Origin of the sequence: Duncaniella freteri, assembly GCF_004766125.1 — a bacterium.
Taxonomy (GTDB): domain Bacteria; phylum Bacteroidota; class Bacteroidia; order Bacteroidales; family Muribaculaceae; genus Duncaniella; species Duncaniella freteri.
The window spans coordinates 226448-284118 of record NZ_SJSA01000001.1 but is presented as its reverse complement, the minus strand read 5'-3'; the positions used below and the strand labels follow the sequence as shown (position 1 = coordinate 284118).

At 46.5% G+C, this 57671-nt stretch carries 45 protein-coding genes, 3 tRNA genes and 2 pseudogenes (2 of these 50 running past the window's edge); 24 read left to right on the top strand and 26 right to left on the bottom strand.

The window, feature by feature from the left end; translation table 11 throughout:
* Window positions 1-1179, bottom strand: partial view of a polysaccharide deacetylase family protein gene (locus EZ315_RS01360; RefSeq protein ID WP_242452466.1) — the 5' portion only. It extends 594 nt beyond the left edge of the window; 1179 of the gene's 1773 nt are visible here — the first part of the coding sequence; it begins with the start codon at window positions 1177-1179; its stop codon lies beyond the left edge, outside the window.
* A gap of 431 nt (window positions 1180-1610) precedes the next feature.
* Here EZ315_RS01360 and pelA point away from each other — a divergent pair, with 431 nt between their 5' ends.
* On the top strand, window positions 1611-2768 hold the full coding sequence (pelA, locus tag EZ315_RS01355) for a pectate lyase (RefSeq protein ID WP_135469962.1): 1158 nt from the start codon (window positions 1611-1613) through the stop codon (window positions 2766-2768).
* Window positions 2769-2832: 64 nt separating this feature from the next.
* Here the strand turns inward: pelA and EZ315_RS01350 are convergent, their stop codons facing one another.
* Genes EZ315_RS01350 through hisS form a run of 4 tightly spaced genes read right to left on the bottom strand, consistent with a single transcriptional unit; the run spans window position 2833 to window position 6539 of the window.
* Entirely contained in the window at window positions 2833-3633 is an 801-nt protein-coding gene (locus EZ315_RS01350; RefSeq protein WP_135469960.1) for a TrmH family RNA methyltransferase, read from the bottom strand.
* A 16-nt stretch (window positions 3634-3649) separates the two neighbouring features.
* A complete protein-coding gene (locus EZ315_RS01345) occupies window positions 3650-4420 on the bottom strand; it encodes an ABC transporter ATP-binding protein (RefSeq protein ID WP_135469959.1) in 771 nt (256 codons plus the stop codon).
* Complete coding sequence (locus EZ315_RS01340; protein ID WP_197731913.1) at window positions 4417-5160, bottom strand: MlaE family ABC transporter permease; 744 nt, start codon at window positions 5158-5160, stop codon at window positions 4417-4419. Before EZ315_RS01340 ends, EZ315_RS01345 begins: the two co-directional genes overlap by 4 nt.
* Before the next feature lie 11 nt (window positions 5161-5171).
* Window positions 5172-6539: a histidine--tRNA ligase gene (gene hisS / locus EZ315_RS01335; RefSeq protein ID WP_135469955.1), complete on the bottom strand. Its 1368-nt coding sequence runs from the start codon at window positions 6537-6539 to the stop codon at window positions 5172-5174.
* Window positions 6540-6650: 111 nt separating this feature from the next.
* Here hisS and nfo point away from each other — a divergent pair, with 111 nt between their 5' ends.
* From nfo to EZ315_RS01315, 4 genes are all read left to right on the top strand, one after another.
* Window positions 6651-7493 (top strand): deoxyribonuclease IV, encoded by an 843-nt coding sequence (gene nfo / locus EZ315_RS01330; protein ID WP_135469953.1) that lies wholly within the window; start codon window positions 6651-6653, stop codon window positions 7491-7493.
* Window positions 7494-7606: 113 nt separating this feature from the next.
* Entirely contained in the window at window positions 7607-8953 is a 1347-nt protein-coding gene (locus EZ315_RS01325) for an SLC45 family MFS transporter (protein ID WP_135469951.1), read from the top strand.
* Window positions 8954-9143: 190 nt separating this feature from the next.
* A complete protein-coding gene (locus EZ315_RS01320) occupies window positions 9144-10217 on the top strand; it encodes a lysylphosphatidylglycerol synthase transmembrane domain-containing protein (RefSeq protein ID WP_135469949.1) in 1074 nt (357 codons plus the stop codon).
* Between the two features lie 15 nt (window positions 10218-10232).
* Window positions 10233-11606 carry an NfeD family protein gene (locus tag EZ315_RS01315; protein WP_135469947.1) on the top strand — a complete coding sequence of 458 codons (1374 nt, stop codon included), beginning with the start codon at window positions 10233-10235 and terminating at the stop codon, window positions 11604-11606.
* Between the two features lie 182 nt (window positions 11607-11788).
* On the opposite strand, the gene EZ315_RS01310 is transcribed toward EZ315_RS01315, so the two are convergent.
* The 6 genes from EZ315_RS01310 to EZ315_RS01285 form a co-directional block, all read right to left on the bottom strand.
* Window positions 11789-13351, bottom strand: a complete 1563-nt coding sequence (locus tag EZ315_RS01310; RefSeq protein ID WP_135469945.1) for an NAD(P)/FAD-dependent oxidoreductase — start codon at window positions 13349-13351, stop codon at window positions 11789-11791.
* Between the two features lie 10 nt (window positions 13352-13361).
* Entirely contained in the window at window positions 13362-14732 is a 1371-nt protein-coding gene (locus EZ315_RS01305) for an MATE family efflux transporter (RefSeq protein WP_135471878.1), read from the bottom strand.
* 208 nt (window positions 14733-14940) lie between these two features.
* Window positions 14941-22341: a T9SS outer membrane translocon Sov/SprA gene (gene sov, locus EZ315_RS01300; RefSeq protein ID WP_242452465.1), complete on the bottom strand. Its 7401-nt coding sequence runs from the start codon at window positions 22339-22341 to the stop codon at window positions 14941-14943.
* Between the two features lie 149 nt (window positions 22342-22490).
* Window positions 22491-23084: a Holliday junction branch migration protein RuvA gene (gene ruvA / locus EZ315_RS01295; protein ID WP_135469942.1), complete on the bottom strand. Its 594-nt coding sequence runs from the start codon at window positions 23082-23084 to the stop codon at window positions 22491-22493.
* Between the two features lie 7 nt (window positions 23085-23091).
* Window positions 23092-24219, bottom strand: coding sequence for a hypothetical protein (locus EZ315_RS01290; protein ID WP_135469941.1), 1128 nt, complete (start codon window positions 24217-24219; stop codon window positions 23092-23094).
* A 34-nt stretch (window positions 24220-24253) separates the two neighbouring features.
* A complete protein-coding gene (locus tag EZ315_RS01285) occupies window positions 24254-25459 on the bottom strand; it encodes a C1 family peptidase (protein ID WP_135469939.1) in 1206 nt (401 codons plus the stop codon).
* 144 nt (window positions 25460-25603) lie between these two features.
* On the opposite strand from EZ315_RS01285, the gene EZ315_RS01280 reads away from it, so the two are divergent.
* Complete coding sequence (locus EZ315_RS01280) at window positions 25604-26224, top strand: outer membrane beta-barrel protein (protein WP_135469937.1); 621 nt, start codon at window positions 25604-25606, stop codon at window positions 26222-26224.
* A gap of 147 nt (window positions 26225-26371) precedes the next feature.
* Here the strand turns inward: EZ315_RS01280 and EZ315_RS01275 are convergent, their stop codons facing one another.
* Window positions 26372-27805 (bottom strand): MFS transporter, encoded by a 1434-nt coding sequence (locus tag EZ315_RS01275; RefSeq protein WP_242452464.1) that lies wholly within the window; start codon window positions 27803-27805, stop codon window positions 26372-26374.
* Window positions 27806-27905: 100 nt separating this feature from the next.
* Here EZ315_RS01275 and EZ315_RS01270 point away from each other — a divergent pair, with 100 nt between their 5' ends.
* The 8 genes and pseudogenes from EZ315_RS01270 (at window position 27906) to EZ315_RS01235 (ending at window position 35763) form a co-directional block, all read left to right on the top strand.
* On the top strand, window positions 27906-29021 hold the full coding sequence (locus tag EZ315_RS01270; RefSeq protein WP_135469935.1) for an AI-2E family transporter: 1116 nt from the start codon (window positions 27906-27908) through the stop codon (window positions 29019-29021).
* Between the two features lie 84 nt (window positions 29022-29105).
* Window positions 29106-29179 (top strand) — tRNA-Pro (locus EZ315_RS01265).
* 163 nt (window positions 29180-29342) lie between these two features.
* Entirely contained in the window at window positions 29343-30164 is an 822-nt protein-coding gene (locus EZ315_RS01260; RefSeq protein ID WP_135469933.1) for a S1/P1 nuclease, read from the top strand.
* A 20-nt stretch (window positions 30165-30184) separates the two neighbouring features.
* Window positions 30185-31207 (top strand): glycosyltransferase family 2 protein, encoded by a 1023-nt coding sequence (locus EZ315_RS01255; RefSeq protein WP_135469932.1) that lies wholly within the window; start codon window positions 30185-30187, stop codon window positions 31205-31207.
* 36 nt (window positions 31208-31243) lie between these two features.
* Window positions 31244-31564, top strand: coding sequence for a DUF805 domain-containing protein (locus EZ315_RS01250; protein WP_242452463.1), 321 nt, complete (start codon window positions 31244-31246; stop codon window positions 31562-31564).
* 146 nt (window positions 31565-31710) lie between these two features.
* Window positions 31711-33216, top strand: a pseudogene (gene lysS / locus EZ315_RS01245) (lysine--tRNA ligase); the annotation flags it as partial.
* A 167-nt stretch (window positions 33217-33383) separates the two neighbouring features.
* The gene (locus EZ315_RS01240; protein ID WP_242452462.1) at window positions 33384-34376 is read left to right on the top strand and encodes an NAD(P)H-dependent glycerol-3-phosphate dehydrogenase; all 993 of its coding nucleotides are present in this window, start codon (window positions 33384-33386) and stop codon (window positions 34374-34376) included.
* Between the two features lie 43 nt (window positions 34377-34419).
* Entirely contained in the window at window positions 34420-35763 is a 1344-nt protein-coding gene (locus tag EZ315_RS01235; RefSeq protein WP_135469929.1) for a glucose-6-phosphate isomerase, read from the top strand.
* Between the two features lie 92 nt (window positions 35764-35855).
* Here the strand turns inward: EZ315_RS01235 and EZ315_RS01230 are convergent, their stop codons facing one another.
* Genes EZ315_RS01230 through EZ315_RS01200 form a run of 7 tightly spaced genes read right to left on the bottom strand, consistent with a single transcriptional unit; the run spans window position 35856 to window position 42281 of the window.
* Window positions 35856-36230, bottom strand: coding sequence for a DMT family protein (locus EZ315_RS01230; protein WP_135469927.1), 375 nt, complete (start codon window positions 36228-36230; stop codon window positions 35856-35858).
* Window positions 36227-37759, bottom strand: coding sequence for a bifunctional metallophosphatase/5'-nucleotidase (locus EZ315_RS01225; RefSeq protein WP_135469926.1), 1533 nt, complete (start codon window positions 37757-37759; stop codon window positions 36227-36229). The genes EZ315_RS01230 and EZ315_RS01225 overlap by 4 nt, the downstream gene beginning before the upstream one ends.
* 14 nt (window positions 37760-37773) lie before the next feature.
* Window positions 37774-38319 carry a 7-carboxy-7-deazaguanine synthase QueE gene (locus EZ315_RS01220; RefSeq protein WP_135469924.1) on the bottom strand — a complete coding sequence of 182 codons (546 nt, stop codon included), beginning with the start codon at window positions 38317-38319 and terminating at the stop codon, window positions 37774-37776.
* Between the two features lie 30 nt (window positions 38320-38349).
* A complete protein-coding gene (locus EZ315_RS01215) occupies window positions 38350-38691 on the bottom strand; it encodes a 6-pyruvoyl trahydropterin synthase family protein (RefSeq protein ID WP_135469923.1) in 342 nt (113 codons plus the stop codon).
* A gap of 35 nt (window positions 38692-38726) precedes the next feature.
* Window positions 38727-40178: a CCA tRNA nucleotidyltransferase gene (locus tag EZ315_RS01210; protein ID WP_135469921.1), complete on the bottom strand. Its 1452-nt coding sequence runs from the start codon at window positions 40176-40178 to the stop codon at window positions 38727-38729.
* Between the two features lies 1 nt (window position 40179).
* Complete coding sequence (locus EZ315_RS01205; RefSeq protein WP_135469919.1) at window positions 40180-41370, bottom strand: M24 family metallopeptidase; 1191 nt, start codon at window positions 41368-41370, stop codon at window positions 40180-40182.
* 20 nt (window positions 41371-41390) lie between these two features.
* Window positions 41391-42281, bottom strand: coding sequence for an META domain-containing protein (locus EZ315_RS01200; protein WP_135469917.1), 891 nt, complete (start codon window positions 42279-42281; stop codon window positions 41391-41393).
* A 388-nt stretch (window positions 42282-42669) separates the two neighbouring features.
* Between EZ315_RS01200 and EZ315_RS01195 the strand changes: the two genes are divergently transcribed.
* The 5 genes from EZ315_RS01195 to EZ315_RS01175 all read left to right on the top strand — a co-directional run bounded on the left by EZ315_RS01195 (window position 42670) and on the right by EZ315_RS01175 (window position 50310).
* A tRNA-Glu gene (locus EZ315_RS01195) sits at window positions 42670-42742 on the top strand.
* 182 nt (window positions 42743-42924) lie between these two features.
* Window positions 42925-43485, top strand: a complete 561-nt coding sequence (locus tag EZ315_RS01190) for an RNA polymerase sigma factor (protein WP_135469915.1) — start codon at window positions 42925-42927, stop codon at window positions 43483-43485.
* 49 nt (window positions 43486-43534) lie between these two features.
* A complete protein-coding gene (locus EZ315_RS01185; protein WP_135469913.1) occupies window positions 43535-43987 on the top strand; it encodes a hypothetical protein in 453 nt (150 codons plus the stop codon).
* 20 nt (window positions 43988-44007) lie between these two features.
* Window positions 44008-44481: a hypothetical protein gene (locus EZ315_RS01180; protein WP_135469912.1), complete on the top strand. Its 474-nt coding sequence runs from the start codon at window positions 44008-44010 to the stop codon at window positions 44479-44481.
* A gap of 129 nt (window positions 44482-44610) precedes the next feature.
* Window positions 44611-50310: an alpha-2-macroglobulin family protein gene (locus EZ315_RS01175; RefSeq protein ID WP_135469910.1), complete on the top strand. Its 5700-nt coding sequence runs from the start codon at window positions 44611-44613 to the stop codon at window positions 50308-50310.
* A gap of 71 nt (window positions 50311-50381) precedes the next feature.
* On the opposite strand, the pseudogene EZ315_RS16955 reads toward EZ315_RS01175, so the two are convergent.
* The 3 genes and pseudogenes from EZ315_RS16955 to EZ315_RS16270 form a co-directional block, all read right to left on the bottom strand.
* Window positions 50382-50750: pseudogene (locus tag EZ315_RS16955) on the bottom strand (PepSY domain-containing protein); the annotation flags it as partial.
* On the bottom strand, window positions 50714-51100 hold the full coding sequence (locus EZ315_RS16950; RefSeq protein ID WP_302105042.1) for a PepSY domain-containing protein: 387 nt from the start codon (window positions 51098-51100) through the stop codon (window positions 50714-50716). The pseudogene EZ315_RS16955 and the gene EZ315_RS16950, both read right to left, overlap by 37 nt.
* A gap of 7 nt (window positions 51101-51107) precedes the next feature.
* Window positions 51108-51311 (bottom strand): DUF4374 domain-containing protein, encoded by a 204-nt coding sequence (locus EZ315_RS16270; RefSeq protein ID WP_170957420.1) that lies wholly within the window; start codon window positions 51309-51311, stop codon window positions 51108-51110.
* 31 nt (window positions 51312-51342) lie between these two features.
* On the opposite strand from EZ315_RS16270, the gene EZ315_RS16265 reads away from it, so the two are divergent.
* Complete coding sequence (locus EZ315_RS16265; RefSeq protein ID WP_170957419.1) at window positions 51343-51723, top strand: glycosyltransferase family protein; 381 nt, start codon at window positions 51343-51345, stop codon at window positions 51721-51723.
* Window positions 51724-51759: 36 nt separating this feature from the next.
* Window positions 51760-52227: a response regulator transcription factor gene (locus tag EZ315_RS01160; RefSeq protein ID WP_135469906.1), complete on the top strand. Its 468-nt coding sequence runs from the start codon at window positions 51760-51762 to the stop codon at window positions 52225-52227.
* Between the two features lie 21 nt (window positions 52228-52248).
* Here the strand turns inward: EZ315_RS01160 and EZ315_RS01155 are convergent, their stop codons facing one another.
* Window positions 52249-52911, bottom strand: a complete 663-nt coding sequence (locus EZ315_RS01155) for a hypothetical protein (RefSeq protein WP_135469904.1) — start codon at window positions 52909-52911, stop codon at window positions 52249-52251.
* Window positions 52912-53134: 223 nt separating this feature from the next.
* Window positions 53135-53398, bottom strand: a complete 264-nt coding sequence (locus EZ315_RS01150; RefSeq protein WP_135469902.1) for a hypothetical protein — start codon at window positions 53396-53398, stop codon at window positions 53135-53137.
* Between the two features lie 64 nt (window positions 53399-53462).
* On the opposite strand from EZ315_RS01150, the gene EZ315_RS01145 reads away from it, so the two are divergent.
* Window positions 53463-53699, top strand: coding sequence for a hypothetical protein (locus EZ315_RS01145; RefSeq protein WP_135469901.1), 237 nt, complete (start codon window positions 53463-53465; stop codon window positions 53697-53699).
* Between the two features lie 40 nt (window positions 53700-53739).
* Here the strand turns inward: EZ315_RS01145 and EZ315_RS01140 are convergent.
* A tRNA-Leu gene (locus EZ315_RS01140) sits at window positions 53740-53821 on the bottom strand.
* An 87-nt stretch (window positions 53822-53908) separates the two neighbouring features.
* Window positions 53909-55030 (bottom strand): ISAs1 family transposase, encoded by a 1122-nt coding sequence (locus EZ315_RS01135; protein WP_135469899.1) that lies wholly within the window; start codon window positions 55028-55030, stop codon window positions 53909-53911.
* Window positions 55031-55234: 204 nt separating this feature from the next.
* On the opposite strand from EZ315_RS01135, the gene EZ315_RS01130 reads away from it, so the two are divergent.
* The gene (locus EZ315_RS01130) at window positions 55235-57175 is read left to right on the top strand and encodes a DUF349 domain-containing protein (RefSeq protein WP_135469897.1); all 1941 of its coding nucleotides are present in this window, start codon (window positions 55235-55237) and stop codon (window positions 57173-57175) included.
* Between the two features lie 87 nt (window positions 57176-57262).
* Window positions 57263-57671, top strand: the 5' end (the start) of a protein-coding gene (gene recQ / locus EZ315_RS01125; protein ID WP_135469895.1) for a DNA helicase RecQ. Its footprint extends 1739 nt past the window's final position; only the first 409 of its 2148 coding nucleotides appear in the window; its start codon is at window positions 57263-57265; its stop codon lies off the right edge, out of view.

The following is a 57671-nucleotide window of genomic DNA, read 5'->3' as shown; positions in this document are numbered from 1 at the left end:
GATTTCGGTGCGGCTCCCTTCGTGGGTTATGTATATTTTGTCGTTGGCCCGTATAATACCGTTTGGACGACCTCCGAAAGTTTTCTCATTATTGTCCTCTTTCCACTTTTTAATGCTTCCGATGTGCTTTTTGCCTCCGTTTGCAATATTGAAAATCTCAAGACTGAAATGATTGTCGGCATCGTTAAGCACGTATAATGTATCACCATATGCATATACATCCTTTGGGCGGAATGTTGCGGTGGTAGCTCCGGGGACGTCGGTATATTGCAGTTTGAATGACACTGGGCTTCCGTCGTTTCCTCCCATGTCTGTCGCTCCGCGCATAGGTGACAATCCGCCATCGATAGCATCAAGTTCAGGTCCCTCTATAATGTATTTTGATGCGCGGTATATGTCGCTGTTATATCTTTTCCTATTTTGCCTTGTGTGCATGAAACGGCGGGAATAGACCGGAAGCTTCTTGTTCAGAGACATGGATCGGTATACGTTGGCGCAGAGTGTGATCCATCCGGGTCCGGTCTGTTCGTAAGTCATGTTTCCGTTATGTCCGTAACCAAGACAGTGAGCAAATTCGTGGAAAATGGTATGGGTCTCATTGGTGTCGTCGGCATAGTGCTCAATGTAGCACCATTCGTTCAGACCGTATGTCTGACCGCCTCCGAGTCCGTTGTATCCTACGCAATGTCCAAAATGGAGTCCGGCATGGTTGAGGGTCCTGTTTAATAATGCATTTTTATCAATGACTGTCTTGTTGGCATCGCTATGCAGCGGACCGAACTCGTTCAGAGCTTTTTCGAATTCCTCTGACGAGTACATATAGCTCATGTTCAGAGCCAGAGCTACCCCTTCACGTGCATGTGGTGGCAGTAGTTTGTATCCCCATTGGCCAACGCCGCTGTATCCGCCGAAAGAGATGTGCCACTTACAGCGGATTGACTGTAATATCTTGTAGTATGGATCGTCACTTTCTATCTCGAAAGACAGGTTATCGTTGGTAAGGTATGGGTTTTTCATTATCAGAATCCTTTTTCCGCTGCGTGTGTGGGCTATGATATCGTTCGTTGCAAACGGAATTTTAATTCTGAGCTGTTGGAACGGCATGATTTTTTCCAGTTCCATAAATCTGAATTCTTCGTCATAACCGTCTATTTTAGCCCATACAGTTACATTTGACATCTCCCTCGGGCTGTAAAAACGAATCATAAAGTAATGATCATCGTCAAGGGAGATTTGCAAAGGCTGGTTTACATAGAAACTTCTTTGGTTTCTGTCGAAGTATACTTCTGATGGTTCGTCATCATTTAGCATGTAATACGTGTTGTCTGAATCATAATCGTCAGCATTTAACCTGATGGGAAGCTCATTTTCTGTTTTGTTCCCATCTTCTGCATCGGTAGGTAGAAGTTGGTCTTTTTCACAACCTGTCAATAATAAAAGACTGCAAACCAAGAAGCACAGACTGTTAAAAAGTTTTTTTCTCATTGATAGTTCTATTATGACACTGATTAGTATAAATTGCACAATTATAAAAGGGGTGCAAAGGTAGTTAGAATATCTGCTATTTCAAATATTTTACGTACATTTGTCAGTGTTTAAGAAATATTATCATGAAAAAGTATCTGAAGTGTATTATTGCGGTAGCTTTCGTATTGTCCTGTTTCAATCCTATAATGGAGGCAAAAAGGAAGAATGCTGAGATTCTGAATACTGATCCTGAGTTTTTTATGACAGAAGAGGCTCGCCGCATAGGCGATCAAGTGCTATTGTATCAGCGTGTTACAGGAGGATGGCCAAAGAATATCGACATGGCGCGGCCTCTTGATGAAAAAGATGCAGCAAGAGTCCTTGATGAGAAAAAACGCCGCAATGATTCCACAACCGACAATAATTCCACAACAATACAGATGGCATATCTTGCCAGGCTTTATAAAGCTACTGGCGATGTGAAGTACAGGGATGCTTTTCGCCGTGGTGTGGATTTTCTTCTGTCCGGGCAATATGAAAATGGCGGATGGCCTCAATTCTGGCCGGAGAATCGAGGTTATCAGATTCATATTACGTATAATGACAATGCGATGGTCAACACTATGAATGTTATCCGCGATCTGATGTACGGTAATGCTCCTTATGATGGAGATTCGGATCTGTTGACACCTGATTATCGTAAGCGGTTGTTTGAATCGTTTTACCGTGGAGTGGAATGTATTCTTGCCACTCAGATTGTTGACAGGAACGGCAATCTGACAGTGTGGTGCCAGCAGCATTATCGTGACACTTATGTTCCGGCTCCGGCACGTGCTTATGAGCTCCCATCATACTGTTCGGCAGAATCGACCGGTATTCTTGCTCTCCTGATGGAGATTCCGGAGCCTGATTATCGTATAAAACGTGCAGTTCATTCAGGTATGCGATGGCTTGATGACCATAAGATTACAGGATATCGTTGCAAGCGGGTCAATAAGAATGGTTTTAGCGATACCAGATTCGTTTCTGAGCCTGGGGCCGGGCCTGTATGGGCGAGGTTCTATGACCTGGTATATGCTGAGCCTTATGTGTGTGACAGGGATGGGATTCCGCGCCGACATTTAGATCAGATAGGCTACGAGCGTCGTAATGGGTATAGCTGGTATAACAATGGTCCCGCACGATTGTATGATATATACAAGAAATGGTGTGATAAGTGGGATCCTTGTAATGATGAGGGCATCAGCCTGTCATCTCCAGGAGGAAATGAGCGTGGCATCATGCTCCTTGACCGCGAGTAAGAAAGTGCTGTGTCATGCTGTAAGCCTGACAAGGATATTGATAGGAACGTCGGGAATATTTCGTTTATTCTCTGCTTCTCAGCTCCCAAAAGGCGACAGCCGCGGCTGCGGCAACATTGAGTGAGTCCACATTGTGCGCCATGGGGATGCGAGCTGTATAATCGGCTTCGTCAATGGTGGGTTGGGGGAGTCCGTCCCCTTCTGTGCCCATTATGATGGCAAGGCGCGGCTCGGCACATAATTTTTTGTCATCTATGGATACGGATTTATCGGTAAGGGCCATTGCAACGGTCTTGAAGCCTAACTTCTTCAATTCAGAGGCATTGTCAATCCAGGTCCATGGCACAAGAAACACTGTCCCCATCGATACTCTCACAGCCCGGCGGTTCAAAGGATCGCAAGATGTCGGGGTTACGAGCACTGCATCAATCCCAAGAGCGGCGGCAGAGCGGAAAATGGCTCCGATATTGGTGGTATCCACCACACCATCGATCACGGCAACACGTCTGGCATTGCAGCACACATCTTCCACGCTTGGAGGAGCCGGACGACGCATTGCGCAGAGCACACCTCGTGTCAGTGTATAACCTGTCAGAGAGGCGAGAATTTCACGCGAGCCTGTATAGACAGGGATGTCAGGGAATCGCTCTATTATAAGTGACGCGTCACCTATAATATGTTTTTGTTCGCAAAGTATCGACTGCGGCTTGTAGCCAGCCTGGATCGCCACATTGATCACTTTAGGGCTTTCGGCTATAAAAATTCCGCGCCCGGGGTCCAGGCGGTTGCGCAGCTGTGCTTCAGTTAGCGATGCATAGACCTCTACACCAGGATTGTTGAGTGAATCGATGGGTATTACGGGCATATCCGGCAGATGAGAATCAATGATGTTCGTGGGTGATGACGTACTGTTTCACTTTCTGGAACAGATCATTGGCAAAGACAAATTCGTTGAGAGCTTCGTTGGAGGTGTGATATATCTGGTGCATGTCACCGACCCATTCGCGGTATCCTTTATTTATGAATGTAATGTTCTCGCCGATACCGAGCACCGAGTTCATGTCGTGGGTGTTTATGATTGTGGTGATGTTATATTCGTGTGTGATATCACTGAGAAGTTCGTCAATCACAATCGAAGTGCGTGGGTCAAGACCTGAGTTTGGCTCATCGCAGAACAGATATTTGGGGTTCAGGGCTATGGCACGCGCTATGGCGACACGTTTCTGCATACCTCCGGAGATCTCTGACGGATACTTGGAGTCAGCTCCCTTGAGATTTACGCGTTCTATGCAGAATTGTGCGCGGTCGTGGATCTCTGCCGCACTCATATTCGTGAACATTGTGAGGGGGAACGCTACATTTCCGAGAACGGTCTCGGAATCGAAGAGTGCGGAACCTTGAAACAGCATACCGATCTCTTTTCTGAGTTCCTTGATCTGTGACGAATCCATTTTCATGATGTCGCGTCCGTCGTAAAGTATCTCTCCCACTTCTGGACGTATGAGACCTATTATGGATTTCACAAGCACAGTCTTGCCTGATCCGCTCTGGCCAATGATCAAGTTGGTCTTGCCGGTCTCGAACTTCGCGCTAACGTCGTGGAGTATGGTTTTTCCGTCAAATGACTTGGTGAGGTTACGTACTTCAATCATTGCAGGAGTAGTTTGGTGAGTACAACGTCAAGCAGGAGTATGAGTATGCTTGATGCAACAACAGCATTGGTGGATGCTTTTCCCACTTCAAGCGCACCACCGTTGACGTAGTAGCCGTAGAATGCCGCCACAGAAGTGATGATGAAGGAGAAAAACAGTGATTTTATAAGTCCGTACCATACGTACCATTCCTGGAACATTGTCTGTATTCCATAGATGAACCTGTTGAGCGGGATGATATCGGTGAATGTGGATATGAGCACACCGCCCATGATGGATGTGAAGATACAGAACACAACGAGCACCGGCATGAACAGGAGGAATCCGATCACTTTGGGGAGGACAAGGAAATTAGCGGAATTGACACCCATTATGTCGAGGGCGTCAATCTGTTCGGTCACTCTCATGGTGCCTATCTCAGATGCGATGTTTGAGCCGACTTTGCCTGCAAGAATAAGGCAGAGAATGGAGTTGGAGAATTCCAGCAGGATTATTTCACGTGTCGCAAGTCCGGTAGAGTAGGCGGGGATAAGTGGTGACATGATGTTGAGCTGCATCTGGATTGTACATACAGCTCCGATGAACACCGATATGACAAGTACAAGAGGTATAGAGTCTATGCCGAGTTTGGTGATCTCGGCTACAGTGCGGGTGAAGAATATCTTCCACCTGTCAGGAATGGAGAACACCCTGCACATGAACTGACAGTAGCGTCCGAAGGTGGCGAGAGAATCAGTGATGATCATAATTGTCAGTTACGGTTTAGCTCCTCGATCAGTTGTCCGACGGTCAATTGCTTCTGTTCGCCGGTAGCCATGTCCTTTAGGGTGACAGTGCCGTTGGCAAGCTCTGTCTCGCCGATTATTCCTACGTATGGGATCCCGAGTGCGTCGGCGCGTCCCATCTGTTTCTTCATCTTCGCATTGTCGGGGAATATTTCAGCCGGTATTCCGGCTTTGCGCAGTTCTTTTATCACGCTTAGCGAACGTGTTGCTTCTGTTGGACCGAAGTTTGTGAACATTATCTTTGCAACCCCAAGTATATCGGAAGGATAGAGGTTGAGGGTGTTGAGGACATCATATATGCGGTCCGCTCCGAATGATATGCCTACGCCTGACACCCCTGGCAGTCCGAACACACCGGTGAGGTTGTCATAGCGACCGCCGCCTGTTATGCTGCCTATCTCCACATCGCGGGCTTTCACTTCTATGATAGTTCCGGTGTAGTAATTGAGTCCGCGGGCAAGAGACACATCAAGTTCAAGGTCAGCCACAAGACCGAGGGCAACACTGCCGTTCATTACCTCTCGTAGCTCCTCGACCCCTTTCAATCCGGTCTCGCTCTCTTTCAAAAGGGTTTCAAGGCTTGCAAGACGCTCTTCATTGCTGCCTGAAAGAGTGATTATTGGTGTTATCTTTTCTATGGACCCGGCGGGAATGCCTCGTTCGGCAAGCTCCGCCTTGACATTGTCAAGACCTATTTTATCAATCTTGTCGATGGCGACAGTTATGTCTATTATCTTGTCGGGAGCACCGATTAGTTCAGCTATCCCGGCAAGCACTTTACGGTTGTTGAGTTTGATGGTGATGCGTATGCCGAGGCGACGGAACACTTCATCGATCATCTGTAGCAGTTCGACCTCGTTGAGCAGAGAGTCGGAGCCTACCACATCGGCATCACACTGGTAAAATTCGCGGTAGCGGCCTTTCTGCGGTCGGTCGGCACGCCACACTGGCTGGATCTGAAATCTCTTGAACGGGAATTGGAGATCATTGCGATGCATCACCACGAAACGTGCAAACGGCACTGTGAGGTCATATCTCAGACCTTTTTCACAGAGTTGTGAGGCAAGTTTGATATATTCGCCATCCTCTATGAGCTTGTGGTCTATTCCGCGCAGAAAATCACCTGAGTTGAGTATCTTGAACAGTAGTTTGTCCCCCTCCTCGCCATATTTTCCCATAAGCGTCGACAGATTCTCCATGGCTGGAGTCTCTATCTGCTGGAATCCGTAGAGATGGAACACTTCACGGATGGTATCGAATATATAGTTGCGGCGGGCCATCTCGGCTGGAGTGAAATCGCGAGTGCCTTTGGGTATGGAGGGTTTCTGTGCCATTTTTCCTTGTTTATCTGTTTGTGAATAATAAAACTGGAATTTTTTCTTCAACGAAAATTTCTTGCAAAGTTAGTGATTTTTCCTTACTTTTGCATCAAAACTAATGCGTAAATGAAATTTATAGGAGCACATGTTTCTGTAGTGAATGGGGTGAGCAATGCGCCTTTTAATGCGAGAGCCATCGGCGCGAAGTCGTTTGCGCTGTTCACTCGCAATCCTTCTCGTTGGGTGTCGAAAGCCATCAGCGATGATGAGGCGGAGGCTTTCAGACGTAATTGTGAGGAATGCGGATTCCGGCCTGATGTGATTCTTCCGCACGACAGTTTCCTTATCAATCTCGGAAGCCCTGATGCCGAAAAGCTCGAAAAGTCCCGCACGGCTTTCCTTGACGAGATGCGCCGATGCAGTCAGCTCGGACTGACTATGCTCAATTTCCATCCGGGAAGTCACATGCGAGAGATCTCTGAGGATGCATGTCTTGATCTGATAGCGGAATCCCTGAATATTATCCTTGATGAGACCTCAGGAGTCAAAGCTGTGATAGAGAACACGGCAGGGCAGGGCAGCAATCTCGGATACACCTTTGAGCAGATAGCCAGAATTATCGACCGTGTGGAAGATAAGTCACGTGTAGGAGTGTGCATTGACACATGCCACGCCCATTCTGCAGGATATGATATGACCACTCCTGAGGCATATGCCCGAACATGGGCCGAGTTCGACAGCACTATCGGATTCAAATATCTCTGCGGTATGCATATTAATGACACTCTCAAGGCTGTGGGGTCGCGTGTGGACCGCCATGCTCCGATTGGTCAGGGGGTGCTCGGCGAGGGATTTTGGCGTATGCTCATGCAGGATTCCCGTATGGACGGCATACCGTTGATTCTTGAGACTACTGACGAATCCTTGTGGCCGGATGAAATCCGCTATCTGAGCTCTCTTGCTGACTGATTTTCCAAAAGATATCTCCTTTCTCCTCAATATTTCTTTCCCTCGCTTCTTTCCATTTCCTCTGGGAATAAATTTCTGAATATCATACTTACTTTAAAGCGAAAAAAATTATCATGAGTAAAACCAAACCGGACCAAAGTTTTTGGAAACTTTGGAATCTAAGTTTCGGCTTCTTTGGAGTACAGATTGCCTATGCTCTCCAAAGTGCGAATATCACGCGTATATTTGCGACAATTGGGGCTGACCCTCATTCTCTCAGTTATTTCTGGATACTTCCGCCACTTATGGGTATAATAGTCCAGCCTATAGTTGGGGTGGCAAGCGACCGCACCTGGAATCGTCTCGGTCGCAGGCTCCCTTATCTTTTGATAGGAGCAGCTATAGCTGTCATCGTTATGTGCTTTCTTCCCAATGCCGGAAGTTTCGGGCTTACTGTGAGCGGAGCAATGGTGTTCGGTTTCATAGCTCTGATGTTTCTTGATACCTCTATCAATATGGCGATGCAGCCTTTCAAGATGCTTGTAGGTGATCAGGTGAATGAAAAGCAGAAGGGACTTGCTTATTCCATACGGAGTTTTCTTTGCAATGCGGGCAGCCTTGTGGGGTATCTCGCTCCGATTACACTGACGGCAATAGGTATAAGTAATCTTGCTCCGGAGGGGCAGGTGCCACAGAGCGTGACATATTCATTCTATATAGGAGCTGCTGTGTTAGTGCTGTGTGTGGTATACAGTTTTATCTTTATTCGTGAAATGCCGCCTAAGGAGTATGCCGAGTACCATGGTATCACCAGGGAACAGGCTACAGAGAAGGCGGGAATGATGTCTCTTCTCCGTAATGCGCCAAGCACCTTCTGGACGGTCGGGCTTGTGCAGTTTTTCTGCTGGGCTGCATTCCTTTATATGTGGACTTACACTAATGGTGCCATTGCCGATACCGTATGGGGTACAACAGACACAAAGTCGGCAGCATATCAGGCAGCCGGCAATTGGGTTGGTGTCCTTTTTGCCGTTCAGGCTGTTGGATCTGTGATATGGGCTGTGGCGATACCTATGTTCAAGAGCCATAAGATGGTCTACGCTCTCAGTCTCGTATTGGGTGGCATAGGATTCATATCCACACTTTTCATAACCAGCCAGTATGTACTTTTCTTCTCCTATCTGCTCATCGGATGTGCATGGGCCGCAATGCTTGCGATGCCATTCACCATTCTTACAAATTCTCTTTCAGGGAAGAATATGGGCACTTATTTAGGACTGTTCAACGGTACAATATGTGTACCGCAGATATGTGCCGCAGCCGTTGGCGGTGTTATTCTTCCTTTGCTTGGAGGCCGTCAGGTGAATATGCTTGTTCTTGCCGGTATAATGCTTCTGATGGGAGCTGTATGTGTATACTTTATTAAAGAGACATATGCAGAGGCACGTGCAGTAGACCAGACTGTCGGAGAAGAGATATAAATGCATCCCTCAAAATAGTATTGAACAATATCTGAGATATAAAAAGTGGCAAGCATGAGTTCGATAAAGATTCTCATGTTTGCCCTTTCGTTGCATTGTAGATGTAAACGATAAATACTATAACTCCGGTATCCAAACATTTTTGGAGGGTTTTGACTTCATTATCCAGGCTTTTTTTTACCTTTGCGAAATGAATTCTGCTGCTGACACTGATAACGTTTCCGAGCGTAAAAGTCTTTTGGGACTTGCATGGAAAATTTTTCTTCCCGTGGCCATAGGGTTAGGGGTGGTTGCCTGGCTCTTTCACCGGGAGTTTGATTCTGCAGTATGGGATGCAGTCCGGTTCACACCTGCCGCTATAGGAGGGATATTTCTAGCCTGTGTTTTCATGCTTGGGAGGGATTTCGGGCTCAGTTGGCGGTTCAGGGTGCTCACTGATCGTGATTTATCATGGCTCAAAGCCATAAAGATCAGTTATCTCTGTGAATTCACTTCCTGTGTTACACCGTCGGCAGTAGGAGGGAGTGCGCTGAGTATGGTGTATATGCATCGTGAGGGTATAGGTCTCGGACGTGCCACTACTATCACAATGAGCACATTGTTTCTTGACGAACTATTCTTTGTGGTGTTTCTCCCTGTAATGATGCTTATAGTGCCTTACAGCCAGTTGTTCGGGTTTGATCGCAGTTCGTTCACTTTAGGTCTGCGCGCCGTATTCTGGATAATATATATAGGGCTTACCCTTTGGACGTTGCTGTTGTATCTGGGGATTTTTGTAAAGCCTCATGCCATTCGCAGAGGGCTGAACCGTCTATTCCGGATGCGTTGGTTGCGACGTTGGAGTGCTGTGGTGGAGGAGCTTGGCATGAATATGGAAATGACCGGGCGGGATCTGCGTCATCGGTCCTTGGCATGGTGGCTTCAGGCTTTTGCCGCGACTTCATTCTCATGGATGTCAAGATTCCTGGTGGTGTGCGCTCTTTTTATCGGATTCGCTCCGGGAGCTGACCAAATGATGGTCCTTGCCCGCCAGTTTGTGGTATGGGTCATCCTTATTGTCAGTCCGACTCCTGGAGGCGCAGGGGTGAGCGAATGGCTGTTTACCACCTATTATGGGGATTTGATTTCGGGCGAAGGTATGGCTCTCGTGCTTGCCTTGTTCTGGCGTATCATAAGTTATTATTCCTATCTTATAGTCGGAGCCTGCATACTTCCAGCATGGATAAGACAGGGATTTAGGAACCGTAGAAACAAGAAAATTTAATAACGGACGTTTTTTATGAGATATCTGTTGACCTTAATTATCGGCTTGTGCAATCTGTTTTCGGTTTATGCCGATGAGTTGCGTTGTGTGTATATGCTTCGTCTTGACGATGAGATTGGATCAAGCACCTGGCGATACACCCGGGAGGCTCTTGATGAGGCTGAAAAGGAGGGAGCCGATATGCTGCTCGTTCATCTCAACACTTATGGGGGATCTGTGGTCCATGCCGATTCCATCCGTACAGCCCTTATGCGTTTCCCACGACCAGTGGTTGCGTTTGTCGACAACAACGCTGCATCAGCCGGAGCGTTGATTGCTCTTGCGTGTGACTCGGTGTACATGTGTTCCGGTTCCTCTATGGGGGCTGCCACTGTGGTGAATGGCAATGACGGTTCTGCGATGCCCGACAAATATCAGTCATATATGCGGGCTATGATGCGTGCTACAGCAGAGAGCCATGGTAAGATCGCAGAATCGGATTCTGCTTTGCGTTGGCGTCGTAATCCGGTTATAGCCGAGGCGATGGTTGATTCACGTGTTGAGGTCGATGGGCTGATAGACTCGACCAGGGTTCTTACATTCACTCCTGAAGAAGCTATAAAATGGGGCTATGCCGATGGCAAGGCGGAATCGGTTGACGAGGTGTTGTCGGCATTGAATTATGACAATAATTATGCTGTAATTGAGTATCATCCCACATGGATGGATCATCTGATAGGTTTCCTCACTAATCCTGCCGTTCAGGCTTTTCTTATAATGGTGATCGTGGGCGGTATATATATGGAGATGCACTCTCCGGGTATGGGGTTCCCATCGGCAGCCGCTATCATTGCAGCATGCCTATATTTTTTGCCGATATATATAACCGGTATAGCAAGCAGCTGGATAATCCTTCTTTTTGTGGCAGGATTTATACTTGTTGTTCTTGAGATGTTTGTCGTGCCTGGTTTCGGTGTGACCGGAATTTCAGGTATAGTCTGCATAAGTCTTGCTCTTATATTCGGATTGATTGAGAATTATACATTCAGCATCACTTATGCAAGTTCTTCGTCATTATGGTTGTCGCTCGGTATATTCTTTGCAGGTTTGATTCTTGCAGTGGTTGCCATATGGTATCTTACGTCGTCGCATGGACCAAAATGGGTGCGCCGGCACACTGACCTGATGACGGAATTGCGTAATTCGGACGGTTTCATAGGTGTGGATATGCAGCCTGTGCGCTATGTAGGGCACGAGGGAGTAGCCGTTACCGATATGCGTCCTGCCGGGAAAGTTGAAATAAATGGTGAGACTCTTGATGCTGTCGCTGTAATGGGTTTCATCCATGCCGGGACGCGTGTCAAGGTCACAAAATATGAAAACGCCCAAATATATGTCAAAGAGGCATGAAGGCTGAAGTTTATTAATGCTTGAAGCAAAGAACTTTAGGTTGTTGAAATTCGCTGATGTCAGCCTGGTAGGTGTTGGCATGGGATGTGTCGGAACTGACTGTTATGGCAGCCTTGATATTATAAACTGGGGAAGAGCATTGGCTCTTCCCCAGTTTATAATATGAGTTAGGGTTATGGATGTCAGATTGTTGCAGCGAGAGCTTCCGCTACTCTGTCGCCGTCGATAGCTGCTGAGACTATGCCTCCGGCATATCCGGCTCCCTCCCCGCAAGGGTAAAGCCCCCGGATTGAGATATGTGAAAGTGCCTCGTTGTCACGTGGGATTCTCACAGGTGATGATGTACGTGTTTCGGCTCCTATCAGAACAGCCTCATGGGTGAGGAATCCGCGGTTCTTTTTATCGAAATCCTTGAATCCTTCCTGTAGCCTGCGGGCTATACCTTTTGGTAGCAGCCGGTCAATGCGTGCAGGATGTATCCCTGGAGGATAGGAGGTTGAAGGGAGATCGGCAGATGGACGGGAATTCACGAAATCGTCCATCCTCTGAGCGGGAGCGTTCTGTGTACGCCCTGCCTCTTCCCAGAATGTACGTTCAATTCTTTCCTGCATATGCATCATTTTGAGGACTGTCTCCTCAGGGGTATTTCCGTCAGGGATATCCTCGGGAAGTATCTCTACTACCATTCCTGAATTAGCCCAGCGGGTGCCTCGGCTCGCCGGTGACATACCGTTGACTACGAGTTGGCCTTCAGCACTTGCCGCAGGGATGATGAATCCGCCGGGGCACATGCAGAATGAATAGACACCTCGTCCGTCAACACGTGTGAGCATGGTATATTCGGCTGCTGGGAGATATTTGCCACGTCCTTCACGTGAGTGGTATCTCAATTGGTCAATGAGCATCTGCGGATGCTCCAGCCTCACTCCTATGGCGAGACCTTTAGGTTCCATTGTGATATTCTGCTTCATGAGCATATTATAGACATCTCGGGCGGAATGTCCTGTGGCAAGGATCACAGGTCCGAAAAATGCCTTGCCGTCAGCAGTCCTAACACCTTTGGCTTCCGAATTCTCGATAATAAGTTCGGTGACACGTGAACTGAAATGTACTTCTCCTCCACAATCTATTATGGTGTTTCGTATGGCTTTTATAACAGCCGGTAGCCGGTCGGTGCCTATATGCGGATGTGCATCCACAAGGATGTCCTCGGATGCGCCATGCTGGGCGAGTATGTTGAGTATTTTGTCGACAGATCCGCGTTTCTTGCTTCTTGTATATAATTTCCCATCGGAATATGCTCCTGCACCTCCCTCTCCAAAGCAATAATTGGAGTCTGGATCTACTATATTCTCTCGTGAGATTCTTGCCATATCCTTACGGCGTGAATCCACATCTTTGCCTCGTTCGAGTATGATTGGGCGAATGCCGAGTTCGATTAGACGGAGTGCGGCGAAGAGCCCGGCTGGGCCTGCTCCCACAACAATGGCCTGTCGGTCTCCGTTGACAGGGGTATAGTTTACAGGGGTTATGAGAGATATGTTTTCAGGCTCTTCATCGACCCATAATTTCACAGAAAGGTTGACCATTACGCGGCGTTGGCGCGCGTCGATCGATCTTTTCGTGATTCTGAGATGCTTTATACGGTTGGCATCAATTCTCATATGAGTGGATGCCGCAGCTCTCAGCAGCATATCTTCCGCTGCGGTACGTGGGTCCACCCGTAGTTCTATTGTTTCTTGCATAAGTGCTTTTTTATTGCTTTTTGCTTTCAATTTTCTCCCATTTGCTCATCACATGTCTCATCCACCACCATAGGGTTATGAGCGATACAGCGAATGCAAGGAAATCGGATGCTGCCATTGAAGCCCATACACCATCCACTCCCCATATACGAGGCAACAGTATGAGGAATGGTATAAGGAACAGCAGCTGACGTGTGAGCGAGAGGAATATTGACAGTTTTGGTTTGCCTACACTTTGGAAAAAGTTCTGTATCACAATCTGACAACCCACCACAGGGTATACCAGGAAATATATTCTGAACCCTTCACGTGACAGGCTTATCAAGGTCTCGTCGGTAGTGAACATACGGCTTATGGTGTCAGGGAGTCCTTCACTTATCATCCATCCTAATGCCGTTATGGCCACACCGATCCATATACCGGTGTGGAGTGTGCTTTTTACGCGTTGGAAATGTCCTGCTCCCATATTATATCCGAGGATGGGCTGCATGCCCTGAGTCACACCGAACACTACCATGACAAAGAACATAGTGGTGCGGTTTATGATTCCGTATGCACCCACACACAGATTGCCTTGGTCGCCTCCGTAATCAAGCAGTGCCCTGTTGATGAATATTACAACCACACAAGCACATACATTCATAAGAAATGGGGATAGACCTATGGCATAGATCCTTTTGACGATGCTGCGGGATAGCCATCTGTTTTTCCATCTGAAATGTATTGAGGATTTTTTTGACATGAAGTGAGCAAGCACCCATATGAATGCAACAAATTGTCCGGATACTGTAGCCAAGGCGGCACCTTGTATCCCCCATTTCAGTTTGAATATGAACAGAGGAGCCAGTATGACATTCACTACCACAGATATAAGAGCCGAAATCATGGCTTTCTTGGGATAGCCTGTGGCACGCATGAGATTGTTGAGTCCGATGAACACAAAAGCTATCGGTGTACCCAACAGAATCACTTCCATAAATTCTCGTGCATATACCACTGTTTCGTCGGTGGCACCGAAAAAGTAGAGAATGGGGTCAAGAAAAAGGAGTGTCAGTCCTCCTATTATAGCTGAATGTACAAGACACAGGACCAATACATTGTTGACCACATCGGTGGCTCGGTTATAGTTTTTCTGTCCGAGGAATATTGAGCTTATGGTAGCTCCGCCGGCAGCTATCATCATACAGAATGCCGCCACAAGATTCATCAGCGGGAATGTTATGGCGAGTCCGGCTATAGCCATGGGACCTACTCCACGACCTATGAATATACTGTCGACAATATTGTAGAGAGAAGTGGCTACGCTCGCAATGATTGCCGGCACGGAATACTGAGCAAGTAATCTGCCGATTGATTTTTGACCGAGGTCCTCGGTTGACATGCTTGCTGACACGGTTTTAGTAGCGGTCTGGTCATCCGTGTGGTCATTCATTTTAATGTCATTCACTTGCTTACCCATTAGTTGAAACTTTGCTGATGTCGATTCAGCGGAAACTCGACCACAAAGGTACTCATTTTTCCCGATACCAGTCTTATTTATAACAAAATCCTCCCTTGAAAGAGTTCATCAACCAGTGTTATATATACCTTTATCTTGCTATGGAAATATTCAGGTTTATGCCGAATGATGTATTGGTTGTGGGGTAGGAGGTCGAGGATACTATCGGGGTGTTGATCTGATGGTCGAAGAATGCTCCTATAGTGAGTCGTCTCGACATTATGTAGTTGGCTGCGAGATTGATGTTTATGGTGTGTGTGCCTGATGTGGCTTGTGTGTATGCCGTCTCGATACGGCGTATCAGAGCCTGTGTCTCTGCGAATGAAAAGTCTCCGTTGATTGTCAGATCATTAGATATGCCATGACCGGAACCTTTCATTTTCAGTACTGTATTGAATCCTATTATCTTGTAGCCAAGTCCTATGGTTACGCCTCTTTGGTTGGCTTCGACCACCTGTCCTGCCGAAGAGTTGAGTGTGAGTGTGCGTGCATCGCGGTATTCGGCAGAGATTGTCATATCATTCCTGAGGGTGGCTGTGGCTCCTATGAGCGGTGCGAATTTTTCGGTGATTGCTACAGATGAAATATTATATGGAGAGGATGGGATGGGTTTGCCGGTGAGCTCGTCCAGCGTGTAGCCGAGAGTCTCTGATCCTGGAGCCGCCGCCCAATTAAGGAATGAGGAGTAGGAACCTACGCTGTAGGTGCATTGGTAGGCATGATTGAGAGTGAAGGATTTGAATATGTCTTTCATCTTTCCTATATAGATGAGTCCGTCGTAGGTGACACGCCAGTTGGGAAGGGCATCGCTGAATGATGGGAATGGGGTGAGGTATTGTTTCATAGGATCAGTTCCGGAGTAAGCGGCAATAAATGCCGGGATCAATACATCACTCGATGTTGGGCTGACTTTCCCTACCTCCGGATTGAAAGGGTTTCCTGCATTGATGTTGTCCTGCATGAATCCTCCTGTCGGATAGCTCAGACCGCTGTATTGCTCCTCGAATCTGCGGGCCATTACAGGGATATTGCTTAGGAATTTGTCGAACGTTTCGGAGTGGTATCCGTTGGATGCGCTGAACCGCTTAAGCGCAGTACGCATTGCCATATGGGTCTTGGTATATGAGCCAGCCATTGTGGTTGGCATCCCATCGTACATGAATTGTACGGAATGTGTGCGGTTGTCTGTGCGGTTGGTGGTGAGAAGTATCCTGAGCCCTTTTATCGGTTCGAGGGTGAGTTCGATGTTCAGTTCGTGGGTATTTGCGAAATTTGCGGGTGATGTCTGTCCGTCGTCGGTGATCAGCCATCCTCGGTTGAGAGCCTTGTTGATGAAATTCTCTCCTGTAAAACCGAATGCGAAATCAAGTCCCGGAGCCATTGGTCCGTAACTGCGTGTCTGTCCTAATGCATTGCCTATGTCAGGACGGTACAATGGGATTGAGAGCGAGCGGGTGTTGCGGAATCGGAATGATGCGCTTCTTGGTGACATCAGCAGGCGTGTGCCGTACTCTGCGAGTTCTCTCCACACACCTTTTTGTTCCATCGGTGCCTCTTGGATGGAAATTTTAAGATTTTGGTTTCCTCGGGTGAGTATTGCGATATTGTTGGCATCTATCACTCGATGTGTCACTTTGAAAGGCTTTCCGTCAAGTGTGGTGGCTGATACTTTCAGTTTCTTGTTGCGGAGATTATGCCTGATAGTGATAGTCGTATCGGGATTGAGGGCGAATGTTCGCTCATATTTCTTTGGCTTTCGGGCTACAATCCTGGATTGTTTGGTCTGGAAACGTTGGTCCACAGCTTTTGTGAAAGTCCATTTGCGGTAGATGTTCTCGAAATTGATGCGTCCGTCAGCATTCCAGACGGCCTGGTTGGCAATGGAGTTGCCCATGGATATACCGTCGACTTCGGCTCCTCGGTCCCAGCGGTATATCGCATTGTAGGAGATGTTGCCTGTAAGCCAGTCGAGAGCGGGAATACGGTTGAACGGTGCGCGGTAATTTACAACGAACGACTGGTTATAGCTCCATGGTGTGCCGAGATGCAGGAGGCTTTGTATCACAGTGTCTTTCCACTCCTGATATTTATCCTTGAACAGTTTACGGTTCACTGCTCCCATTGTCTCTTCGATGCGGGCGGATGTGTTGGAGTTGAAATTGACGCTGAGAGATTTAGTGAAGTTCCATGTAAGTGAAAATCTTCTGTCCCAAATAAAGTTTTTGCTTACTGACACAGGTAACTTGAAATCGACATCGGTCTCTGACCTTGTCTGCATTTCGTAGTAGTAACGTGATATATTGGTGAGGAATGATATGTTGGTGGGGATATAGTTGAATTCCCAGTCCTTGAAAAATTTCAGATGTTTCGACTTGCTGTTGATAAATGATAATGGCTTGACCCCTTTGGCATAAGGCGAGTATGAGTATTGTAAGGAGCCTCGATAGTCATTGGTGTACTCATATTCAATGGTCGGGTCGTTCTTGGTCTGCTTATTGAATGAGAAATTGAATAAGAAGTTGGCAGGGTCCCATGGCATTGGGTTCTTGCTTTTGATATCGAATTTGAGCCCGGAGATTGCGAAGCTTTTGATGGTGGAGCGTTCTATAGCGTAGTCAAGGATGGAGTCTTTTTGGCTTTTTGTGACACATGCATCGATTGCATCGTCAAGTTTTACGTCCTGATCGAGCGGATTGTATTTTGGGGTTGTCTTTTCTTTGGTGACGGAGTAATATATAGGGGCACGCAGTTTTACTTTGTCAGGGAGGAAGCGTCCGGCGTCGACCTGCATGGCAAAGTTGTACTGTTCGTAATCGTCCATACGGCGGGCATTGAGCGGCTGGTCAACGGAGCCGAAGCCGGCTGTCTCGATGTGTGCTCCCATATTGAGAGTGGCGATATCGGATACTCCAAGGTTTATGTTCCCTTTTGCCGCCCATCCTCCGGAGTTATTGAATTCTGTGACTTTGAGCTCATTGATCCATACGGTGCCATCCTTTATTACAGGTGCGTTGTTGCGTACACCGATCAGCATCACCCGTATGTCGCTTAGCGATGGGTTTCCCATCACAGATATACGGTTGCGTTCGTTCTCCGGATCACGTGACGTATAAGCTATAGCGAAGCCAACACCTGGTTCGTTCTCGTTTTTTGCTCGGTTGCGCTCCTTTTTCAGATTTACAAGTGTCTGGAGATCAAAATCCATATAGTTGGCACGCGGCCATACGGTTGAACGGTCGCTGGGGGAATCGTCGGAGTAGTGACCAGGAGGGGTTAGTTCCAGTGGTATCTCATACTCGTAGTAGTTGGCTTTGACATCTGTGCCGAGGCGGATAAATACCGACATTTCTCCGTTGCGGAGGTTTGTGAGGTCATCTATGAGCTTTTCAGCATGTATCCACATCTGCATACGTTTATAGTTACGCAGATCAAGCATTGTGTTCTTGTATATACCTCGGGCATCACCGGCTTGAAGTCCCTCCACTTTCAGTGACAGCGATTGCTCGTTGAGTTGCACTATCTGACTTTGACCCGGATCGGTGATGCGGTTGACACCTGGAGGCAGCACATAATTGACCGGCTGCCGTTCGGAATTCTCCTCGATGTTGACCACTGACACATCGAGTTTCCCATCGGCAGGAGCGTCTCCGCGGTTGTTAAGATTGAAGTCGTATGGTCTCCACTCTCCCTTGACAAGTTCGAGTGTGGCGAATCGAAGATGTGTGGTGGATTTGAATCCGGTCATGAACATTCTGGCGAAACGTATAGTGGAGAAGTCGGATATGTTTCCGATAGCTTTCTCGTAGTCGCTCAGAGGTATCTTGAACTGATACCACACTACTTCCTGGGTAGAACCGTCATGGTTCACTACCGTAGACACCTGTTTGTCGGTGATATAGTTTTTGCCTACCTCAAGGTCCTCCGGGCGTATGGATATATGGTACTGGAAGTATCGTTCGTATTCGTTGAGAGTGTTGTCCTGATTTATGTCCTCGACATCCGGAAGAGCGCGTGACGACTGATACAGAGGGTCGGGAGCTTCATCGGGAGAAAGAGAGTTGCCCTCCACTCCGTTGTAACGTTTATATCGTTCGAGAACTCCAATGCGTTGTTCATCGTAGTCGTATCCGCGGAAGAAGTGGTAGTTGTCACCGGCTGGGTCATTGAATGGAGAGAAGGGGTCCTGCTTCATATCCTCGATGGTTGATGGGTCGAGGCGGGTGCGCAGTTCTTGCAGGTATTTTTCGTAGGAATGGAAAGTGAACTCATCTTCGTTTTTCAGTCCGTCGAGTCCGACATCCTGAATTGCGCGTGAGTATGTATTGTTGTCAAATGCATATGTCAGGGAGTTCTGTGTGGAGACGCGTCCCCAATTGGTTTCCTCCATAAACTGCTCATCACCATTGACTGGTATACCGTTTTCATAACTTTTAAGACCGTCCTTTAATATATCCTCGGATATCTCTCCGAAATTTATATAAAGGTCGCCGCCTGACAGGTTGTCGTTGTCCGGATCAAGAAATGGAGAAAGCATCCAGAACTGTACATATTCTATATTGGAGGCATCGAAGTTTGTATTGTCCATCCTGCGCATTATGCCTCCCCATCGTTTTTCGGGATTAAGAAGGTTGCCGTTTGCGTCAATATTGGTGGCATCGAGGTTGTAGGGTCCGCGTTCTGAGGGGTAGAATGAGAGGTTGAGCGTCTGAATGATGTTGGATTCGCCATAGGTGAGTTGTCTTCCTGGAAAGATCTCATGTGATGTGACCTCACGCACATATGGATTGTTAAGTTGTTTAGGATCGCTTTTTATGTACCCTGGACAAAGTGATGAGTTACGTTCGGTGAACATCCTGTCAATATAGTACCAGTTAAGCAAAGCCCTGTTTTTTCCATAGTCGACATTATTGCTCAATGCGGCTTCAGGAAACAGAGCTTTGCTGGATGGGTCATATGGTGTTGAGGATAGAAACCAAGCGTAAGGTGATCTCAGGTCTATGCCTATCTGGGTCGATTCGAAATCATCAATGTAGCTTGAACCCTTGTTTGAACCGTCCTTTTGAGCATTAGGTATCAGTCGGGCGAATTCAGCCTTTAATGAAAGAGTGGATGGCTGTGAAGCGTTGACTGTAGGTATCTTATTGAGCAGGTGGGTCAGCCACATGAATTTTGTGTTATACTGTGTGTTGAGACCCCATATTGTATTGTTGACAACCTCGTCTCCGATATTAACTTTTTCAGTAAGGGATTTTTCGGAGAAGTGCATGATGGTGGCTCCGATATTGAAATCCTTGCTGAATTTATAGTTCAGGTCAAGTCCGAGAAGAGTCTTGCGTTGGGTGGAAAAGAGCGACTGGTTTTCGAGGGTCACACTTATGCTTTGTCCGGAGTCGATGATGCTTTGATTGGTGATGGTGACTATGCCCATGGCATAGTCGACAGTATAGTCGCTGTTCTCATTAAGCACTATGCCGCCGGCAGTGACTATGACTGACCCTCTGGGAACATTCATGGCATTGAGGCGTATCTGTGAGCCTGAGGATGCCTGATAACTTCCTGTCAGGATAAATTTATTCTTGCTTGCAAACTGTTTTGCCACTACAAGGGTGGAGTCGTAAAGTTCCTGGTAGATGTATTTGTCAGCAAGTACCGGATCATTGATTTTTTCGGCAAGATTGCTTCCGAACGGCTCTACCACAGGGAATATCACTTTTCCTTGTGAAGCGAGTATGGTGTAACCGTCTATGAAGTCAAAGAATCCGTCAGGGTTGGATGCCTGGTTGGAATCCATGCGGTCGAGCCCCATAACCTGTAGGAGAGGTACTTTTGAAATCGAAGGTGCTGGGAGATAGTTGATTTCGATTCCTGTGGTGTCGCTGAGGTATTTTATATCGAATCTGAAATTCTGTCGTTGTACCTGATATGCTCCGAGAGAGTAGACATTTTTCATCATTAACTTCCATATAGGAAGCTTGGGATCGATGGTGGTCGATCTGAGCATCTTGAGGTATAGTGATTGATCGGTGGTGGTGATGTCGGCTGAGAATTCACCTACCTGGTAGGTATGACCGTTGTAGGTGTATTCATAAGCCACACCTAACACCTCATCGGAGTTGAGAGCATTGTTAAGTGAAATGTAGCCTAATGTGGAGTTTAGAGTGTATTCCGAAGAGGAGAGAAGACGTGCCGACTCGACCTTTTCGTAATCCTTGCCTCCTTCGATGCCGAAGGCAGCCAGAGGAGATAGAGCCTGGGTCACTGAATTGATGTTTCTCGCATCGGGATATTCTGTTTTTATTGTTGACAGGAGGTTATTGGAATTGTTGGACGGTACAGGAACAGCCATGTCAGGTATCCAATGATGGCTCGAAAGCACGCGGTTTTCCCCGAGGTCCGTAAATGCCACGAAGTTTCGGCTTTGGTCAAATCGGCTGTTCTTGTTGGTGATCCATACCTCGATGCGCGTGATGTTGATGCCTGAGGACACGAAAGGCAACCTTGAGGCGAAACTGTCGTAGTTGTCATGGAAATATTGACCCAAGAAGAAGTGTCTGTTCTGATCGTAGTCATCCGCTCTTATCTTGAAATCAGTGGTCTGCGAACCTCCTTTTGAACTGACCGATTTCGATTCGGAGTTCTGTTGCGATACTAAAGCAGTGGCAGTGAGTTTGCCGAACTGTAGTCTGGTTTTTATACCAAACAGAGCTGTGCTTCCTCGGATGAGCGATGAGCCTGTGGTCATTGACACATTGCCGGCTTCGATGGATTTTACTATGTCGTCCTCTTTGCCTTCATAGGCGAGTTTTATGTTCTTGGAGTCAAAGTCAAATGTCGCATCGGTATTGTAGGTCATATTGAACTTCATTCGGTCGCCTACTGTAGCCTGTATGGTTGCCTGTATCTTTTGGTCGAAATCGAAATAGGTTTTACGCCGGGAGTTGAGTGATAAGGCTAGATTGTCGGTTTTGTTGGATTTGACACCCATGGATAGATTGACCGATCCTTGAGTGCGCAGCCTCACTCCGCCAGGACCGAATATCTTTTCGAGAGGTCCGAGGGCGAAGTTCATGTCGAGGATATTGAATGGTTCTTTGGCTGGAGAGGTCACTGACTCGGTGTTGCGCATTCTGAAGTAGTTGCGCATCGACAGTCGGTTCTGCCATTCGTTGTATTGCTCGGGGGTTAGGTAAAACGGCGTAGTGACATCTGTCTCCCCTATGCGTGTGCGTATCACGTAACATCCGAGATCCGGATCATACTCGGCATAGGTCTTGAGGTTGGAGGGATTGGCGAGATCGGCGGCAAACTCGCTCTCCATTATGTCTTCGTACCGTTGTGGCACGGTCTGCTGCACAGGAAATGGCATCATTATCGAGTCAGCTTCATTGACTGACTGTTCCCCTGTGACAATGCATGCCGGAGGAGAGAACGGCGAGGAGGTCCTCTGCCGGTCAGGATTGGGAATGGTCCCGTAACTATGAAACGCAACCACCAGGAGCATTATAGCAATGCCCGAGGCGGCTGAGATAATAGTTGATATGTGAGTGGAGGGTTTCAGATTGTAGCGTAGTTACATTGTATAACAACGTGCTACAGCTTACTTTTATTTTATGGGCCACCACTAATATATATGGTCGTATGCTACATCATGGCAAGAGCCTGCTTGATGGCAGTCTCTACTTTGATGGCAGGATCGGCATCAAAGATTCGGCGCAGGGCTTTCTGTGATTGCGGACGAGGGAAGCCGAGGGCTGTGAGAGCAGCAAGAGCCTCTTCATATATCTCATTTGTGCCTCCGATGAGTGTCGGCGGCAATGAGGCGGAGGCTTCCGATGGTTTTATCTTATCCTTTAAATCAACGATTATGCGTTGGGCTGTCTTTGCTCCGATTCCTTTCACCCCTTTCAGCCTTGTGTGGTCTCCAGATAGGATTGTGCTTTCAAGGTCTGCTGGTGATATTGAAGAGAGTATCAGGCTTGCTGTGCTCGGACCTACTCCTGAGACCCCTATGAGCAGCCGGAACAGTTCGCGTTCTTTTGATGTGAAGAATCCGTACAGAGTCCATGAGTCTTCGCGTATCACCTCATGTAGCAGCAGCTTCACTTCTCCTTTGCAATTCTGAAGAGCCTCGAAAGTGTTGAGCGAGATGTTTATCATATATCCCATACCGCCGGTCTCTATTGACACGTAGGTGGGAGTATTCTCTGTAATTATGCCTTTGATGTATTCGTACATTATTGTTTTATTTGAAAGATGTAAGAGTGAGTGTGAAATTGTCGCGTGTAGGAAGAAGGATCGTGTCCGGATGAAATTCTGGTTTAGGGGCTGCCGTCCGGGCATGGTGCCATGTGAGGAGATAAGGAGTGGTGACAGAGAGGCGTGCCGCGATATGCATTGCTGTAACACCCATTGTACGGCGGAGGTTAAGTTCAATGCATGGGTGGAGATTCATTGATCCGTTCCTGTCACGATAGATCATCATGTCGATTCCGAGCCATCCTTGATAGTGTGGGGTGATCAGAGCGGTGAGTATGCGTTCAAGATTGGAGATGACAGTCGGGAGTGATAAAGATGATAATGATGCTCCTTGCGATGATGAGAATTTTTCTGCAAGATAATTGTATATGTATTCCTGTGGGGCGACGATATTACCGGTATATAATCCGCGTTGTTCGGCAAGGAAGAGTGACAGCCCGCGGAATTCAACTTTCGTGCCGTCACTATAGAACAGTGATGCAAAATCTGTTATCTTATCCAGTCCCTTTTCAACCATCACACTCCCTTGTCGGTTGATAATGCCTTGCACTCTGGTGCGTAGCACGTCGGACGGTAAGCCTGTGGTGCAGAACACTCCTCGTCCGCTGCATGACCATGGCGATTTGATGTATCTGCCCGGGGATTCTGACTCAAGAGCAAGTACACGGTCAGGATTGGTGACTTCTTCAGGTAGAAGGTTGTCGATGTCAAGTTCCTGTAGGATTATGATTGAGGAACGCCGGTGGCTGAGCCGGCGTAGTGTCGCTATTGTATCATCCGAAGGCAGGTTGATGTCGGCGATTCCGGCTGAACTGAACTGTCTGCGGGCATCTTCGCTCCAACCCCATGGCTGAGGATGCAGGTTGCTGGTGTCTGGTTGGTTTATAGAGCTGAGATTGCAGCTTAGGCCCCAATGCGATTTCAGCCATATGGCATCTTCGGCATAATCGGAGGGAGCGAGAATCATATCGTCGGTTTCCGACCACCATGCAGGTAATAGAGCCCCCGCCCTGTGGAGTGCTGCTGCATGGGGCGGGGGTGTGTAATGTCGGCATCCTATAGCGAGAGCGAGATCGTTCTCAGGATTGAATAGATTGATGTTTTGCTGATTCAATATGTAAGAATCGAGAGAGGGGAGAAGTTGGTACTTATTTCTTTGAAAGATTCATCTTCTTGGCGATGTCGGCAGGGATTGCGTCGCGGTGAACGAGTATATCGATGGTCTTGGCGAGGAAATAAGGCTCGGATACGTAGAAGAATCCTCCGTACTTATGGTTAGTGTCCCATGAGTTTTTCACTTTGTAGTAACGTGTGCCGTTCTGGTCAACAGCTTTGCCCATTATCACCATGCCGTGGTCATCGGTGGTCTCCTGAGTGTCGAACATTTCCTGACGCAGCTCCTGGGTCACAGTGATCTCCTCTCGTGGAGATTTTACTTCGTTAGCTTCCTTTTCACGATCCTTGTCGCTGAGTTTCACCCAGCGTGACAGTTCTGTGCCGGAGAGGTCTGCCTCGGTCTTTTTCTTTGGTATCACAGCAAATCCGTCAATCCATTTGAATCCGGGTTCGCTGACATCGGCGGCCCATGCTATGGAGTATCCTTTGTCGAGGGCATTATCCACAATGGCTTTCATCTCATCTAATGGCACATTGTGATATGTGGCCCACAGCCAGTTGTCGGCTACTTCGACAGGGAATTGTGTATAGAACGGATGATGAGTGAAGGATGTTACAGGCACATAGTCCGACATGTTGAGTCCGAGCATTTTGGCGAACGATTGCGGGGTATATGTCTTGCCTTCATATTGGAATGATTCGGGGACCTCTCCGAGATATGCGTCAAGCAGACCGTTGAAACCTTTACGCCAGGCTGTTGACTTTTTGCCTTTACGTTCTTTAACGGCAGATAGCAGTCCTTTGAGTGCAGGTTCGATCTCGCCATGGTCGTGTTTTGCCTCTCCGTACTCAAGACCTTTGTAGGCATCTTCAGGTACGATTCCGTAACGTTCTATGACATAGGGCACGTCGAGCACACTGCCACCCTGGGCGAAGTTGATGGTGCCGTCCATGCGGATATATTTGTCGGCTTTGTCGGCATAACAATGGCGCACAATCCACATTTCGCTTAGGTCATACTCTTTGCCTGTGACGCGGAGAAGTTCGTCCTCGAAGAATCCTATACCGGAAAAACTCCAGCATGTTCCTGATTTGTTCTGATCTTTGACCGGAGTGGTCTTATTGAGCTTTACATCAGTAAATTTGAAACCGGTGGTGTCATTCTTTTCGACATTTCCATCGGCATAGGCTCCAAGAGCCAATGTAGCCATAATGGCGGCTGAAATATACTTTTTCATTGACAGTGATAGGGTATTGAGATCTTAGAATAGGTTTTAGATACAACGCAAAGTTACACTAAAATTCGCTAAACAAGGAATATTTAATGAAAAAAGTTGTATCTTTGTCGACTGATAAATATAATTTTTTTCATCACTTTGAATATGAAACGTAGCCTCACAGCTTTATTGATAGCCTTTGTGGCATTTATAGCAGTACCGGTAGTCAATGCCCAGATGCGTTGGGGAGCATCGGCAGGAATCAATGTCAACAGTATGAAATTCAAGCAGGATCTGTTCCAGGTGAGCCAGGGTGTAGGCGAGTCACTTGGTGTCAGAGGTGAAATGATGTTTCCTGGCATTGGGTTCGGCATTGAACTTGGTCTTTACTATCAGCAGCAGGGCTCTACGCTCCATCTCGGAGACAAGAAGATATGGGCGTCACAGGGATATGGCAACGAGCGCATCTATCTGCATAATGTCTCCATACCTTTTAATCTTAAGTTCAAGTGGACCCGTATGCAAGGGCTTGAGGATTACGTAGCTCCCTTTGTGTTTGGTGGTCCTGTGCTTCAGATTCAGGCTGGTCACAGCAAGTGTGATGCGATAAAGTATTCCGGCGGAGATGTCGAACTGTGTGCCGGACTCGGATTTGAAGTGTTGAAGCGTTGGCAGATAGCCGCTTCCTATACATGGGGTATGACTTATGTGCTTAAGACTGTACAGCTTGATGACGTAAGTGCACGTAACCGCACATGGGATGTACGCTTGACTTATTTCTTCTGATCTAAACCGTCGATGGCTTTATTGTCCGGGGCATGGAGCTTGCAGGATAATTGGAGTCAGATGAGCGATAAAATAAGCGGAGACCGTAGATCTATCCAGAATCTATGGTCTCCGTTTTGTTTTAGATTGTTTTATTGTCTGTCGTGTTTATGCTTCGCCGTCGAGCCGAACGGCATCATTGTCGGATTTGATATTAGGTTTGTCAAGTCCGTAACCGTTGCGTGTGTCGAGCACTTTGAGCCATATGGCGAAGAATAGAGCGACAATGCCAAGCCCGGCGAAGAGCAGCATAGGATTGGTGTAATCGTATTGGGTGGGATCGGTCACTCCTTGGTTGGAAGCCTCAAGCATGGCTCCGAATATGATAGGAATGCCGAAAAGACCGATATTCTGAACCCAGAATATAAGTGAATACGCACTGCCGAGGTATCGTGAGTCCATTACTTTAGGTACTGAAGGCCATAGGGCAGCCGGAACGAGAGAGAATGATATGCCGAGCACTATGATTGTGGCAAGGGCGAGACCCTGGCTTGGGAACGCCGGCAGTGCGAGTGCGAATATGAGATGGCAGCAGATTAGCAGGAGTGAACCTATCATGAGCATAGTGGCACCGCGTCCCACACGGTCAAGGAAATATCCTAATGGCGGAGTGAGGCATAGTGCGCCGATGGGGAACCATCTTAGGAGGTCGGCAGCCTGAGTCTCCGAGATGTGTAGGTTGCACTGAAGCATGTTGGTGCCGAAACGCTGGAACGGGAATATTGCAGAATAGTATAGAACGCAGAGAAGTGCGATGATCCAGAACAGACGGCTCTTGAAAAGTCCTCCTACATCGCTTAACTTGAATTCCTCCTCTCCTTCACCGTTGGCTGAAGCTCCGAGTTGCTTGTCGAGGTTTGTGTCCATGAAAGTGAACACTACGTAGCAGATGAGGCCTATGAGGAGAAGCACAGTGCAGAACGCAACAGGAGGCACGACCGAAGGATCATTCTTGCCCATCCAGTCGGCGAGGCGAGGGGAGAGGGAGAGCACTGCGAATACGCCGAGACGGGCGATTGCCATCTCCACACCCATCGCGAGGGCCATTTCTTTGCCTTCAAACCATTTGGCTATGGCCTTGGATACTGTGATACCAGCCATTTCGCATCCGCATCCGAAGATTGTGAACCCGAATGCAGCAAGTTTGGCACTCCCCGGCATCTCAACCCACCATGAGCTTAGCCATTGGTCAAATGCTGATCCTGCGAATAGCGAGCTGATGGCATATAGCTTGATGCAGGCTCCTATAAACATCACTGAAGCAGATAATGTTCCGGTGAAGCGTACCCCCATTTTGTCGAGGATTATGCCTGCAAGGATAAGGAAGCCGAACACGTTGAGCATGTACTCGGCTCCGGCGTAGTATCCGAATGCTTCTGGTGACCATCCAAGCTTGGTGTTTACCAGTGACTGGAGTGGGGACATAACGTCGACAAACATGTAGCCGAAAAACATCATCGACGCAATGAGAATCAAGGCTGTCCACCTTGCCCACCATTTGTCGGAAATAAGCCGCTGTACGGCCTGGGTCTTTGTTTCCATTGGTTTGAATATAATTTGATTACTTAGTTAGTGTCACAAAATTAATCAAAATTATGAAAATTTCGAATTTAATGCTTAATTTCGTGCAATTAAAAATGTAATGAGTATGTCTTATCAGGAGCCTTATAACCTTGACCGCACGGTCAGACTTGTGATAAATTGTGTTATATTTATCTGTGCTGTATGGTTGGTGAACGTGCTTAAGGGTGTTCTGTTACCTTTTTTTGTGGGGTGTCTCATTGCTTATCTCTTAGAGCCGTTCGTTCAGTTCAACCGTGAGTTGCTAAGGTTGCGAGGGCGGGTTATTGCCACTTTGGTGACACTTTTTGAGATGACATTCTTTTTCACGATGCTATGCTATTTCATCTTCCCGATGATCATTCATGAGTCGGCTCAGATGGCATCCATGCTCAAGGCTTATGCGTCTACGGAACTCCATATACCGTTTGTTCCGGAGTCGTTGCATGCGTTTCTTCGCAGGTATCTTGATTTTGAGCTGATAGCATCCAAACTGTCACGCGAGGAGTGGACAAGGATGATTGAGGACGGTCTTTCGGCATCATGGTCGGTCATCTCAGGTTCGATATCTTTTGTGATGAGCATATTCAGCTGGGCTATAGTTTTGCTTTATGTTGTTTTCATCATGATTGATTATGAGCGCATATCCAAAGGGTTCCGTCACCTGGTTATGCCGAAGTACCGCAAGATTGTGTTTCGTATTGCTCGCGATGTGAAGATGTCGATGAACCGGTATTTCCGCGGTCAGGCATTGGTGGCATTGATTGTGGGTGTGCTTTTCTCGATAGGATTCCTTATTATAGGGCTTCCGATGGCAATAGTTCTCGGGATGTTCATAGGTCTTTTGAATATGGTGCCGTATCTTCAGCTTGTGTCGCTTCTTCCCACAACAGTTATATGCCTGGTGTGTTCAGTGAGCGGAGATGTGAGTTTCTGGACTCTGTTTTGGGAATGTATGGCTATATATATTATAGTGCAGGCGATACAGGACCTTATACTCACGCCTCGAATTATAGGTAAGGCTATGAGCATGAATCCTGCTATAATATTTCTGTCGTTGTCCATATGGGGCACACTTTTAGGATTGATAGGGCTGATTATTGCGATACCTCTTACTACACTCCTGCTTGCTTATTATGATGAGTATGTGATTAGGCATCTTGAGTCGGACGTTTCAGAAAAGGATGAAATATGTTAAATTTATGTTAAAATATGGTTGCGTGTTTGGCTGGTATTAAAAAAGTTTCTACCTTTGCAACGCAAAACAAAAAAGAAGCCTAATCGGGGTGTAGCTCAGTTGGTTAGAGTACGCGTCTGGGGGGCGTGAGGTCGCTAGTTCGAGTCTAGTCACCCCGACTGATTAGGAAGAATCGCTTGAGGTTGATTTCAATCTCAAGCGATTTGTTTTTATGCTGTAATCTGTCTTTGAGCAGAAGAGAATGTGTTTTGATTGGAAATAATTTGGGATTTATGGATAAAAAGCGTAATTTTGATGTCTGATACCTTTAATTAACACTTTATGAAAGCATATGTCTTAAAGAAACTATTTATATGTTCAGTATCTCTGTCTGCTGCGCTGTCTGCTTTAGCATGGGGACAGAAAGGTCATGATGTCACCGCTTATATAGCGGAGCAGCATTTCACTCCTGCTACTGCGGAGGCTGTGGCAGTACTTCTTGACGGTATGAGCCCGGTGTATTGGGCCAACTGGCTTGACAATGCGAGCCATACTCCGGAATATGCCTATACAAAGACCTGGCATTATAAGAATGTTGATGCCGACAAGACCTATTGGACCCAGCCTGAACAAGCGGGTGGAGATATAGTGATGGCTCTGCGTCAGAATATCGCAGTCCTTGCCGATTCGACCAAGAGCAAGGATGAGCAGGAGCTCGCGCTTAAGATTGTGATTCATCTTATGGGAGATCTGCATCAGCCTATGCATATGGGGCATGCCACCGATCGCGGGGGCAACAGTGTGAAGCTGCGCTATTTCGGTCGTGATGCAAATCTGCATAGTATATGGGACTCCAATCTTGTGGAGTCAGCTCACAAATGGGGCTATACTGAATGGCAGCAGCAGATTGACCGTCAGCCGGAAGAGATAGAGGTGGTCACCGTAGGTGGAAATATCGATGATTGGGCACAGAAGACGGTAGCGATAAGCTCTCAGGTGTACGGAGCTATGCCGTCAGGTTGCAATGTAAGCTACAACGAGGTGGCCTATTGGGCTCCTGTGATTGAGGCCCAGCTGCTTATTGGCGGTCTGCGTCTTGCTCATGTTCTGAACTCCATCTATGATCCGGGCTACCGTCACGCCAAGGAGCCTTCGGCTTTCTGAAACTATATCTTGCGATTGCGATGAATTCCGTGCTTAAGAATGTGACTGTTATTATCCCCGCCCACAATCGGCCTGAACGATTGCGGCGGTTGCTGGGCTACTACAGCGGCTGCGGGTTGAGGATATTGGTCCCGGATTCATCCAAGCAATGTTATAATGGTGATGTGTCGTCTCCTGATGTCACATATATTCATCGCCCGGGATTGCATTTCCTGTTGAAAATAAAGGAGATATTGCCATTAATCTCGACTGATTACGTGCTATATTGTGCGGATGATGATTTCATTGTGCCGTCAGCCATAGCCCGCATGGTGGAGTTTCTTGATGACAACCCTGATTACAGTATCGCTCAAGGGCATTATCTCACTTTCACACCCAAGGAAAGAGGAGTGGAGTTCTATCCGCGTTACATAAGGTATTTCGATAGCCGTATTGTGGCGGATAATCCTGCCGGCAGGCTGTTGCAGGATAAATGTAAATATGCCTCTCTGCTTTATGGTGTGGCTCGTACCGAACAGTTCCGCAGTATCTATGGGTATTGCTTCGGGAAGGATGGTGAGCTTAGGTTCCGGAACCTGTTTCTTGCCGAAGAATTTTTCAATCATGCCATGCTAATACATGGCAAGTATGCTACAGTCCCATGTTTCTATAGTGCTCGCGAACGTATAAAGGGGTCGGCTACAGAAACAGTGGTTCCGATATCCGAGATCAGAAGCTCTGACGAATATCGATGGGAATATGACGGTTTCATAGATGCGCTCTCGCTCATGCTTTCCGACAAGACCGGTATGGAGTATGATGAGTCGAATCGGTTTATGCGGAAAGTGTGTGCATCACCCAAGGACAGTGCCGATGTCTCGTTTAAAAGAAAGATCGTTGTCTTTATGATGAGGCACAGGTGGTTGAGATGGGCGTCCGATATATTGGACTGGCGATACAATCAAAAGGGCCTGAAGGCGGTAAGAGGCATGACGAGCTACCCATGTGAATTCTCCACTCCTGAAAAGGAGGCTATAATAAAAGTCATCGAACAGTATTCATAACCAATTATTAAACCATTAACTAATCATCAAAACATTATGAACATCACTTTTGGAGAAGCACTCTCTATGTTCTACAAGAGATGGAACGATTTTGACGGACGTTCCACACGTGCCGAGTATTGGTATCCTGTGCTTTACATGTTTGTTGCAGGAATGATTCTTGGTGCCATCAACCAGTGGCTCGGATCATTGTTCTCGTTGATCAACCTTGTGCCTGCTATCGCTGTAGGTATCCGCCGTATGCACGATATAGGTAAGAGCGGATGGTGGATGCTTATCTGTCTTATTCCGCTTATTGGCGGCATATGGTTCATAGTCCTTGCCGCTACTCCTACAAAGGAAGAGAAGTATGCATAAGTGCTGAAGTGATTTTGTAGTTTTTAACAAAAGGTCCCCATATTTGGGGACTTTTTGTTGTATAGGGCTGAAAAATTACGTAAATTTGCAGATATTATTTGCATAAAATCATCAATCATAAATACTACAGATACAATTAGGTATATATGAACGCACCACAGCTCAGTGAACAGGAAACCATCCGTCGCGCAAGTCTCGATGAGATGCGTCGACGCGGTATAGAGCCTTATCCCGCAGCCGAATATCCGGTGTCAGGATACTCGGATGAAATCAAGAAGAATTTTCAGGATGATGCACCCCAGAGAGAAGTGGCGGTGGCAGGTCGTGTAATGGGTCGTCGCATTATGGGCAAGGCTTCATTTATGGAGCTTCAGGACTCTACAGGACGTATCCAGGTATATATCAGCCGTGATGAGATATGCCCTGGCGAGGACAAGGATCTTTACAATGTTGTGTTCAAGAAACTTCTTGACATAGGTGACTTCGTCGGTGTCAAGGGTTATGTGTTCCGTACAAAGACCGGTGAGATTTCCGTTCATGCTCTTGAGCTGACAGTGCTTGGCAAGTCGCTTCGTCCTCTTCCGGTAGTAAAGGTGAAGGATGGGGTAGTCTATGATTCATTTGACGATCCTGAGCTCCGTTATCGTCGCCGTTACGTGGATCTTGTAGTGAACGATGGTGTAAAGGAGATATTCATCAAGCGTACCAAGGTGTACAATTCCATGCGTGAGTATTTCAACAATGCCGGCTATATGGAAGTGGAGACACCTATCCTACAATCGATTCCCGGAGGAGCTGCTGCTCGTCCCTTCATTACTCACCATAATGCTCTTGATATCCCGCTGTATCTTCGTATCGCAGATGAGCTTTACCTGAAACGTCTTATAGTAGGTGGTTTCGAGGGTGTGTATGAGTTCTCCAAAAACTTCCGTAATGAAGGTATGGACCGTACCCATAATCCAGAATTCACATGTATGGAGATATATGTCGCATACAAGGATTACAACTGGATGATGGACTTCACCGAGAAGATGCTTGAGAAGATTTGCCTTGATGTCAATGGGTCAACTGACGTAAAGGTTGGTGATAATGTCATCAGTTTCAAGGCTCCTTTCCCCAGAGTGACAATGGCTCAGGCTATCAAGGACTTCACCGGAGTGGATATAACCGGGATGGATGAGGATGCGTTGCGTCGCACAGCCAAGGAACTCGGCATTGAGGTGGATGAGTCAATGGGTAAAGGAAAGCTTATCGATGAGATATTCGGAGAGAAGTGTGAGGGAAATTATATCCAGCCTACATTTATAATCGATTATCCCATAGAAATGTCGCCACTCACAAAGCGTCATCGTAATAATCCTGAACTGACCGAGCGTTTTGAGCTGATGGTGAACGGTAAAGAGCTTGCCAACGCTTACTCCGAGCTTAACGATCCTATCGATCAGTATGAGCGCTTTGTCGAGCAGATGCGTCTTGCCGAGAAGGGTGACGATGAGGCCATGATAATCGACAAGGATTTTATCCGTGCGCTTGAGTATGGTATGCCTCCCACATCCGGTATGGGTATCGGTATGGACCGCCTTGTGATGCTGATGACAGGTCAGACCACTATCCAGGAGGTGCTTTTCTTCCCGCAGATGCGTCCCGAAAAGAAGCCTCAGCAGTCATCGGTTGAGCCTACAGAGGCAGAGTAGCTTGTCGGGAAGGGCATGGACTCTTACGGATATTTTAACACTGTAAAAAGAGTTTTTTGTAATATGGTGTAAACTTTTCAGTAGTCCTGCTCCTTACTGATATAGTATATTTAAAGATATTAATAATGAGTTTCAATAAAATAGCAGTGATGGGCGGCGGAAGCTGGGCAACGGCTCTCGCCAAGCTCCTGTTGCGAAATTGCGACTCCATCCTTTGGTATATGCGCCGAGACGACCGAATAGAGGATTTCAAGCGTCTCGGACATAATTCTGCTTATCTCACCGATGTGGAGTTTGATGTGAATCGTATACAGTTTTCGAGCGATATCAATTATGTGTGCACTCAGGCCGATTCACTGCTCCTTGTCATGCCGTCGCCTTATTTCAAGACTCATATCAACAGGATCAGTGTCGATATTTCCGACAAGACTGTGATCTCGGCTGTAAAAGGCATAGTGCCTGGAGATAATGAGATAGTGACGGATTATATGGCTGAACGATTCGGGGTGAACCCGGAACGGATGCTTGTGATCGGTGGTCCGTGTCATGCTGAAGAGGTGGCACTCGATCGTCCGAGTTTCCTCACAGTAGGATGCCATGATGTGGCTCTTGCCGATGAATTCGGAGAGTGTCTGCGTTCGCCTTCTACCCGCACCATCACATCAAGTGATGTCGAGGGTATAGAATATGCGGCCGTTCTCAAGAATGTATATTCCATAGCTGCAGGTATAGTACACGGCATGAAGGGTGGCGATAATTTTCTTGCCATGCTTGTGAGCAATGCAGTGAAGGAGATGGAGCGATTTGTCGATGAGGTGTGCCCTCGTCCGCGCTGCATCTGTGATTCGGTGTATCTTGGCGATCTTCTGGTCACGGCATATTCAAGGTTTTCGCGCAACCATAACTTTGGCTCCATCATAGGAAAGGGTTATTCGGTGTCGACAGCCAGAATGGAGATGGAACAGACCGCCGAAGGGTATTACGGTACAAAATGCATCAAGGAAATCAATAAGAAATACTGCATAGAGATGCCTATTCTTGATGCGGTGTATGATATCCTGTATCGTCATGCCAATGCGGAGCGAGCCATGCGGGCTTTGGGCAAATGGTTTGTATAACTCCACGAATGTAAAACAAATAATTATATCAAATAAAAATAGCATGAAAACTATCAACGTCGACATCAAGGATGTTCTCTCTACAGTGAGCCGCGATGACATCAATCGTCTTGAAGGAGAAGGAGCCGAGGCTCTTGATAAGGTGCTCAACGGCACAGGTGCCGGTAGTGATTTCCTCGGTTGGGTGAATCTGCCCACTGAGACAACTGAAGCACTCCTTGACGATATCATAGCGTGCGCTGATCAGCTCCGTGCAACCTGCGACACAGTTGTGGCAATCGGTATCGGTGGCAGCTATCTTGGTGCAAAGGCTGTGATTGAGGCTCTCAGCGACAGCTTTGCAGCCTATCGACCCGGTGTGCAAGGTGAACCTAAGGTTCTATTTGCCGGACAGAATATAGGAGAGGATTATCTCTATGAGCTTCAGGATTATCTTAAGGACAAGCGATTCGGCATTATTGTGATATCCAAGAGCGGCACCACTACAGAACCTGCCATTGCATTCCGTCTGCTCAAAGAGCAGCTTGAAAGCCAGCTCGGAATAGAGGAGGCACGCAAGCGCATAGTCGCTATCACCGATGCTCAGCGAGGCGCGCTCCGCAGTCTTGCAACAGAGGAGGGCTATAAGACTTTTGTCATAGCCGACAATGTTGGCGGACGTTTCTCTGTACTCACACCTGTAGGTCTTCTACCGATTGCGGTTGTCGGATATGATATCCGTGCGCTTATCGATGGTGCTGCCGAGATGGAAAAAGCAACCTCTGAAGCTAATGACCAGAATCCCTCATTCTTGTATGCCTGCACCCGAAATGCTCTGTATAATGCCGGTAAAAAGACTGAGATACTCGTTAACTACAATCCTAAGCTCCATTATTTCGGAGAATGGTGGAAGCAGCTCTATGGAGAGAGCGAAGGCAAGGATCACAAGGGTATTTTCCCTGCTGCTGTCGACAATTCTACCGACCTTCATTCGATGGGTCAATGGATTCAGGATGGAGAGCGTACCATATTTGAGACTGTAGTATCTGTAGAGGAACAGAAGTATGACAAACTGATCCCCTCGGATGAGGCAAATCTCGATGGCCTCAACTATATTGCCGGAAAGCATATCGATGAGGTGAACAAGATGGCTGAGCTCGGCACCCGTATAGCTCATGTTGACGGAGGTGTGCCCAACATCCTGATCACCCTTCCTGCTCTCCGTGAGAAATATCTCGGCCAGCTCATATATTTCTTTGAGAAGGCTTGCGGTATAAGCGGTTATATACTCGGTGTCAATCCTTTCAACCAGCCGGGTGTCGAGGATTATAAGCGCAACATGTTTGCTCTTCTTGCAAAACCGGGTTATGAGAAGGAGACCGAGGCAATCCAGGCTCGTCTGAAATAATATTCAGGAATAGAATAATCAATTCATAAAATCAGCCCCGATATAGATAGCCTATATCGGGGCTGATTTTATGAGTTGCTTATATCTTATGGTCAACTGTCCATAAACACGAAGTAGACAGCAAGGATCAGGAGGCAGAATGCAAGAAAGTGGTTCCAGTGCAGGGCTTCGCCTCGGAAAAACAGGAAAGTGAATACTGTGAATATCATAAGTGATATCACCTCTTGAATCACCTTGAGTTGCAGAAGTGAGAATGCACCGCCGTTTTCGTGGAATCCGTATCGGTTGGCAGGGACCATAAAGCAATATTCCAACATGGCGATACCCCATGACATAAGTATAACTACAATAAGCGGTGTAGCGGATGTTATTATTTTCATCTGCTGTAGCTTAAGTTGTCCGTACCAGGCAAAAGTCATGAAAATATTGGACATCACGAGGAGTCCTATTGTGAGCCATCCGTTCATTTTGATGTCATTCTTTCGTTATCGTCAGGATGGGAGAGAAGGTTGTTGATCTTCCCATTTTCAATGTAATCGATGAGAGTTTCGTATAGGATTTCCTTGCTGCGAGCAAGTATTGTAGCTCTTTTAAGGGGTGTCATATAGTCGTTTCCGGCTGCGAGATAATCAATGGTTGCTAAACGGTACCGTCTGGCAGGATCGATTGGGGAGCCGTCGATTGTGGCTCTGTTTATGGCATGTGTCTCAGGATCATATACTACCGATACGTTGGAACTTACGCCCTGTCCGTCCTGCCCTACCATGATTCCGATATTTTCAAGAAGGTCTGCTCCGGAAATATCAAGGACTACAATACGGTTTTCAAACGGTGCGATGTCGATTATCTCACCTTTGGTGATCACTCCTTTAGGAAGGGTGTTGCGTATTCCCCCTTTGTTCATAATGGAGAGGTCGACCGGTTTGCCACATATTTCCGCGCCACGTGTACGCACGAAGTCACTGAAAAGGTTGAGCATACGTGTGGACGTGCGTTCAAACTCGTGAGAGGTTTCGCCTATCCTGAATGCTCTAAGGGAATCGACCTTTACACGGTAGGGGGTGATTAATTCGGCAAAGTCTTTGTCAATGCGCCTGTCGAGCCTATTGTCAATCTTTATAAGTTTGGGTGTAACATCAAGGGTGGAGAGGTTTATGTCAAGTTCGCCTACAGCTGAGCCACGTGAGCCGGTCTGTACAACGGTTATGGTATCGCCATCGGCATTTGCCACACGCCATTTAGGACTATCCGGTGAGGCTGGGTCAATAGCCGTGTGGGAGTGACCTCCTATTATGATGTCTATGTCCCTGCTTCCGGCGGCTATGTCGAGGTCGTCAACACCGGTGGTGGTATTGTATCCGAGATGGCTCACAGCGATGACCATTTCCGCTCCGTTTTCACGTAGTTTTGCCGCTTCTTCATTGGCTCGTTGCAGGGCATCATGATATTTTACACCTGTGCAATTCTCTTCGGCAATGATTCCTGACGGATCGAGATTAAGCCCGATGAAACCTATTTTATGTCCTGAAATGTCTTTTATTACCGATGGCACAAACAATCCGTCAAGTGCAGAACCGGTGAGATCATAGTTGGTGCTAAGCCTTGTGGCGTTGACTTTGCCCCATTCCTGTGCGAGACGTTCCATGCCTCTGTCGAACTCATGGTTGCCGAGTATGCGTATGTCATAGTTCAGTCTGTTCATGAGCACACGCTCCACTTCACCTCCGAATATGGTGAAATATAGAGAGCCCTGCACTGCGTCACCGGCATCGACAAGCATTACATTGCAACGAGAGTCACGTACGCTGTCGATTATTACTTTCCGTCGTGCTATCCCTCCCATATCCTTGCTGTCAGGGTCTATGGAGGAATGGGTGTCGTTGGTGTGGAGGATTACCAGATGATCGGTGTCATTGCCGTTATGTCCGGAAGAGCATCCTGCTACAATTACATTCAGGAGGAGTGCTGATAATCCATAGCAAAATCTTGATCTCATAATTTAATTGCGGTTTACTCTATTCCTATAATCTTGTGGGTCTGCAATGAAAGTCTCCAATGGGTATGGTCGAGTATGTAGCTGACAGTCTCGGCGATGTTTTTTCCGCTGCATGGCTGTAGGAAGTAATGCATTGCAGCATATCGGTTGGCTATTTCTTCGACATCCTGACCGAGATATACAACTTTAAGTTCGTCGATGCGTTTGAGTCTTACCACTGATTCCCCTTTTGGCGAACAGGTCACCCAGTCGATATCTTCGGGAAGCGGATTGGTGCCATTGGTCTCAACCTGTATATAGAATCCTGCGTTGTGAAGCATTTCCACGAGGTCATCATTGAGTTGCAGTGACGGTTCGCCACCGGTAATTACGATGTGGCGTGAAGGGTAGGGGAGCACTCTCTCAAGTATCTCTCCGAGAGCCATCTCTGTGCCTGACTGATGTTCTGTGTCACAGAAATCACACTTGAGGTTGCATCCGCTCAGACGCAGAAATACTGCCGGAGTCCCTGTATGGTACCCCTCGCCTTGCAAGGAGTAGAATATCTCGTTGACTTTCAATTGATGAGGCGTTTTGATGATGAAAAAGTTCTAAGCCTTCTCCTCTACTACATAGGATGCAACGTTACCTTCGCTTTCTTTGACATCCACGCGATAGCAGGTGTCAATCTGGTCACATACCCAGCGGGCAATGTTTTCGGCAGTAGGATTGAATGGCAGGAGCTCGTTGAAATTGCCGTGGTCAAGGTAAGCGGTGATACGTTCCTTGATGTGCGAGAAGTCTATCACCATTCCGTCGGCATTAAGTTCGCGAGACCGGCAGTGTACTGTCACTATCCAGTTGTGTCCGTGAAGACGGCTGCATTTGCTCGGATAGGATAGTTCCAGGCGATGGCATCCTGCGAGTTCAAAGGTCTTGGTTATATAGTACATTTGTTTGTATTGGTCGATTGTGGTATTGGATGCTTTTATTTCTGAGATTGTGTGACCACCGGTTTCAGTCCATTTTCATCTGCTATCCGGAACATAATTTCGAGGGCAGCCTCACGGTCGTTTGGCGCGATTATGCCGTCAAGAATCGCATTTTTGATAGTGCTTTTGATCACACCTATCACTGGGCTCCCTTTTATGCCGAATATCTCCATTATCTCGTTGCCGTCGACAGGTGGTTGAAGTTTGCGTATTTCGTCACGTACGTTGAGATCGGCAATCTTGTCTCTGACTATGGCAAAATTGGCAAGTAGGCGTTTTACTTTTTCCCGGTTTTTGGATGTTATGTCTGCTTCGCATAGCATCATTAGGTCCTCAAGATCGTCACCGGCATCATTTATGAGACGTCGCACCGCCGAGTCGGTCACCTCTTCTTCTACGAGTGCTATCGGGCGCATGTGCAGCTCCACAAGTTTTGCCACGTATTTCATCTTTTGGTCCTGAGGCAGGCGCATATTGCGGAATATGCGCGGAACCATCTTTGAGCCGACAAAATTATGATTATGGAATGTCCATCCTGTCTTTTCGTCCCAACGTTTGGTGACAGGTTTGGCTATATCGTGCATGAGAGCTGCCCAGCGTAGCCACACATTGTCGCTTTTTGCCGATACATTGTCGAGTACTTCGAGTGTGTGTGCGAAATTGTCCTTGTGGCTGCGTCCGTTTAGGGTATCTACCCCTTTCATGGCGGCAAGCTCAGGCATTATTATCGGCAGGAGATCACATTCGAGCAGTAATTGCCATCCTATGGAGGGGCGGGGCGATTTCATTATCTTCATCAGCTCATCCACGATTCGTTCGCGGGAGATGATCTTGATCCGTTCGGCATTGCGTTTGATTGCTGCAAAAGTTTCAGGGAAGATGTTGAACTGTAGTTGAGTGGCGAACCGTACAGCCCTCATCATTCTGAGGGGATCATCGCTGAATGTGATGTCAGGGTCGAGCGGAGTCCGGAGTATTCCTCGCTCTATATCGGCGACACCGTTGAATAGATCGATGAGTTCGCCGAACCCTTCGCGGTTGATACGCAGGGCAAGGGCGTTGATAGTGAAATCGCGACGCGAGAGGTCCTCTTCAAGAGTTCCGTCTTCCACTATAGGTTTGCGGGAGTTGCGCTGATAGGATTCCTTGCGTGCCCCTACAAATTCAAGTTCTACAGAGTGCCGTTTCACCTGGGCTGTTCCGAAGTTGCGGAACACTGTCAGGTGGGTGCCTTTCCCGAGGAGTTTCGCAACAACCTCGGCGAGTTCTATACCGCTCCCGACGGTTACGAAGTCCACATCTTTGGACGGACGTCCGAGGAAGAAATCGCGTACACATCCCCCTACGGCATAGCAGGGGCGACCGATGGAATCGGCCGCCTCGCCTATAGTGTGATAGAGGGGTGTGTCTATTTTTGTAATTACTTTATCTAATCGGTTTAATGTCATTCTATCTGTCGAAATATATGATCTCTTCAGGAGCGAGGGTTATGCATTCCGCATGATCGGCATGTACTATGTAGGTGTTCTCTATGCCTACGGCTCCCACGTTAGGAATCACGAATTTAGGTTCGAGAGCTATGACGTTATGCTCCTGGATGATGTCTCGGCTTCGCGGGGCAATTACCGGCAGCTCGTTGATCTCAATGCCTACGCCGTGGCCGATGAATCCCGCATGCTGACGGTGCCCCATATAATATGGTTTGAGGTCGGCCGCCACGACAATCTCTTCGGCTTTTTCCCAAAGGCTCTTTGCTGTGTTGCCGGGGCGCATCATTTCGGAGAGTGCACGGTGGATGTCGATGGAGCACTGATGAGCTTTGAGTGCTAAAGGGCTGATGTCGCCAAGAGCGAACACTCGGGTCATATCGGTCATGTAACCGTTATAATTGCCGTTCATGTCAACCATCACGGTCGTGCCGGGAGTTATGAGTGTACCGTTGGCTCCTACCGGCAGGGATGGGTCCATACCTGCTCCCCCCATTGCAAAATCATAAGGGGAAGGGGTGTCGGCATTGTTTCCTGCAATGGTGTTCCCCATATATAGCTCCATGGAGTCGCCGCTGATGCGGAATTGACCCAAGCATCCCTCACGGCGGCTCACGTTCTCGATCTCAACCTGAAGATCGTAGTCGCTCATCCCTTCTTGGAACAGTCCTGGAATACGGCTGTACACACGTGCGTGACGTTCGCCTGATTCACGTAACATCTGTAGTGCCATTGGCGGCTTTACAGCACGGACGCTACGCATTATTGATGATGCGTTCTTTAATTCGGCACCAGGGAATAACGGCACCAGACGCTGTACGGAAGAATATGGCAGCACATCCAGTTCGATACCTATGGATTGTGGAGCAGCCATACCGATGGACCCTGTTATCTCTTCAGGTTTGCGTATATACACCACGCTATCGCCGCTTAGTCCTACAGGTCGGCGCACAAAGTATATAGGTTCACCTTTCAGAGTGACGTAGGCGTATCCTGCAAAGACTCTGCCTGTCAGATAATATATATTGGCATTATCGGAAAGCAGAATGGCATCGACAGAGGATGCTGACATATGTTCACGTATCCTTGTGAGCCTCAGTCGATACTCATCTCTGCTCCACAGTATTATCGAATGCTTCTGGATGTTCTCCATCTTGTTGTATGGGTTACCTGTTAGTCTGCTATTTCATCGGGTGAAAGACGAGTGAGCGACAGGATGGTCTTTCCGTCGTTGTCCTTAAGCACAGCCTGATTGGGGGTTTCGCCTTCAGCAGCAGTGTCCACGTTCTCCAGAGCGAGAAGGAATGCCTGTTCGGTAGCGATATCTGGACAGATCATACGTGAAGTGGCAAGATTCTTGAATTCAATGCCGTTGCCTTTATCAAGGTTGACGATGATTTCTCCATTGATAAGGTTGCAGCCTGCATTGCCGTGAACGCGCTTTTCTTCAACATCAATCACAATCTTTATTTTGGCAGTGATTGCCTTTCCCTCGATGGCTGTAACTTTCCATGCACCGTTCAGGAATGCAAGGTTTTGTTTGTGAAGCTTCATGACTACTCTGCCGTCAGATGACAGAAGTGACATGTTGGATGCATCGGTGAGTTTGTATGATGCTACTTCATTTATAGCTTTGCTGACCGCAAATTCATATGGGGCATCAGGACAAGCTTTGAGCGTTGAGATGAATTCACCAGAAGGTGTTATCTTGTTTTCTTTGATGTTCCACATGCCATTCAGATAGTTGCATCCATTAAATCCGATAACCTCCATTACTCCAGTTCGTGATTCTGCTGGATTGAGAGTGATTTTAGGATGGTTCTCACCGTTCACTGTAACTTTGGTGCCATTGACCTCAACGATTGACCATTCCCCTTTCATATTGTCAATGATATCATCAAGAGCCGGAGTTTCAGTCTTGGATGTCTGGGTTGTGGCAGTAGTATTAGTAGCTGTAGATGAGGCAGTAGTCGGAGGTGTTTTGCTTTGGTTGTTGCGGAGAATGCTGCAACCGGTTGTAAGAGCCATAATTGCGATTGCTGATATGAATGTGTTGATTCTCATTTTTTCTTAAAATTATTTGAATTGATATTATATGAGATATTTTTAAGAGTATAACGTTTAGACGGATGGTTTGTGCGAACGTTTAATCTTAATTCGGACGCAAAATTACGGAAAAATGCGTTAAAGAAGAAATTTTATTTGTGGCTTAAATATAATTATTGTTATATGTGATATTAGTGAAGTATATATAATTGGTTGAATATATTGTATTGTCTAGCATGTTTGCTGCTTATAATATATGTGGGAATATGTTTTAAGGTAGATAAGTGTTAAAAATATGTTAAATATGGTTCATTCTCTTGCAGGGTTGAAAAAAACGTTATAACTTTGCATCGCAAAACCAAGGAACGATGGTCGAAACGAAGTTCTGAAAGGGATGCCACTGAATGGCGATTTAGTGTAGAGGCCTAGCACGCCGCCCTCTCACGGCGGAAACTCGGGTTCGAATCCCGGATTCGCTACATGCCTGAAAGCCTGACTCTATGGAGAGTCGGGCTTTCTTTTTTATATCTATTTTGATCGGATATTTTTTGAAAGATGCATCTTCCGATTGTTTATTGAATTAACATTTATTTTGCAGGAATTTTAAGTGTTTCAGAAAGATAATGTCTAAATTTGTCATTGTTAATCCGATTAACTCAATATGGCAAAGGAAAATCAACTTGACGATACATCACTTGTGGCGCGGCTTAGGGACAATAAGAGCTGTCGTGCCGCCTTTGGCGACATGATTAAGCTCTACACCGAACCCCTCTACCGTCAGATACGTCGCATGGTGCAGAGCCATGATGATGCCAATGACTTGTTGCAGAACACCTTCCTTAAGGCGTGGCAGAACATTGAGAATTTCCGTGGAGATGCCAAACTGTCGACATGGCTTTACAAGATAGCCATAAATGAGAGCATAACCTATCTGGAAAAGGAGCGTAAGCGTCTCGGATTGACACTGGACGACGAGGAGTCGCATATAGTGCATCTTATTGAAGCTGATACGGATATCGATGGTGATGAATTGGCACGGCAGCTTCGTGAAGCTATTGCTGCATTACCTGAAAAGCAACGTCTGGTATTCAATATGCGTTATTATGACGACATGAAATATGAACAGATGTCCGAGATTCTCGGCACCTCGGTAGGAGCCTTGAAAGCGTCCTATCATCTTGCCGTTAAAAAAATAGAACAATTTTTCTCAGACTTGGACTAAACCTTTAAGCGTCCCATCAGTCAAACATATAAATAAAAGTGAACCGACAATGAAAGATATACTCGAAAAAGTGAACCGCAATGACGGCATGACCGTTCCTGACGGGTATTTCGACGATTTCGCGACGCGTATGGCAGCTTCGCTTCCTCCTATGGATTGGGAGAAGGATACTGTCGAGACTCGTGTTATGTCCAGGAGCATCTGGCAAAAGGTGCGTCCGTATGTTTATCTTGCGGCTATGTTTATGGGGGTATGGTGCATGATGAAGATGTTTGACATGATGCGCCCTGATACCCGAGGTCTCAACCTTGACAATAATCCTGTCATAACTGCTGCCGTCGGGAATGACTATTTCTTTAATGATTATGTGATCACCCATGGCGATATGAGCGAGTATCAGCTCATGGAGGATCTCTATGAGACCGGTTATATCCCTGCTGCTTATGAGTATCATGAAAGTAGTGAATACGTTGACGGGGATAGCTCATTGACCGAAATATAATATCCACACATACAACAGCTATGAAAAAATATATTCTGATTATTATCGCATTCCTGCTTTTGCCCATAGCCCTTTTGGCGCAGAAGCCCACTCAACGTGAACGTGATTCATGGATGAAAGAGATGCAGCAGGTCAAGAATGAATATATCGCTCGTAAGCTTCAGCTGACCGATGAGCAGAAAGCGAAATTCTTGCCGGTGTATAATCGTATGGAAGCAGAGGTGAGGGTTGCGGCTGAACAGGCTATGCAATTGGAACGACAGGTTAGAAGAAAAGGTGAAAAGGCCTCTGATCTGGAACGTGAGAAGGCGGCAGAGGCCCAGTTTGAGTTAAAAGGCAAGGAAGGTGCCATTGAAATGAAATATTTCAAGGACTTCAAAAGCATTCTCACATCCAAACAATTGATAAAGCTTAAGAAAGCGGAGAGGGATTTCTCCAAGGAACTGATGAAAAAACATCAAGAGCGGCAAAAAAATCGGAAATGCCGTAAATAATAATCATCATAAAAGATTCGAAGAATATAGAAAGCGACAAAAGATTACCAATTAATATTATATCTTTTGTCGCCTTTTTTTATTTCCGTTTGTTGTAATAGTAGTTTCACGTAATGTAATTATAATCATATGCTAAGGCTGATTCGTGTATTTTTATCGATTGTTGTGCTTTTGACAGCTCAGAATATGATGGGACAGGCTTCTTCAAGCAAAGTCAAGACTCCTGACTTTGCGTTTCCAAAGACTGTGATACAGCAGTCGAGTAACTCTCTCTCTGTCGCTATGCGTGACGGAGACAATGAGGCTATAATTAGATCTCTGCTTGATTATGCCCTCGCCGAAAATGCGATAGGTAGCGGGAGTCTTCCTGACGGAATCAAAAAGATCGATTCTGTTATGACAGTCAGCAATGATCCGGTGCTCACAGGTATGCTTTCGATGATTGAGGCTTACATTTACAATAATGTGTATACGATGGATAGCTGGAGGTATGATCGTCGAAATTCACCGATGGAGCCTCTTCCTGCCGACTATAACGAATGGAGCGGTGAACAGTTCCGTCATAAGATCGAGTCCTTGATCGATGTTGCTCTTTCTGACAGTACGTCATTGCGCGCTGTGCCCTTGCGTGAATATAGGACTGTGATAACACAGGACCGCCAGACTGAGATATATTATCCGACATTGTATGATTTTATAGCTTGTCAAGCTGTTTCTATTTTTAAGAGCTGGAGTGCCAACCAACACTTTTTCCCTCTTTGGATGGCACGAGCTTCGGCAAATTCATTGAATAAGTTGACTCTGCCTTCACTTAAGCGAGATCCGCGTGGCGAAAAGATTCTTGCGATATATGCGTCAGTACTAAGCGATACAAAGCGCGGGTCTGCCACCGATGTAAACACAAGGCTTGAGCGTCTTCAGTTTCTGCGGTCCAACATTGTGGACGAGAACAACAATCCTTACGACAGATTGAGCCAATCGCTCTATATGGAGCTTTATGATTCGTATCTGAATGCCGACGGAAAGCCGACAACAGAATATGCTGGTGATATATTGTTGGCAGTGCCAGGTTATGGTGACAATAACGATCGTGAGATGTATGATGTCATTAGATCGTTTATTAAGGCATGTCCTGGATATTGGCGTAAGAACTGTCTTAGGCAAAAGCTCAATCAAATGACTCAGAAGCGTGTGGAGATACATTCTCCACAGGTTGCTGCCCCAGGAAAAGATATGGAGATAGGGGTAAGTCTGTTCAACGTGGAAAAGATGACGGTGGATATTTACGATGTCTCTTCTGCTCCTGTGTGGCGTGATGACTATAAGCTGGGTACCGGCAGAAAGATAGCATCTATTCCGGTGGATGCTACAGGCAATCGCGTACCGTTCCGTGATGACAGGAAAGTCAGATATACTTTCTCGCGGCCTGGAAATTATATTGCAGTGCCGGTAGTTAATGGCATCACTCCTAAAAACAGTAATTTCCAAAAGATTCATGTTACCAATGTCGCACTCAGCTCATCGACGTTTCTCGATCGGACGGTATGGGCAGTAAATGCAGGTGATGGAGCTCCGTTGGGTGATGTCATAATCAATATAAATAAATCCCGATATGGTAAAAACGGAAATACAGAACGGCTGGGTGCTACCGGAGCCGATGGAGCTCTCAGTGTCAAGGATGTTTCCGGAGTTCTGACAGCTATAAATGGAGCTGACAGATATGCGCTCCCATTGTATATATATAATTTTAATTATGACAGGCCTGACAAATGGGTGATGGCGTCAAGAGGGTATTCTTCCTTGCCGCTTTATCATCAAGGTGATACAGTGGAATGGGTTGCAATATGTTATGAGTACAAAGGTGGGCTTAACCGTCCATACTCCGGCAAGAGCGTGTCAGCTGTGCTCTATGATGCAAACTCTGTGGCGGTGGATACTTTAAAGTGTGATACCGACAGGTTCGGACGAGCTTGTGGGAAATTCACTCTACCGACATCCGGGCTCACAGGAAGATACCGTATTGCAATTGACGACCAGTTCAATACCGTTAATTTTGAGGTCTCTGACTATAAGTTGCCTACGTTCCGTGTTGTTGCACCAAAGATTGAACGCGGTGTTCCGGAATCAGGAGATGTGACGATACGAGGCAATGTGGAGACCTATTCCGGATTTCCACTTGCTGATGCGGAAGTGACAGTGGCATTGAAGGTTGCTCAGCGTCCGCGATGGTGGTACATGTCAAGGGAATATGATGTTTATTCCACAACTGTCAGAACGGATGCCAATGGCAGTTATGAGGTAGTGTTCACCGATGATATTTTTGCTACATCCCCTCTTGAAAACGGATATTACACAGTTTCTGTGACAGCATTGTCGTCGACTGGGGAATCACAGACTGGAAGCGTGTCTTTTTCACGAGGAGAGCGTTATCTCATTAAGGTTGCAATGCCTGCTGACATTGATATGTCTGAAACAGACACGTTGCCTGTGGATGTCCGACTTGTGAATTATGAGGACTCTGTGGTTATGGAATCCGTAAATGTGAAGCTCGTAGGAAGTGATTCCACGGTTGTTGCCTCATCTTCGATAAAAGGTAAAGGATTATTGAGTGTCAAAGGATGTGATCAGGGTGTGTATAAGGTGGTGTTCACCCATGAGAATGCTGATTCTGTGGTCAATGAAGTGGTGCTTTATGACTCTGATTCAGCTGGCACCCCTTATCCCGATGCTTTGATATGGTCTCCTGATGAAGAAATTAGTGTCAATGGTACGGCTGATTCCTATTGGCTGTATGCTGTGAATTGTGACACTCATGTGCTTGCCACGTTGTGGTCTTCCGGTCGTGTGATATCTCAGCGATGGGAAAAGGCCCATAAAGGTTTCAATCGTATATCTGTGGACCTGCCTGCCGATATTGATGAGGCTACTTTGACAGTTATGGCTACTGGAGATTACCACCAGGAGAACAGGAATGTAGAAGTGAAACGTACCGGCAGCATGAAAGGTTTGAAGATTGTTGCCGAGACTTTCCGTGACCGTACTGTGCCAGGTGGGGAGGAGACATGGACATTCAGTGTTACCGATCTCAATGGCAACGGTAGGGAGGCTGCGGTAATTGTCGATATGTATAACACAGCTCTTGATGCACTTTCTAAATCTGACTGGAGTTTCAATGCCAATAAGGGATGGCAGAAATCATTTGATTGGAACGTATCGTCATTGCGTGGCACATCTGATTTCTATTATTCATTACCCACATCTCAGGTCAATCTGAAATGCCCTGACTTTGTAGATCCGGAATTTAATACTTATGGAGTTTCTTTCCGTAACATCCGTTTGCGTGGAATGAAAATGTCACGAGCATTGACCGGATCGTTAAGTGGTGTTGTCGTAAGAGAACTGAATGTTATTGATGAGCAGAGTGTCGAGTCCGCGAAGGATTACGATTATGCCGCTCCGTCAATAGCACAGAAGAAAGCTGACAGCGGAATGGGTTATGATGAGGTCGGTGCCGTAAGAGAGCATAGTGAAGAAGTGACTGTAAGCGAGAAGGAGTCATTCTCATATAGGGAATCAGATGTGTCACTTGCATTTTTCAGACCATCGCTTGTCACTGGCAAAGACGGAAAACTTGCATTGAAATTTACAGTTCCCAATGCAAACACAACATGGGGGTTCCGTGCTGTTGCATTCACAGATTCACTTCTTTCGGCTACATTCTCAAGGGATATTTTAGCGTCCAAGGAGATCATGGTACAGCCCAATCTTCCACGATTCCTGCGTACTGGCGACCGTGTGGCTGTAAAGGCTTCGGTAATGAATGCGACCGATGAGGAGCAGAGAGTTGAGACTGTAGTTGAAATATTTAACCCATCCGACGGCGAGGTCATGTATAGTTTTAATCAGTTGGATACTATCGCTCCCAATGGAAGTAAGGTGGTGGAGACTGGGATGCTGTCAGTTCCGTCGGATATGCCCCTTTGGGGTTACAGGATCAAGTCGTCAACCGAGACTCGCGCTGACGGTGAGCAGGTGCTTATACCGGTGCTCCCGTCCGTGACACCTGTGATCGAGACTTATCCATTCTATGTGGCTCCTGAGCAGAGCGAGTTCTCGATGAAGTTGCCGAAAATTCCGGCTGACAGCCGTGTGACATTAAAGTTCTGTGAGAATCCTGTATGGTATGTTGTGACAGCTCTTCCTGGATTGTTGCAGAAAGATGCAACGTCGGCACCTGATGCCGCACGCAGCATTTTTTCAGCAGCGGTCGCTTCAGGATTGTTGCGCGACAATCCTGAGATAGCTGCCGCATTGAAGGAATGGAACGAGAGTGACAAGTCGGCAGAGATTCTCACTTCGATGCTTGAGCGCAATGAGAAGTTGAAAATAGTACTTCTGAATGCGTCGCCATGGATGCTTGATGCGCGTAATGACACTGAGCGTATGTCTCGCCTGGCATTGCTTTTCGATAAAAAGACTGTTGAAAAGACTATTGATGCAAATATATCTCTGCTTGCCAAACTGTCACACAAAAGTGGCGGATGGAGTTGGTGTGCACAGTATAGTGAGCCGTCCAGATGGGCCACCAATGAAGTGCTGTGGATGATGGGTCGCCTTGTGCGTCTCGGATTCCTTCCGGAGGACAGCGGGCTTAGAAAAATGATTTCCGCAGCATTGGATTGGGACACATCCGAGACATTGAAGGAATTCCGTAAATATCCCGATGGTGTTTACACTCGCTACGTGCATCTTCATGATATGTTTGCAAAGATGAATATCGGAGCAGCTGACGGACGGATAGTCGATTCTGTCACACAGCGTATACTTAATTCCTGGAAGGATGAGCCGTTGGCATGTAAAGCTATTGAGGCCCAAGTCCTTTACAGCCATGACTATAGAAGTGTGTCAAAGGAGTTGATTGCATCTATGCGTCAGTTTGCAAAAACTACACCGGAAAATGGCATGTGGTTCCCGTCGCTTGATGATAATGTTTGGTACGGTTCGATGAACAATATCGGGATTACATCCCTCATCCTGGAGACTTTCGCGATGATAGAGCCCGGATGTGATGATATCGACTTGTTGCGTCAGTGGCTAATTCTTCAGAAAGGTGCTCAGAACTGGGGTTCATCTGTTGCAGCAACGGAGGCAGTCTCCGCCATACTCACTACATCCAGCAAATGGATTGTTCCTGCATCGGGCTCTGTTGTAAGAGTTGGTGGCAGTGAGCTGCGTCCTGACAGGGTGGAGCGTTTGACCGGTGAGTATGAGATGGATCTTCGAGTCGATAAGTCATCAGGGAAGAGCCTTTCTATAACTAAAAAGGGCGATACTCCATCGTGGGGAGCCGTGTTCTGTCAATATGTTGATGATATGACATCTGTCAAGGCTCAGGATTGCCCTGAACTGAGTGTTGCCAAAGAGTTGTTGGTGGCTGTCGATCAGTCAGGAGACGGTAATTTCGGCAGACAGGCCGTAAAGAATGCCGATTCATTCACTATCGGAGACCGTGTCACAGTGAGATTGCTGCTGAAAGCGGATCGTGATATGGATTATGTAGCTATTGTTGATGACCGCCCGGCATGTTTCGAGCCTGTAGAACAGCTCCCGGCCCCGATGTATTCAGATGGCATACGCTTTTATCGAGAGAATCGTGATGCTTCGACAAGAATATTCATAGATCATCTGCCGAAGGGAACGTATCTGCTCTCTTATGATATGTGGGTCAATAATGCCGGGACATATATTTCTGGTATTGCGACGGTACAGAGTGAATATGCACCGCAGTACTCAGCTCATTCATCCGGGGATAGCATTGAGGTGAAATAGAATTCTAACCTTGTGAAGAAACACCAATGGCAGGTCTGTGATTGCAGCCAGCCATTGGTGTTTTTATATGGTCATATATTGCTCATATGCATTTTTCTCTTGTATAGACGTCTTATCCAGATATAGTAACCTGTCAGGGGTAGGCTTGCGCCAAGCAATGCTCCAAGGAGCCATAACACACGTGTGATGGTGCCTCCGAGACTACCGGTATGGATTGAGTATATCCAGCCGCGTAGCTTGTCTGCCTGGGCTGAGTCGGCATACTTTTTCCCCGGAGTTATTTCTCCGGAATTACGGTTGAAATCATAACTGTCGGTTGCCCTGATATTTCCGTTGGTACAAAGTGTGACACTTGCTGTTCCCTGGCCTACGGTTATTTGTAGAGAAGAAGGGTTTTGTGCCTTCAAATCATTATACACCTGCTGCCAACAGCCGAATTCCGAGGGACTGTATTCGCGATTTTCGCCGGAATTCTTTTTAGTTGTATGCTGGTCTTTATTACGCTGCTCTGCATGAGCCTCTTTTGCTTTGCCTGCTGAGTTGCGTGGAGTATATTCAACGCCACATACCTTATTGAAACCGAATCAGGCAATGTCGCTTTTACAGTTTCCATAAGTTTCTCCATAGGGACTGGGTCTCCTTTGGATGAACTGACATAGTAGATGTCGCTTTTAATGTTACGCGTAATCTCAGGTTCGAATATGAGCATTGCTCCTGAGAAACATATCAGAGTGATTATTAATCCAAATGGGACCGAAAGCCAAAGGTGTATATTGTGAAATAATTTCATGGCTGGTCTATTTTGTCGGTTGCATGTAGCCGAATCCGGTTATGTCGGTAGCATCGATGGTGAGCCCTTTTACTGCTTGTGCTGTAGCAGTGTTTATTTTGTATATTGCCAGTGTTCCGTCAGTGATGTTTATAGGTATATATACATTCCCATTTTTTGCATATACTGTTTTGCCTATAAGATACAGTGCAACGGACCGTGTTAGCGACATTGTAGAGGACAATCCCCAATTGCTATTGGTTTTGAACCGTTTTAAAATCCCTTTCGGATTTGGCTGCAAAACCATAGATGACATATGTTCGGACAACAATGTGGATTGCTCTACATTTCTTGCTGTGTCAAATATCATAAGCAATCGTAAGTACAATGGTTTCTCAATTCATTTGCCGACATTGGTGAGCTATCTTAAGGAGGCACATTCCTATATTCTGGATTATATGTTGCCTGCAATAAAGGACATTCTGATAAAGGGTGTTCATTCACATAATTCAAATGATGTAGCACTGCTTGTATTAAAGTTTTTTGACAGCTATATGGTAGAGGTAAGGAACCATATGCAGTTTGAGGATGAATTTGTGTTTACTTATATTGACGGATTGTTGAAGGGAGAGTTAAATCCTTAATTCAGAATCAGTGATTTTGCGACCAAGCATAATAGCATGGCATCAAAGCTGAACGAACTCAAGGATATATTTCTACAGCATTATTGTTTGCCCAATACACGTGATCTTAATCAGGCACTGTTCAATATCATATCCTGTGGAGAGGACCTTATATCGCATTGTGAGATAGAGAATCGACTTTTGGTGCCGGCAGTAGAGGATCTTGAACGAAGGGTCCGCTCTTCGAAAATTAATTGCGGTGGCGACACCTCTCATGCGGAGATATCTTCAACTGATCATAGGGAGGAGTCCTTGAGCGAGCGGGAAAAAGACATAATACGCCTTGTGGCATACGGATTATCTAATAAGGAGATTGCCGATAGATTATGCCTGTCGTTTCACACCATTACTACTTACAGGAAGAACCTCAGTTACAAATTGAACATACATTCTACGGCTGCTTTGGTGATATATGCCATATTGCACAGGATTGTAAACATGGAGGATATTAAAAATATGGATTAGAACACTGTTTGTGATCATGCATTATTGTTGATGTATCGCATGAGCGTCTTGCTTTGCTATTTTGATGTAAATAGGCATTTTATTGTCAGGAGGTGTGTCTTCTTCAAGTCTTATTGTATAAAAAATATATCCGTCTATGCCATATTTTTCATGCCATTTCCGAGGTTCCACACCCGAATCACGCAGACCGCAATACCAAGTGCCATCTTTGATTGGGATACCCATAGAGTAAGCGATTATAGGAATATCAGGACCATCACCTGAAGTAAATGTTTCCAATAGAATTTTCATGTTATCTATGCGTACTGTATCATTGAAAATGACACGGTTGTAATTGGATGGATAGAAACAAGAAATACGTATGCTGTCCTTTCCGTAAGGGATTGCCATAAAATCTAAAGTTTCAATACTGTCGACAAGTATAAAATGAACATAGTCTGCAAGCATTTCACGTTCTATAAAAGACCCCTTGTCACAAATGACTTTCCCTATTTTTGCTCTCTTTCCATTGAAATTCCCTTTTATCATTAAACGTGAATGTTGTACCTTTTGCATTTCAAAGTATTGTTGTATAAGTTCGGGTAATGAACTGATTTTATTTTCATACTCAACTTTGATTTGTTGTGCTTGTGCTAAGATTGTAGTTAAAGCAAACAGTGCTGTAAAAATAATTTTCTTTCCCATATGAAACGTCGTAGTTGTTATTTAGTTAGGATCCTATTTAATCCCTCTTTGCTTATATTAAACCCATTTATTTTAATGCACTCTTCTACTGAGCCCATTGTTGCCGTTGCCGTGGGATAATAAAAAGCCTGTGATCCGAAATAATGCCCCACAACTCACCGCACAGGAAAGAAGAGAGATTTGAGAGTCTTGATAAGAGACTAAAAAGCGGTCAATAAAACAATCATTTATTGGGACTGCTGTCTGTATCAGGGTCAATGCCGATTTGACGATATAACTTTCGATACAAATCCTTAGCACGGAGCTCCTCTAAAATCTTTCTTTTCTCCATCTCTCGTTGTCTGGCAAGCTCATTATTCCGTTTTTCTATCTTTTCTTTTGATTTATGGTAATCGTTAATGCCCGTTTTTATCTGCTCATAAATCGTGCTGATCATCCAGATACACATAAAGAAGAAAACAAGGAGTTCAAAAGCATCACTACTCATACGAAAAGGGCTTTAATTATTCAGTTGCGCAATATACGAATATTATTTAATACCCCCAAATAATATGGCTTCAAATAGCATTATATCCATATCCTTTAAAATTGCCGATGGGGCCGATGGTTTAAAAAAGCTGACCGTTGATGCAGAAGCACTACGCAAAGTCATGAAAGAGACCGTTGATATCTCTATTGGGCTAAAGAAGAATATTATTAACTTTGCCGCCCTATGTACAGGCATCGATTCTGTATCAAATTCTTTCAATAACCTCCAAAAGTGCTTCGTGTGTGCTTTGTGGAAATAATAAACCCTATGCAACTCATTGAGTTGCATAGGGTGTTTTGTGCGCATGAAGGGACTCGAACCCCCACGACCTGAGTCATTAGATCCTAAGTCTAACGCGGCTACCAATTACGCCACATGCGCAGATCATTTCGTTTTGGTGCTGCAAAGTTAATGCTAATGGTTGAATTTTGCAAGTGTATAGAGCTAAAATTTCAGGGCTGACGCATCTTAATTTTTTACAACATCAAAACTTTTTAAGGCATAAAGTAAGTAGTCGTTATCCCAACCGGCTTTCTTCCTATGTCCTTTGACACCCATTGATGACACCTTGGCGTTCTTGATTATGTTCAGTCCGATACGGTTGAGCAGAGAGAAATTTTGAGCTGCATTATCCTTTTGCTTACGCGAGGCATCATCTCCAAAAGCGACGTCCAATGTCCAATGCAGTTGATTCTCCACGCTCCAGTGTGTCCTGATAGAATGATTAATATATTGAGCGTCAGCCTCAAGGCTCGACAGGTAATATCTGGTCTCCTTGTGGATTTGTCCAGACTTGACATCCCGGGTACGGGATTCTATTCTCACGATGCTTTTAAGACCGGGCCATCTGTCCCTGTCGATGATGTTGTCGAGATTGGTTATGACCGAACAGGCCCTTGTTTCTTCCCGCCCATGAGCCTTCCCGTCCATCGTATGCTCAGATGACGGCTTAATATATGTGAAAGAACGGCTGACACGGTCAAGCATTTCGGGCTGATTCCCTTTCAGGGCAAGGATATAGTCGGCTCCGCGCTCGATTATTGTCTTGGCAATCTCTCTCTGACAGCCCATGGCATCGATTGTGACTATGCAGTTTTTCAACTCCAGGATGCGCAGCAGCCGGGGTATCGCAGTAATCTCGTTGCTCTTTCCGGCGACCTTTTCCTGCGCGAGCAACAGGTTGTTCGCCGAAGCCCATGCGCTGACAAGATGGGTGTATGTCCCGGAGCCGTCATCGCTGCTCCCGCGCATACATTTGCCGTCAATGGCGACAACTTCCCCGTCGGTCAGTTCGGCAATGCTTTTCGTCCATGCCACAAAGGAACCGTTCAATTCTTTTGGGTCTAACATACTGATTACTCGGTTGAACGTATCGTGCGAGGGTATGCCGTTGGGAAGGTGCAGGAACTTCTCAAGCCAATCAATCTTGGCATTACCATAGTCCTCGATTTCATTCCAGCCCTCCGCTCCGCAGATGACTGCGCAAAGCGATATGAACAGGATGGAGTCAAGGCTGTGTTTCTGTGTGCGCTCCACACGAGGATCGCTGATGGATGAAAAGAAATCTATGGGTGAGTTAGGATTTGTCATATAAGATTAACGGCTGTATGCCTATTTATATTGGTAAACAGCCGTTAAGTTTATTTAAGATGCGTCTGCCGTGGCTAAAATTTATGTTATAAATCATGTTTTGGGGTGTTTTGGCAATTTTTGTGCGATTTTGTGAGGATTTATAAAAATTTGTTTATAAATTAGCAGTCTGAATAGATCATCACATTATCCTATCTCCCAATTATGGAACTGAATGACCCCATCCTGAAGCCTGAAGAGGCAAAGGATACCACCATGAATCAAGAGCCCATATCCGCGGCAGAAACCGCGAATGCAGAAGTGGCTGAAGTAGTAGAAATGACCGAGCCGTCAGTGGCTGCCGCACCTGTTTCGGAAGAGACAATGGAGGCACCGATGGCAGCTCAATCGGATGAGTCAGATGTAGCTGCAAATGAGGCGGAAGAGCATCCTCGCCACAGGATTCTTACGAAAGATGAAATTCTGGATGAGGTGCGCCGTCTGTCAGTGCTTGAAGCCAATGAGATTTCCGCAGAGGAGATTTCGCGTCTGAAGCAGCAATTCTACTCTTTGCGTAATGAAGAATTACGTGCCGAGCGAGAGGAGTTCCTTTCGGTTGAAGGTAACACTTCCGAGGCATTTGTGCCGACTCCCGATCCTGTGGAAGATACTTTTAAAGATCTTCTCGGAGTAATAAGGGATAAGAAAGCGGCACAGAGAGCAGCCGTCGAGGCAGAGCAGCAAGCCAATTATGAACGCAAGCAGGCAATTATCGCCAAGCTTGTGGAGATGAGTGCCGACGCTGATAATGTCAACCGAGTGTTCTCTGAAGTGCGTGATCTACAGGCGCAGTTTAAGGAGATAGGGGAGGTGCCCCAGCAGTATTCCAGTGAGATATGGAAAAACTATCAGGATGCTGTGGAGAAGTTCTATGATCAGCTTAAGATCAATAAAGAACTTCGTGATTATGATTTCAAGAAGAATCTTGCTGATAAGGAAGCTCTTGTGGCTGAAGCCGAGAAACTTCAGGCAGAGGAAGATGTGATAGTGGCTTTCAAGAAGCTCCAGGAGCTTCATGACCAGTGGCGTGCTATCGGTCCGGTGCCAAAAGATGTTCGAGAGGAGATCTGGGGCAAGTTCAAGGAGCTTTCCACCAGTATCAATAAGCGTTATCAGGATTTCTTTGTTGAGCGCAAAGCCAAGGAGCGTGAAAATGAAGAGGCTAAGATCGCTATTTGTGAGCGTGTTGAGGCTCTCGATTTCTCATCACTCGGCACATATGCCGCATGGGACAATATGACCAAGGAGTTTATGGAGGCTCAGGCTGATTGGAAAAAGCTCGGTTTTGCGTCTCGTAAAGCCAATGCTGAACTGTTTGCCCGTTTCCGTTCCATATGTGACAAGTTTTTTGCTGCCAAGGCTGAGTTCTTCAAGCAGATGAAAGATGTCCTGGCATCTAATCTTGATCGCAAGATCGCTTTGTGTGAACGTGCTGAAGCTTTAAAGGACAGCACCGACTGGCGTGCGACTGCCGATGAACTCTCACGCATGCAGAAAGAATGGAAAACTATCGGTGCTGTAGCCAAGAAATATTCCGATCAGGTATGGCACCGTTTTCTTGCTGCTTGTGATTATTTCTTTGAACAGAAAAAGAAGAATACATCAGGTACCCGCCGCAACGAGCGAGCCAATCTGGAGCAGAAGCAGGAGATAATAGAGAAGCTTAAGGCATTGGATGCCGATGCCCCTGAAAGAGAGGTGGCTATCAAGACTCTCAAAGATCTGCAATCAGAGTGGCAGAGTGTCGGACATGTGCCTTTTGCAGAGAAGGATGCCATATATGACGCGTATCGAGCTGTGGTAAACAGGATTTATTCAAAATGGGATAATGCTCGTCGTGGTTCCAGAATGGAATCGTTCGAAAGCACCCTTTCCGAAATAGGTGGCGATACCAACCGTCTGTATCGTGAGCGTGAACGCCTGTTGCGCGTATACGAGCAGCGTCGCGGCGAACTGAACACATACGAGAATAATATGGGATTCCTTTCAGCCCGTTCTAAAAATGCTGATTCAATGTTGCGTGACATGCAGCGTAGGATGCAGCGTCTGAAGGATGATCTTGCCGAACTTGAGACTAAGATAAAGGCCATAGACAGCAAACTTTAATCCTTTTTCAGAAGGATAAATGTTATAATCAGGACAGGAGAACAGGAGATATAATCCTGTTCCCCTGTCTTTGTCACTGAAATATAAATGACAAATAATGCGACTATAGATATTGCTCAGCGAGCCAAGGCTATGTTAAGCCGTTTCTATGGCTACAGCACATTCCGTCCGCTACAGCTTGAGATCATCACTACAGCAATGGCGAGGCGCGACTCTGTGGTGTTGATGCCTACAGGTGGCGGCAAGTCCATATGTTACCAGATGCCGGCTCTTCTGAGCGATGGGGTGGTGATAGTGGTGTCACCGCTCATAGCTTTGATGAAGGATCAAGTGACAGCTCTGACCTCCAACGGCATTCCGGCTGCTGCGGTGAACTCCATGCAGACAGAGGAGGAGAATCGAGACATACTGGAACAGCTTTTCAGTGGACGAGTACGCATCCTTTATATCTCTCCGGAGAGGTTGCTTCTGGAGATTGACCGTTGGTCGCGCGATC

What these genes read in the sequence shown, in the direction of transcription:
- pelA (WP_135469962.1), top strand. Translation starts at nt 1,611, where the DNA reads ATGAAAAAGTATCTGAAGTGTATTATTGCGGTAGCTTTCGTATTGTCC.
- EZ315_RS01350 (WP_135469960.1), bottom strand. Translation starts at nt 3,633, where the DNA reads ATGCCCGTAATACCCATCGATTCACTCAACAATCCTGGTGTAGAGGTC.
- EZ315_RS01345 (WP_135469959.1), bottom strand. Translation starts at nt 4,420, where the DNA reads ATGATTGAAGTACGTAACCTCACCAAGTCATTTGACGGAAAAACCATA.
- hisS (WP_135469955.1), bottom strand. Translation starts at nt 6,539, where the DNA reads ATGGCACAGAAACCCTCCATACCCAAAGGCACTCGCGATTTCACTCCA.
- nfo (WP_135469953.1), top strand. Translation starts at nt 6,651, where the DNA reads ATGAAATTTATAGGAGCACATGTTTCTGTAGTGAATGGGGTGAGCAAT.
- EZ315_RS01325 (WP_135469951.1), top strand. Translation starts at nt 7,607, where the DNA reads ATGAGTAAAACCAAACCGGACCAAAGTTTTTGGAAACTTTGGAATCTA.
- EZ315_RS01320 (WP_135469949.1), top strand. Translation starts at nt 9,144, where the DNA reads ATGAATTCTGCTGCTGACACTGATAACGTTTCCGAGCGTAAAAGTCTT.
- EZ315_RS01315 (WP_135469947.1), top strand. Translation starts at nt 10,233, where the DNA reads ATGAGATATCTGTTGACCTTAATTATCGGCTTGTGCAATCTGTTTTCG.
- EZ315_RS01310 (WP_135469945.1), bottom strand. Translation starts at nt 13,351, where the DNA reads ATGCAAGAAACAATAGAACTACGGGTGGACCCACGTACCGCAGCGGAA.
- EZ315_RS01305 (WP_135471878.1), bottom strand. Translation starts at nt 14,732, where the DNA reads ATGTCAACCGAGGACCTCGGTCAAAAATCAATCGGCAGATTACTTGCT.
- ruvA (WP_135469942.1), bottom strand. Translation starts at nt 23,084, where the DNA reads ATGTACGAATACATCAAAGGCATAATTACAGAGAATACTCCCACCTAC.
- EZ315_RS01285 (WP_135469939.1), bottom strand. Translation starts at nt 25,459, where the DNA reads ATGAAAAAGTATATTTCAGCCGCCATTATGGCTACATTGGCTCTTGGA.
- EZ315_RS01280 (WP_135469937.1), top strand. Translation starts at nt 25,604, where the DNA reads ATGAAACGTAGCCTCACAGCTTTATTGATAGCCTTTGTGGCATTTATA.
- EZ315_RS01275 (WP_242452464.1), bottom strand. Translation starts at nt 27,805, where the DNA reads ATGGAAACAAAGACCCAGGCCGTACAGCGGCTTATTTCCGACAAATGG.
- EZ315_RS01270 (WP_135469935.1), top strand. Translation starts at nt 27,906, where the DNA reads ATGAGTATGTCTTATCAGGAGCCTTATAACCTTGACCGCACGGTCAGA.
- EZ315_RS01260 (WP_135469933.1), top strand. Translation starts at nt 29,343, where the DNA reads ATGAAAGCATATGTCTTAAAGAAACTATTTATATGTTCAGTATCTCTG.
- EZ315_RS01255 (WP_135469932.1), top strand. Translation starts at nt 30,185, where the DNA reads ATGAATTCCGTGCTTAAGAATGTGACTGTTATTATCCCCGCCCACAAT.
- EZ315_RS01250 (WP_242452463.1), top strand. Translation starts at nt 31,244, where the DNA reads ATGAACATCACTTTTGGAGAAGCACTCTCTATGTTCTACAAGAGATGG.
- EZ315_RS01240 (WP_242452462.1), top strand. Translation starts at nt 33,384, where the DNA reads ATGAGTTTCAATAAAATAGCAGTGATGGGCGGCGGAAGCTGGGCAACG.
- EZ315_RS01235 (WP_135469929.1), top strand. Translation starts at nt 34,420, where the DNA reads ATGAAAACTATCAACGTCGACATCAAGGATGTTCTCTCTACAGTGAGC.
- EZ315_RS01230 (WP_135469927.1), bottom strand. Translation starts at nt 36,230, where the DNA reads ATGAACGGATGGCTCACAATAGGACTCCTCGTGATGTCCAATATTTTC.
- EZ315_RS01225 (WP_135469926.1), bottom strand. Translation starts at nt 37,759, where the DNA reads ATGAGATCAAGATTTTGCTATGGATTATCAGCACTCCTCCTGAATGTA.
- EZ315_RS01215 (WP_135469923.1), bottom strand. Translation starts at nt 38,691, where the DNA reads ATGTACTATATAACCAAGACCTTTGAACTCGCAGGATGCCATCGCCTG.
- EZ315_RS01210 (WP_135469921.1), bottom strand. Translation starts at nt 40,178, where the DNA reads ATGACATTAAACCGATTAGATAAAGTAATTACAAAAATAGACACACCC.
- EZ315_RS01205 (WP_135469919.1), bottom strand. Translation starts at nt 41,370, where the DNA reads ATGGAGAACATCCAGAAGCATTCGATAATACTGTGGAGCAGAGATGAG.
- EZ315_RS01200 (WP_135469917.1), bottom strand. Translation starts at nt 42,281, where the DNA reads ATGAGAATCAACACATTCATATCAGCAATCGCAATTATGGCTCTTACA.
- EZ315_RS01190 (WP_135469915.1), top strand. Translation starts at nt 42,925, where the DNA reads ATGGCAAAGGAAAATCAACTTGACGATACATCACTTGTGGCGCGGCTT.
- EZ315_RS01185 (WP_135469913.1), top strand. Translation starts at nt 43,535, where the DNA reads ATGAAAGATATACTCGAAAAAGTGAACCGCAATGACGGCATGACCGTT.
- EZ315_RS01180 (WP_135469912.1), top strand. Translation starts at nt 44,008, where the DNA reads ATGAAAAAATATATTCTGATTATTATCGCATTCCTGCTTTTGCCCATA.
- EZ315_RS01175 (WP_135469910.1), top strand. Translation starts at nt 44,611, where the DNA reads ATGCTAAGGCTGATTCGTGTATTTTTATCGATTGTTGTGCTTTTGACA.
- EZ315_RS16950 (WP_302105042.1), bottom strand. Translation starts at nt 51,100, where the DNA reads ATGAAATTATTTCACAATATACACCTTTGGCTTTCGGTCCCATTTGGA.
- EZ315_RS16270 (WP_170957420.1), bottom strand. Translation starts at nt 51,311, where the DNA reads ATGTCGCTAACACGGTCCGTTGCACTGTATCTTATAGGCAAAACAGTA.
- EZ315_RS01160 (WP_135469906.1), top strand. Translation starts at nt 51,760, where the DNA reads ATGGCATCAAAGCTGAACGAACTCAAGGATATATTTCTACAGCATTAT.
- EZ315_RS01155 (WP_135469904.1), bottom strand. Translation starts at nt 52,911, where the DNA reads ATGGGAAAGAAAATTATTTTTACAGCACTGTTTGCTTTAACTACAATC.
- EZ315_RS01150 (WP_135469902.1), bottom strand. Translation starts at nt 53,398, where the DNA reads ATGAGTAGTGATGCTTTTGAACTCCTTGTTTTCTTCTTTATGTGTATC.
- EZ315_RS01145 (WP_135469901.1), top strand. Translation starts at nt 53,463, where the DNA reads ATGGCTTCAAATAGCATTATATCCATATCCTTTAAAATTGCCGATGGG.
- EZ315_RS01135 (WP_135469899.1), bottom strand. Translation starts at nt 55,030, where the DNA reads ATGACAAATCCTAACTCACCCATAGATTTCTTTTCATCCATCAGCGAT.
- EZ315_RS01130 (WP_135469897.1), top strand. Translation starts at nt 55,235, where the DNA reads ATGGAACTGAATGACCCCATCCTGAAGCCTGAAGAGGCAAAGGATACC.